Source organism: Sporosarcina aquimarina, from assembly GCF_019748715.1.
Lineage (GTDB): Bacteria > Bacillota > Bacilli > Bacillales_A > Planococcaceae > Sporosarcina > Sporosarcina newyorkensis.
In genome coordinates, this window is sequence record NZ_JACLBZ010000023.1 from 57,672 (window position 1) to 106,675 (window position 49,004).

The following is a 49,004-nucleotide window of genomic DNA, read 5'->3' on the forward strand; positions in this document are numbered from 1 at the left end:
CGGAGATAGTTCATATGAGTTTTTCTGCAAGACGGGGTCAGACTTTGATAAAAGACTTTCGGAGTTGGGAGCTACCCCGCTAGCGCCGCGTGTTGATTGTGATTTGGATTATGATGAGCCGGCTGCACAGTGGTTGGCAGCAGTGGAAGTCGCATTACAAATTCAGACTGGCGGACAGTCTGCGGCAGCTAGTCTAGAAGTCGAAAACACAACCTCCACTCAATATTCTCGAATGAATCCGTTTCGCGCTGAAGTACTGGAGAATATAAACCTAAACGGGCGAGGGTCAAATAAAGAGACCAGACATTTGGAACTGTCATTAGAAGGTTCTGGTTTAGTATATGAACCAGGTGATAGTTTAGGAATTTTTCCTGAAAATAATTCCGAGTTAGTTGATAAAGTTATAGGTGAAGGGTCTTGGAACCCCGAAGAAACGGTAGAAATTAATTCGCAAGGAGAGCGTCGTGCACTCCGTGTTGCTCTATTAAACTACTTTGAGATTACTGTGCTGACAAAACCACTGCTTGAAAAATTATCGAACTACTCTGAATCAGAACGATTGAAACACCTACTGGAATCAGAGCAAGCGTCCGAATTGCGGACGTATATCGAAGGGCGTGATTTACTGGATGCACTTAAGGATTTCGGACCGATTTCAGCCTCCGAGCAACAACTGATCGGAATTCTGCGTAAACTGCCTGCAAGACTTTATTCAATTGCTAGTAGCCTACAAGCCAATCCGGATGAAGTACATCTTACTGTTGGAGTAGTTCGCTATGAAGCGCATGGACGCAGCAGGCAAGGGGTCTGTTCCATTCAATGTGCGGAAAATCTTGAACCGGGCGATACGCTGCCTGTCTATGTGCATAAAAATGACAACTTCCGTTTGCCGACAAACCCTGAAACGCCGATTATCATGATTGGCCCAGGCACCGGTATCGCACCTTTCCGTTCATTTATTGAGGAGCGCAGCGAGACAGGCGCAGAAGGGAAGTCATGGCTGTTTTTTGGAGATCAGCATTATGTGACGGATTTTTATTATCAAACAGAATGGCAAAACTATGTGAAAGATGGGAGCTTGTCTCGTCTGGATGTGGCGTTTTCTCGTGATACCGAAGAAAAAGTATATGTTCAGCATCGAATGAAAGAGGCGAGTCAAGAATTCTATCAATGGATTGAAGACGGTGCTGTAATCTATGTATGCGGTGACGAGCAAAACATGGCAAAAGACGTTCATGCTACATTGCTGGAGATCCTTCAGCAGGAGGGCGGAAAAACGTTGGAAGAATCAGAACAATTCATGACGCAACTGATTCAGGAGAAACGTTATCAACGAGATGTCTATTAAATCAAATGAAAGGGGAATGGTGAAATGGCTTCAACAACAAAACGAGTCCATATACAAGACGGACCGCCAAGTGATGTGGAAGAAATAAAAATTGAAAGTGATTACCTACGGGGGAATCTGATCAATACGATGAAGGATTCAATCAGTGCTGGAATACCGGACGATGATAACCGGCTGATGAAGTTTCATGGCAGTTATTTGCAAGATGATCGGGACGTGCGGACAGAGCGTCAGCGTCAAAAATTGGAACCTGCCTATCAATTCATGATACGGGTCCGTACGCCAGCTGGCTTTGCTACGCCGAAACAATGGCTTGTAATGGATGAACTGGCACATAAATATGGTAATGGTACATTGAAATTGACAACTCGACAAGCATTCCAGATGCATGGGATTTTGAAATGGAATATGAAGAAAAACATTCAGGAAATGAACGATGCATTACTGGATTCGATTGCAGCTTGTGGAGACGTCAACCGGAATGTGATGTGTAGTCCAAATCCAAACGAATCACCGATCCATGCGGAAGTCTTTGAATGGTCGAAACGACTGAGTGAAGACTTATTACCGAAGACAAGTGCATATCATGAGATCTGGTTGGATGGCGAAAAAGTAATCGACAGTACGGAAGAAACCGAAGTGGAGCCAATCTATGGAGCAACCTATTTGCCGAGGAAATTTAAGATCGGGATTGCGGTTCCGCCGATGAATGATGTGGATGTTTTCTCGCAAGATATCGGTTTGATTGCGATTGTAGAGAACGGCAAGCTGAAGGGATTCAATGTAGCAGTAGGCGGCGGAATGGGTATGGCGCATGGTGACGAGCAGACGTACCCACAGCTGGCCCGATTGATTGGTTATATACCGGCGGATCAAGTCGTTGAAGTTGCAAAGCAGCTGATGATGATTCAGCGAGATCATGGAAATCGTTCTGTGCGCAAGTACGCACGTTTCAAATATACAATTGATGCACGCGGGCTGGATTGGCTCATTGGGGAACTTCATAGCCGTCTCGGATGGGAATTGGAAGAGGCCCGTACTTATCATTTTGATCACACAGGAGATCGTTATGGATGGGTCGAAGCGACGAACGATCGTTGGAATTACACATTTTTTGTGGAAAACGGCAGAATCCGTGATACAGAAGGTTATCAATTGATGACTGCTTTACGGGAAATTGCAGAAATCCATACAGGTGATTTTCGTTTAAGTCCAAATCAAAACTTGGTTCTTGGCGATGTGACGACTACGAATAAGAAAGAAATCGAGAAGATCATTGCTCGCTATGAATTGGAGTCTGCCACTTCGCAATCGTCTTTGCGACGTAATTCCATGGCGTGTGTCGCATTGCCGACTTGTGGCTTGGCAATGGCGGAAGCAGAGCGTTATTTACCTTCATTAATTACAAAGATCGAAGGCTTGCTGGATGAGGCGGGTCTTGGCGATGAAGAGATTGTGACACGGATGACAGGTTGTCCGAATGGCTGTGCACGCTCAGCGTTAGCGGAGATCGGTTTCATTGGAAAAGGGCCAGGTAAGTATAATATGTACTTAGGCGGTGGATTTGCCGGTGAACGACTGAGTAAAATCTATCGGGAAAACATCGGAGAGAAGGAAATTTTAAGTGAATTGCAGCCAATCCTGAATCGCTATGCGAAAGAGCGTGAAGCAGGTGAACATTTTGGGGACTTTGTCATTCGTGCCGGAATAGTGGCAGCGACTACGGATGGAACAAATTTTCATACAGTTTAATAGTTTGCAGAAAAACGAAGTTGTCCGAGAAGTCATTTTCACCTGACTTTTCGGGCTTTTTTATGGAGGGAAATATGTTTATTTCGGCCGGTCAGCGGAAAGAGAGAAGGTGCGGTGCATGGAAGGATTGGTTCGGTCTGGAAATGGCTTGGCTCGGTGTAACGGGACTTTGGTGCAGTGCGGAGAGAGTTTGGTTCGGTCCTGAGGTACTTTGGCGCGTTCCTCTGTTTATCTTACTGATTGTGCAAAAAAGGCTGTTACTAAAAGCCACATTGGACTTTCAGTACAGCCTCGTCTTGTAGTTCATGCTCTTTTGGAAATGCGTAATATAGCTCATTCATGAATTTCTGACGTTCTTCTTTATCATGTAAATAGATCGGTTCAATGGCTTCTGCCAACCAAGTTTTGCGATTTTCGCGCTTCGGGATATGTTGCTTCACGTAGTGGCGGACGTCTGCTAAGAAATCCAAATACTCTTCATATCGTTCATCATACTGCTCTGCTATTTCTGAGCGGATTTTCTTTGCTAAAGAGGGGCTTGCGCCGCTCGTCGATACACTGATGACCAGCTTTCCACGTGTTGTGACTGCTGGGATTTGTGCAGTGCCTAAAGAAGGGTTGGAGGCGTGGACTACTAGCTTGCCTGCATCTTTTAGTTGAAGGGCAAGCTGATCATTGACTGTTTCATTATTCGTCACGAGTATCGTTAAGAAAGCATTCTCAACGTCTTCCCATTCAGCTTCTTTCGGGACCAGTCTGACAGTCCCCTCACGTGCTAAAGTTAGCAGAGAAGGGTGGAAAGCGGGACTAACGACAGTGGGCCTGATCCCGAATCGCTGCAAATTAAGCACTTTATGATAGGCGACAGAACCTCCTCCAATTAAAGTGACGTTAGTATCTTTCAAGTTTTCAAGCATAACAGGGAACATATAATTCACGCTTCCTTTCTGCGGCTTCATCGGCACGTTCATTCAAAATCGTATGAATCTCTGGCGCGTAGCCTAATGCTTGACAAAAATGAATGGCGGTCGATGTGTTGAGTTTTTTTAGAGTGCTTTCAATTGATTTTAATAGAATGCCTGTGAACAATAGATAGGGCAGGACGTATAAATTATTAGGCTTTTGTTCCAGTAATCTTGAAATTTCATCTTCATAAAATGGTTCACAAGCAGCCAAATAGCCGACGCTGACATTACGCAAGCCGGTTTTCTCTTGAAATAGACTTTGGATTCGCGCAAAGTCCTGCTTGGTTGCAGGATCGCTGCTGCCACGTCCAATCAATAAGATGGAGGCATCTTCAGGAATCTGCTCCGTTGTTTCCTGCAGGCGCTCGATTAATACATCGATCATACGCTCATCTACACCGATCGGTTCACCATAATAAAGGGGAACTTCAGGATAGTGCATCATGATATCCTGTAATTTTAAAGGAATATCCACATTGGCATGACCTGCACGTAACAATAGGAAAGGAATAGCGACAATCTCCGTTGCTCCGCGTGCTATGCAGCGTGCAATCCCTTCTGAAATCGACGGATCAGCAAGCTCCAAGAAACACGCTTCCTGTATCGGTGCTGGATTCGTTTCCATGGTTTTCTCAATGAACGCCAAAGCAGCCTGCTGTCCTGACTTTACGCGGCTGCCGTGGCAAATATATAGGATTGCTCTCATACACTCGCCTCGTCTAAACAGCGTTCTGAACGAAATTCTTCAAACCATTGCAATTCATCACGCAATCGGACGACTTCTCCGATGACAATCATACTCGGATTCAGGACATTTTCTTCACGCGCTGTTTCGGTCATCGTCTCCAAAGTTGCAGTGACTGTATGCTGTGTTTCCGTTGTTCCCCAATGAATGAACGCAACCGGTGTCTCTGGATGTTTTCCATGTCGAATCAATTGCTTCTGGATGTAGGGCAGATTGCTGACACCCATATAAATGGCGAGTGTATCGATTCCTTTCGCAAGCGCTTGCCATTTATCTTCTTCCTCAACACCTTCTTTTCGATGGCCTGTTACGATTGCGAAAGACGCGCTATAATCACGGTGTGTAACAGGAATGCCAGCATAGGCCGGAGCAGCGATTCCGGAAGTAATACCCGGAACCACTTCGAATTCAAGTTTATGCTGAACTACAAACGCCGCTTCTTCACCACCGCGCCCGAATATAAAAGGATCGCCGCCTTTTAGCCGAACGACTTGCTTGTCTTGCTTCGCATGTTTGACCAATAAGAGATTAATCATGTCCTGTTGAACGAAATGATGTTTCGGCAGCTTACCGACAAAAATCAGTTCAGCATCCGGTCGAGCATACTCAAGAATCTCTTGATTGATCAGCCGGTCATAGAGAATGACATCAGCTTGCTGAATCACTCTCATTGCTTTGACGGTCAATAGATCTGGATCACCTGGGCCGGCGCCAACTAGCCAAACTTTTCCCATCCTCTTCACTCCTCAGTCAACCCATTTTTTTTCACGCAAATAGCTGATTAATTGTTCGACGCATTCTTCGACGGTAAAACGATCCGTTTCAAGTATTAGTTCAGGGTTTACTGGTGCTTCGTAGGGAGAAGAAATACCGGTAAATTCCGGAATCACCCCAGCACGTGCTTTCTCATAAAGTCCTTTTGGATCGCGCTGTTCACACGCATCCAGTGGACAACTGATATAGACTTCCACAAATTCATCTTCTTTTACTAAACGTCGGACACTGTCCCGGTCTTCCTGAAAAGGGGAGATGAACGCCGTGAAGACGAGTTGACCGCTATCAATGAATAGTTTGGCGACTTCCCCGATTCTGCGGATGTTTTCCTTGCGCGCTTCATCCGAAAATCCGAGGTCTTTGTTTAAGCCATGACGTACATTGTCTCCATCCAAGACATACGTATTTGCTCCCAAATCATGCAACCGCCTCGCCGCTGCATTTGCTATCGTGGACTTCCCGGAGCCGGATAAACCTGTAAAGTAGAGAACCGCACTATGATGGCGATTTTTTGCCCGTTGTTCATCTTTTGTAACCAATTGTTCATGCCATACGATATTTTCCGTCATGTCGATATCTCCTCACTTTGCCAGTTCTTTTTGTTTCAAGCCTTTGATCAAAACATCCACTACTTCTTTGCGGCTGAATTCTGCGGGAGGGAGCACACCATTTTTCAGCATTTCACGCACTTTTGTTCCAGATAAAATCACATGGTGTTCACTCGAATGCGGGCATGTTTTCGCAGTCGCCATATTGCCGCAGGCTGTGCAATAGAAACTATGCTCAAAAAATAACAGCGTGATGCCGATTTCTTCGGCTGTGAAATTGGAGAAAATTTCCTGCGCTTCATATGTCCCATAATAATCACCGACACCAGCATGATCACGTCCGACAATGAAATGCGTGCAGCCGTAATTTTTCCTAACCAACGCATGGAAGATTGCTTCACGAGGTCCGGCATAGCGCATCGCAGCAGGGAAAACTGCTAATTTCACACGGTCTTCTGGATAATAATCGCGCAGTAACACTTGATAGCTTTCCATCCGGACATCTGCGGGAATATCATCTGATTTCGTTTCACCTACGAGCGGATTCAACAGCAATGCATCTACAATTTCAAGCGCTGTTTTCTGGATATACTCATGTGCGCGGTGAACCGGATTCCGTGTCTGGAAACCGACAATTTTCTTCCAGCTGTTTGCCTCAAATGCTTGCCGCGTTTCTGCCGGATCAAAATAAAATTCGACAAAGTTTCGCTGTTCAATTCGTTTGATCAGTTTGATGGGTCCCCCAAGATAGACGGATCCCCGTTCCAGCAGTTTGGCTACACCTGGATGTTTACGGTCTCTTGTTTTATATACTTTCTCGGCTTCCACTTCTTGGTCAGGTTCGAAAATATCTGTGATCGTAAGCGTCCCGTAAATGTCTCCTTCGTATTCAAGTAAAACGGTATCACCTACTGAATACAAAGAGCCATCTCCTACAGGCAATGTGATCGGCAAGCTCCAGACAGTGCCATCTGCTAATCTGATATCGTTTACGACAGAGTGATAGTCTTTAGAGGTCAAAAATCCTGTTAACGGACTGTAAGCCCCTGTCGCAATTAATTCCAGATCGCTAACTGCCGTTGCATCGATCGGAATTTTCTTGCGCAGTCCTTCAATCGAGAGAGAAGGCTCATATAAATTTACTAATCTGCCGCCATGCGGTTCTATATTTGTCATAATAAAAACACCTATCCTTTTATTTTATTAAACTTATCTAAATACTAGGTTTTATGGGTAAAAAAATTTAGGTTGTATGCAAGCCGCATTCCGTTTTGCCGCTTCCAGTCCAACGTCCTGACCTCAAGTCTTCTTCACTGTATGCAGGCTTCGTACAATTAGCGCAGCCGATACTCGGGTATCCTTGGTCATGAAGCACGTTATAGTCAAGCTGATGTTTATGGGCAAAGCGCCAAACATCTTTCCAAGTCCAATGAATGAGCGGACAAACCTTAATTTTTTTGAAGCGCTGATCCAAATTCAGGTATTCGGTTGCTTTGCGTGTTTCCGATTGTTCTCTGCGCAGCCCTGAAATCCATGCAGTGGAAGGTGCGATCGCTTTTTCCAAAGGTTTGATCTTCCGCAAGTCACAGCATTGATTCGGATTGGTTTGCCATAGGTCGGCACCGTGTTGCTCAGTTTGTTCTTCGATTGTAAGAGCGGGTTGCTGCAAATGAATCTGGAGCTCAGGATAACGTTTTTTCACTTTATCAATCGTTTCATACGTTTCTTTGAAGTGATAGTTGGTGTCCAGAAAGATAATCTTCGCGTCTGCTTTTACACGTGAAATTAATTCGAGCAATACAATTCCTTCAATGCCAAAACTACAAGCATATACAAGTTGTTCGCCATACTGATCATATGCCCACTGCAACACTTCAGAAGCCCCTTTTGACTCAGAGTCCATTGGAAATTCCGGCAATGTCAGATCTTCTTTCCATGATTCAAATGTGACCATTCCATCCTCTCGCTCTCCTGTTATATTTCCTATAGTTTAACAGATAATTTAAAATAGTCAATACCAATTAGAATAATAGGGTATAAAATTTGTTTCGTAGTTTTAGTGTATGCAGGTGTTGTCATTGAAGTCACTCCGGCGCTTGCAGATGGGCTCCTGCGATGAGCCAGTCAGGAAGGAGGTCAGCCTGTCTGTCTCATTGCTCTGACTAACGTTTGTGAGGCGTCTGCGTTTGGTGAGTGGAACTAGTTAGTTAATTTTACTTTGTCTAGGCTAATTCTGATAACTAAACAAGGTATTGGATTAGGCATAAGGAAAATAAATAAAGTGTCGTCATTGAACCCACTTCGGTGCTTGCGGATGGCTCCCGAGATGAGCCAGTCAGGAAATGCACCTGTCTCCTCACTCCGCCTACCGCTTGTAAGGCGCCTGCGTTTAGCAAGTAGAACCAATAGGTAACTTTTTCTTGTAAACCGACTTCAGTCTATGAATAGGATACCGGAGCATCAATATTTTAAACACTACGCCCCTTACTTTCACCAAACCAGCGAAGCCGCAACTGCGGGGTCGGCCGAAGCCAAGAGACAGCTAGCGCCCTTTGCTAGTTGGCTCTTGGCGGGAGGCAATCCCCCAGCGGCGAAGCGTTGTCAAAGCACAACACGTACTTTGTATTGGACCTATTGTCATTCGAGCGTCGGGACAAAATAAGTAAAGTCATTGAAACCACTTCGGCGCTAGCGGATGGCTCCCGCGATGAGCCAGTCAGGAAGTGCACCTGTCTGTCTCATCACTCCGCCTACCGCTTGTAAGGCGCCTGCGTTGAGTAAGTGAAAGCCCCGGATATATATTTTCGCTCATTGGCTTCTGACTACTGAACCAGGTGCCGGAGCTTTCTTAGTTTTAATTAGCTTCATCACACCAGCGAAGCGTTGTCAAAGCACAAAACGTACCCTGTCCGGGACACACTTAAAGGTCATGCGATGAAACAACAAATCAAGCATTTAAAGTTTTTTACTTTTCATGTCAAATTTCAATTGGTATACTAAAAGATAGAAGTAAACCATTTTAACTATAGGAAAGAGTGTGCACCGAATGGGCCGTAAATGGAATAATATCAAAGAAAAGAAAGCGTCTAAAGATGCGAACACAAGTAGAATCTATGCAAAGTTTGGCCGTGAAATTTATGTAGCGGCGAAATCTGGGGATCCCAATCCTGAATCTAACCAAGCGCTAAAGTTTGTATTGGAACGCGCCAAAACATATAGTGTCCCGAAAGCGATTATAGACCGTGCAATTGAAAAAGCGAAAGGCGGCGGCGATGAAAACTTTGACGAACTTCGCTACGAAGGCTTTGGGGTCAATGGCTCGATGGTTATCGTCGATGCGTTGACAAACAACGTTAACCGGACAGCTTCAGAAGTGCGGGCTGCCTTTGGTAAAAATGGCGGCAATATGGGTGTCAGCGGTTCAGTTGCGTACATGTTCGATCCGTCAGCTATAATCGGGGTCGAAGGAAAGACGGCAGACGATGTATTGGAATTATTACTTGAAGCAGATGTCGATGTTCGGGATATTGAAGTTCATGACGATCAAGTACTAGTTTATGCAGAACCTTCACAGTTCCACGAAGTACAGGAAGCCTTTAAACAAGCAGGCGTTACGGACTTCACCGTAGCGGAATTGACCATGCTTGCGCAAAATGAAATTTCATTGGATGAAGAAGCACAGGCACAGTTTGAGAAAATGATTGATGCACTGGACGATTTGGAAGATGTTCAGCAAGTTCATCACAATGTGGATTTAGCATAATTAAGAAGCTGTCCCCAAGTTGTAATTTATTCAGTTGTATCGTGCATAAAGGAAGTAATACAGTTTTAAATAGAAGTTATGACATGATTTAAATATTAAATAGCATCGTGCTTAGCGATGCTATTTTTATTTGTTTAAAGTCTTAGCTAATGAGTGGATTGACGGGAAATTTATATTTTAAAGTTTTTTTTCAATAGAACTGATATAATTTGTAAAGTGAATAAAGGAATTCAATATTCCGACAAAAGAGCCAGAGTGCAATAAAAATAAAATTAGGAGGTTCACTATGATTCTAGAAGCCGCAATGCTACAGGTAAGAGAAGGAATGGAATTGGAATTTGAAGCGTCTTTCCATAAAGCGTCACATATCATATCTTCAAGGAAAGGTTACATATCTCACGAATTGAATTGCTGTATTGAAGCGAAAGGAAAATATTTGCTGTTAGTAAACTGGGAGAGTTTGGAGGACCATACAATTGGTTTCCGACAATCATCGGAATACCAAGAGTGGAAAAGTCTTTTACATCATTTTTATAATCCTTTCCCAATAGTTGAACACTTTCAAAAGGTTGATCTTTCGTAATAGATGTTTTTAATTTTAACACCGCAAACGATACATTTTGTGGAACAGGCTAGATAGGGGACATACAAAATGATACATGGTTTATTTGTAATTTTAGTATAGATTATGCTGATTTTCACTCTTACAAATGCTTTTTGATGAAAGCTTCGATTTGCATTGATTTTGGAACCTTACCAAAATACGGCATACATGTTGGCTCGCAGTGTAAGGTAATCCTCTGGTGCCGAAGCGTTCCTAAACTGCTCATTAGGCATACTAACAAGAACAGATTGTTTATGATAAACCAGTTACTCGGAATGGATTTTTAGAAAAACAAAAGGGGAGTCAAAATGGAAGTAGTATATATTGCAGGTGGATGTTTATGGGGAGTACAGGCTTTTGTAAAAACTTTACCTGGAGTTATGTTTACAGAAGCAGGAAGAGTTAATGGAACAAGTCATACACTTGCGGATGATTACGATGGGTACGCCGAATGTGTAAAGACAGGATTTGATCCGACAATCGTAACGATCAGGGAATTAATGGGTTATTTATTCGAGATTATTGATCCATACAGTTTGAACAAACAAGGGCAGGATGTTGGCGAGAAGTATAGAACAGGGGTATATAGTGAAAAGCCTGAACACTTAAAGGAGGCGCAGGCATTCCTTAGTGAGAGAAACGATTATGACCTGATAGTTGTTGAAGTATTATCTTTTACAAATTATGTGAGAAGTGCAGAAGAACATCAAGACAGATTGGCTAGATATCCAAATGATTATTGTCATATTCCAGAAGAAATCTTACGTAAATATAAGTAAGTGGGATCAGGAAAAGATGACAAGCTAAAGTAAAGGACCGTAAACAACAGGTCCTTTTTATTTAACCAACAATCGCCAAGAATCAGATGGCTCGTCTACGCTCTGGACGTTTTCAGGCGAAAACACAAATGACCAAGGCGTCGCGGTGTATGGAGGAACGTCCAATGTAAGAACAAACTTATCCTGTGCAATTACCTCTTCTTGTTCATTCAGTACAGTGGCTGTTACTTCGCGAATGGAAAGCAGGCTCGAACGATTATTTTGTAAAAAGACCGTTGCGACGAAACCGCCGTCTCGTTTTCGTTTCATAAGAATAGGGCTCGCGGTAAACCCTTTGTGTACCGGTTTCTTTGTCTTGTATTGATGGATAAATGCTTGTTTTTGTTGATCGGATAATGTGTCCTCCCAAGTTTCCTCAAATACCACCTGCATAGTGCAGACCCCCTTTATTTCATAGTTATTCTCGAATATCGAGATTTTATTCCTATATTTACCGTACAGAGCTAAATTCTATTACTTTAGACGAAGTGAACTGAGACTAAGTTCCTTCTAGCAGTGTGGCGCTGAATGCTCTTTGTGAATGATGTATACTAGATACATATTGATTAACATAAATACTAAAGGAGAGAGGTTCATGATTCGAGTTTTATTTGTCTGTTTGGGGAATATTTGTCGTTCTCCCATGGCTGAAGGAGTTTTTCGTAAAATGGTGCACGATGAACAGCTGGCGGATCAAATTGAAGTAGATTCCGCAGGCACAAGTGATTGGCATATCGGAAAGCCGCCGCATAAAGGAACATTATCAAAGTTGAAGGAATACGAGGTATCTGCGGAAGGAATGGCAGGTCGTCAATTAACCATAGAAGATGCAGAGGCTTTTGATTATATTATCGGAATGGATACTGAGAATATAACGAACATTCGTGGTCGATTCGGAGACACAGATCATCAGCGCATCATTCGTTTTTTGGATTTAACAAGTCATCAAAAAGATGTACCGGATCCTTATTTTACAGGTGATTTCCAAGAAACCTATGACTTGGTACTTGAAGGCTGCCAAGCGTTATTGGACCTTATCAAGAAAGAGGAACTTTTAAAATGAATATACCGATTTTATATGAAGACAATCATTTATTAGTGGTTGAAAAGCCGGTCAATATCCCTGTGCAAGAAGACCGCAGCGGGGATGTAGACGTACTATCTACTCTCAAGAAAGACATTAAAAGGCGGTATCAGAAACCTGGAAATGTTTATCTAGGACTGGTGCATCGACTGGATCGTCCAGTTGGTGGGGTGATGGTATTTGCGAAGACATCAAAGGCGGCGTCTCGTTTATCCGATCAATTACGCAGAGGAACGATTGATCGGCAGTATTTGGCGGTCGTTCATGGAGTACCGAAGAAAAAACAGGCAACACTCCGTCATTTCCTCTTTAAAGATCGTCAAAAAAATCAAGTCTTCAGTGTTGATCGAAATTATCCTGAAGCGAAAGCCGCGAGCTTAGATTATTATTTGCTTGGGAAAGAGTCGAATAAAAGTATATTGAATGTCCGTCTTCATACTGGCCGTTCCCATCAGATCCGTGTCCAAATGGCGACAGAAGGTTTTCCATTGTTTGGAGATCAAAAGTATGGAAGTAGGGTTAACAAACCTGGTGAGCAAATTGCGTTATGGGCACATACGCTGGAATTTGCACATCCAACAACGAAAGAAACTCTGCGTTTTGTCTCGAAACCTCCTAACCTTTATCCGTGGGAACTTTGGAATGACCGAGACCAAGTTTACCAAACTTATGGTTAGTTGTTACAGCAGTTTCTTGACTTACGAATTCAGGGCATCTACACTTAAGTGGAAAAACGTCTGCTGGAGGAATTTATGAGCAAGCATCCCTTTATTCCGATTATTGTCGGAACGAATATTAACGCCTATAATATGGCGATTTCATTTCATGAAGAATATCAGATCAAATCGGTCATTGTCGGAAGAGAATCATTGCCTTTCACAAGTTATAGTACGATTACCGATATCCAAGAACTGCATCCAGGCTTGCATGATCCAAAAATATTCGTCCAATTTTTGCGTGAAGTGGCAAAGAAGTACCGTACAGCTGACCAAAAGCTTGTGCTAGTCGGTACGGATGATTTATATGTGCGTCTGATCATTGAACAGCGAGAAGCATTACAAGAGGATTTCTTGTTTAATTACATCGACGAAGAGATTATGAACGCGGTGTATATTAAGAAAAACTTCTATGAGTTATGTGCGGAACATGGTATCGATACGCCTTCTACGTATTTCCATTCGTGTCGATCGGATGAACCGTTTACGGAGCGGGTGTTGTTTCCGGTCATTATCAAGCCGAGTGACGGAGTGCAATATTACCGCCATCCGTTTGAAGGACTTCAGAAAATTTATAAGGTCGATACATATGAGGAAATCAACCGCATTATCCAGATGGTGAAAGCAAGTGGCTATACGGAAGACTTGATCATCCAAGATTTCATTCCCGGAGATGATACGTATATGTGGGACGCGGTCTATTATGCTGATCAACATGGTAAACCGCAGCTGATCACGTTTGCTCAAGTCGTGTTGCAAGAGCGTGCGATGACAGCGATTGGAAACTATACGGCATTGATCACACGTTATCATGAAGAAATGATGACGAAGCTGGCAAAATTCCTGGAAGCGGTCGGCTATGTAGGATATGGGAACTTTGACTTGAAGTATGATGAACGCGATGGCAAGTTTAAAGTATTTGAAGTGAATATTCGTCAAGGACGTTCAAGCTATTATATTACACAATGCGGACAGAACATGGCGAAGTATTTGGTGGATGATTTAGTTTATGGTATCGAAAAGCCATTGACTTATTTGGACGAACATTTCTTGTTTACTGTTGTGCCAAAAGCGGTTTTGAACAAGTTTGTTGATGATCCTTCTATACAAAAGGAAATCAGTTCATTGATCAGAGCAGGGAAGTATGGGAACCCGTTGTTTTATAAAAAAGATCGACATATGAAGCGGAAGTTGTATTTGTTGATGAGACAGATTAATTATTATAAGAAATATAAGAATTCAAAAGATTAAATAAGAAAAATCTGCCCTAGAAGTCGATTCCACCTGACTTCTAGGGCTTTTTGTATGAGAAAACTGGCCTGATCAGCGGGGGAGAGAAAAGTGCAGTATCTGGCTGGTTTGGTTCGGTCCAAGAGTGCTTTGGCGCGTACCTCTGCATTTCTTGCCAATCATGAAAAAAAAGCTGTTACTGAAAGCGTTTGGACTTTCAGAACAGCCATGTTTTATTTCATTAGCTAAATCTATCAACAAGATCATGCATTTTCTCGGCTTCGGTGTGTAGATCGAGTGAGGCGTGCATGATAGTGTTGATGGCGGCTTTCTGTTCGTCGATTGATGCGTTGACTTCTTCTGTTGCAGCTGCGGATTCGGCGGCAACGGAAGCGATTTGGTTAATGGCCTGTACAACGCTTTGTCGATTTTCATCCATATTGTTCATATCATTTTCCATTGTTCGGAGCAAATTCGTAATATTATTAATGGAATCCGATAATTGTTCAAACGCACTTTTGGTTTCTTGAATCGTGTCTGTTTGATTACTCGATAGATCGAGTGTGTATTTCATTTGATTTTCAGCAGATGTTGTGTCTTTTCGGATGTGCACTAACAAATCACGCACTCTTGTGGTCGCTTCATTTGTGTCTTCCGATAATTGACGGACTTCATTTGCGACAACAGCGAACCCTTTACCGTGTTCACCTGCACGTGCAGCCTCAATACTGGCGTTCAGTGCGAGTAAATTCGTTTGCTCAGAGATGGAAGAAATCGTCTGGACAATCGTCTGGATTTCGTTCATTCTCGACATCAGTTGTGAGAAGTTACCTTGCAGATCATGGATAACTACATTGAAGGTTTGAGAATTTTCTTCTAAGTTTACTGCCTTTTCCATTCCGGAATTTTGCAAACTGTTAATGTTGTGCATCTCTTTGACGACGTGTTCGTATTGTTCAGTCGCATTGGAAATAAGTGCAGATAAATGATCGACTTTCGTAATGGCGACTTCCGCTTCTTCCGCTTGCATCACTGCTCCTGAAGAGACTTCATTAATCGCGCTGTGGATCTCATCTGCAGATGCTGTCGTTTCCTCGGTGATAGCACTGAGCGTTTCGGAAGATTCCTTCATGCGCTCTGAGGATAATCTAGTGTGACCGACCATTTCGTTTAAACTGTTTTTCATTTCATTCACATTTTCAGCCAGATGACCTAACTCGTCACGAGAACGGATAGGAATATCCAAACCTGTCAGCTTACCTTCTGCTATTTCAGCGGTGATTAAGCGGATATTCTTAATGTATGATGTCAGGCGACCTGAGAAGATAGAGAACAAAGCAATACCGACGATGACAGAAATAACGACAGAGATTAATGTGTACCAAAGAACATTTTTCGCGCCTGCGTTAAAGTCCACTATATAAGTACCAGCCGCCACAATCCACCCCCAGTGAGGATCCTGTAGGCTATATGTGATTTTCGGTGCTTCAACATTCAAGTTGGTAGGTAACGGCCAATCGTATTGTACATACCCACCTCCGCTTTTTGCTTCAGCAATGACTTCGCGAATGAAGTACCGGCCGTCTTTCGTTTTAGATTCATACAGACTTTCACCTTCCTTTTGCGGATGGACAAGCAAAGTACCTTCTTCATCTACTACGTAAAAGTAGAAGTTCTCGCCGTATTTTGCTGGATTATCTAAAGAGCGCGTTCCGCCTTCATCCAAGGGGGCTCCCATAATTTTTATTTTTGCTCGGTCCTGTGCTTCTTGCAAAGTGAGCGCTCCATTTTCTACCTGTACATTCAACTCGTCAATTAAATCAAGTACAGCATATGTACCGTTTTGGAGCCCCATTTCACCGACTTTTTCTAATTCCGACTTTGCAACAAAGTAGTTGACGATTCCGACTACAATTAATGGAATCAAAATAACTAAAGCTGCAAGCGCTATCAATTTGTTGCGTACTGAGCCTTTCATTGTGTATATCCCCCTTTTTTACAAAAAACATGAAACTTTTCTCCCTTATTCATAGTATAGGCTATTTTGGATAACAAAGGAATAGCATATAACATTTGACATGTGAATTTTCAACGAATTCGGCTTGAGTTTCAATTCGCAATTCATTCGTCGCCCCGTTTCTTGACTTGAAAAATGCAGTAAGCTACACTTAATAGAGCTGTGGCTGTACCATTCTTTCAAAAATCTACACTTTTTTGGATAGGCTTGAAACTTGAATTGTACGGAGCTGCAGTAACGTAAGGAGTGTTCCGGAAGTGCCGATTTTGGATAAAAACAAAGCAGAAGATGTTAGAAGATATGAAACGTTTGTAAGAAATTCACCTTTTAGATCAATTACCCAGGATCCCAATTGGGCGAATGTCAAAGATGATTGGGGAAATGAGCAAGTATATGTTGAACGTGATGGTGAGATTGTAGCAGCGATGTCACTGCTGATCAAAAAAGTGCCAGGCGGATATTCATTGTTATATGCTCCGAGAGGTCCGATTTGTGATCTGCATGACAAGCAATTAGTAGAAGAGTTATTGAAAGAAGCCGATGTGATTGCTAAGAAATACAAAGCATTTGCACTGAAAATGGATCCTGAACAACTCTTTACAGAACAATTGGATCAGATCTATCGCAATGCTGGTTACATAGTGCGCAACGAAGGGGCAGGGAAAGAGGATTTGATTCAGCCCCGATATAATATGATTGTAAAATTGACAGACGAAGATCCAGATTCTTTGATGTTGAAATTCCGGGGGCGTACAAGAAGTAAAATACGTAGTTCAGCACGCAACGGGGTGGAGGTTACTTACTCCCGAAGTGATGATTATCTAAAGAAGTTTTTTGAGATTTACGAAGAAATGTCTGTTCGAAATCAAATTTCAATCCGTTCATATGAATACTTTCTGAAAATGCGTGAAGCCTTCGATGACTTGCGGATTTACTTGGCTAAGCATGAAGACGACTATTTGGCTGGCGCTGTGACCATAAACTATAACGGCAAGCTATACTATCTGTATGCAGGTAGTTCCAATACAAAACGTAACCTAAATCCCAGTTATCTCATGAATTATGAAATGATGAAGTGGGGGCTCGAAATCGGAGCCGAACAGTATGACCTCGGAGGAGTATTTGTTCTCGATAGCGAACAGGACGGATTATATAATTTCAAAAACAGTTTTTGCCAAAAAGATGGAGTAACCGAATTTATTGGAGAAATTGATAAAGTATATAAACCATTCATCTACAACATGTTTGTAAAAGTGGTGCCTAAAATCCAAAAGATGAAAAAGAAGCTTCAAAAAAAATAACCGGTTGAACCCCTCAACTAAAGAAAAGAGTGAACCGAATGACTTTTTTAGATAAGCTGAATGAATCTTTGCGCACGAAATGGAAATTTAAGCAGCCCATGCCGATCCAGACGCTCATGATTCCCGAAATGTTGGCTGGTAAAGATATCGTGGCAGAGTCGCCGACAGGAACAGGTAAGACATTGGCATATGTCTTACCTTTGATCCAAATGGTTAATGGAGATTTGCCAAAGACACAAGCACTAATTATAACGCCTTCGCAGGAATTGTCGATGCAAATTGTTAATGTGATCCGTGATTTAGTAGAGGGAACTTCTGTAACAGTTACCCAGCTAATTGGCGGCGCAAATATGCAGCGTCAAATAGAAAAACTGAAAAAGAAACCAACGATTGTAGTAGGGACACCTGGAAGATTGAATGAACTCGTAAAAGAAAGAAAGTTGAAGATGTACGATGTTCATTATGTAGTTATCGATGAAGGCGATCAGTTACTTTCGCGCGAATACAGAGTGATGGTGAAGAGCTTGATTGAAGCAGCAAATCCTGAACATCAGCTTGCAGTCGTCTCCGCTACAATCACTGAGGAGATCGAACTTGTTGCCAAACGGATGATGAAAGATCCGATCCGCTTACAAGTCAATGCAGATGAAATCCCGGAGAGCGGACATGTTGTTCATTCCTACATCAAAGTAGATGATCGCAAGAAGACAGATGTTCTGCGCGGAATTTCTGCGTTATCTGGAGTCCGTGCCTTGACCTTCATGAACAATGTGGATCAGTTACGGATGAAAGAGTTAAAGTTGTTGTATAATGATGCACCAATCGCTGTTTTGTATTCTGATATGAAGAAGTTCGACCGACAGAAAACGCTTGAGGACTTCAGGGAAGGCAAGATTCGTGTACTCATCGCAACAGACTTAGCAGCTCGTGGCTTGGATATCGAAGGATTGACACATGTAATCCATGTCGATGTGCCTCATACTGTGGAGCAATATTTGCACCGTTCAGGACGTACAGGACGCGCAGGGGCAGATGGTGAAGTACTGACATTGCTCTCTTATGCAGAAGAGCGGGATTATCGTAAGGTTACAAAAGGAATCAAGACTGTACAGAAAGTTTGGTACAGCGGAAATCTAGTCGAAGGTAACGCCAAAACGGTTGAAGAAATGAAAAAAGCTGCGCCGAAGACTAAGAAATCGAAACCTAAACAAAAAAAGAACTAATCAAACTGAGCATCGCGGTATTTCGCGCATGCTCTTTTTTATGAAAAAAGAGCATTGCAGTTTCACAATGCTCTCGAATATCAATCAAGCTTAGTCAGGATAATTGGCTCATCTTTCGTGACAATAATCGTATGTTCAATTTGGGCGACCAATGATTTATCCGGCGTAGCAAACGTCCAGCCATCATCCAGCTCAATCACATGCTCCGCCTTCTGCGAAATGAACGGCTCTACAGCGAGTACCATACCATCTTTCAGCAGTTCTTTATCCCACGGATCATAATAATTCAGGATATGTTGGGGTTCTTCATGAAGAGAAGTCCCGATTCCGTGTCCTGTAAGATTTTTAATAACATGTAAGCCATGATCCTTTGCTTCTCGCTCCACTGCTTTTCCGATCTGGTTCAGACTTGATCCTGCCTTCACTTTCAACAAAGCTCGTTCTAAAGAAGACTTTGCTACATCACATAGCTTTTGTTTAGCGTCATCGGGTGTACCGACTACAAAAGAAATGCCAGTATCCGCAAAATAGCCATCACGCGATCCGGAAACGTCTACATTGACCAGGTCACCGTCTTTAATGACATAGCTGCCCGGAATGCCGTGGGCAACTTCATGATTAACGCTGATGCAAGTATATCCGGGAAAGTCGTATTGATCGATAGGTGCAGAGACTGCTCCTTTTTCCGCAAATAATTTACCTGCTATTTCATCCAATTCTTTTGTCGTCATACCAGGCACAGTTGCTTCTTTCACTGCTTCACGAATCTCCGCCACGATCCGTCCAATCGCGCGCAACCCATTCAATTGTTCTTCGTTTTTTACAATCATGTTCACAAGTCCTTTCTTCCGTACAAATTATACAATCCATACTATATCATACTCTACTCATGAATTTTTAGTGATTTGCCCACAAAATCACTTGTCTATTTCAGTACTTTTATTCCTTGGAAAACATTCCAAATGAGCACGACAAGAAACAATAGGCTATATAAGACGATGAACATCAATGGAGCGAACCCCCAGAATAGAACATTGCCATCTAGCATTGCACCAGATTGAGTGTTGAATGAAAGGACGGAAAACGACAGTAAGACAAAGGCGGCAATCAATAAAGACATGGGAATGATATGAGAAATGAATGACTTTTTCGCGTGATTGCGAACATCAACTTCATCTGTCACAAAATATATAATAGCAGGCAGCAAAAGAGGCGCAAAAAAGATGCTGAAGTAACATAGGGAAGAGAGTAATTTTGTATTTGACATATGCGGTAACCTCCAATACTTTCCTCTATAGCATGATAGTTCATACTATAACCTATACCCAATTTTGCCAAATCATCACACAAAAAAACACAGCTGTTTGAGTTTGCAGCTGTGTCACAAATTTTGCGCTTTGGAAAATCGTTTCCCCATGATCAAGATGAATGCCATTACAGCCGAGAGAAATAAGGCTGCTGTAGAAACAAATAATTCATCTGTGCCATTCTTGATGGCAATCCCGATAAAAGACCAAATGACGATGAGATTAAACATATAATCACGATAATGATACATGAAGTGCAATGCAATTGCCGTAGCAAGACTTAAAAAGAACACAGTCCATAAAGGGTCACTCAAGCCAAAGCCGGACCAATCATGGAATTTGAAAGCATAGTAGGTATTGGCGATTACGGCGATGAAAATCCATCCTGTATAGGCGGAGATAGGTAACCGTTCGCGGTTTATACCATCCGTTTTCGGATAACTGAAATAGAAAACCAATAAGCAAATCAATAAACCAATTACACTGATAATTGCCCAATAATAATAGCTATAATGCCACAACAACAACCATGCTATATTTAAAAAGCAGCTGACACTAAAGCAGATAGTCCGTAGATTGGCAACCGACGAAGTCTGCCCAGCTGATGTTTTAGTAAATAAATATAACCAACTTACCATTAATAAATCCAGTACAATCCAGATGGAAAAAACATATTCTGCCGGCATGAACAGAACAGGTACTCGATTGGCGATTTCCCATGTTGTAAGCCCGTTCAGCGGAATCAAGTTTGCGGCGATATGAGTTCCAATCATGATGAGCAACGAAAGTGCCATCAAAGTTATTCTTAGCATGATAAAATCCTCCTGAAGAATAGTATACAGAGAATTTGTGATGATTGAAGCAGAAAGTATGAATTTTCCTTTACAAATGCGAAATGATGGCGTTCTATTGTCTTGTAGGGAAGAAAAATACTATAATAGTTAATAATGAATTCAGGTATACAGCATTGATTCTCCATTTCATTCATAACCTGAAGAGAATATACGGTTGAAACAGAATTCGTAGAAAAAGGATGAGGGGAATATGATATTACTGGAAGGAGAGCAGTGTTATTTACGGATACTGACGGAAGACGACGCCTATCAGTTCACCCAGCTGCTCATTGCGAATAAAGAGTATTGGACAGAATTCGAACCGCGGCACGACAATACGTACTACACCGTAGCCATGCAGCGAGACAAAATTCGTGAATCTCTTTATCAAATGCGGGACCGAAGAGAATATAATTTCGGAATTTTTGATTCCAAATCAAGCATGATTATCGGGCAGATTTCTTTGTACAGCATTAAGCGCTTGCCGTTTTCAAGTGGGTTTGTTGGCTATTCGATCGATCAAAGGGAGACGGGCCGGGGAATCGGTACGGAAGCAGTCCGCCTAATCAATGACTTTGCTTTTGAAAAAGTGAATTTGCATAGGGTCGAAGCTTATGTATCTCCACGCAATACAGGCTCCGTGAAAGTATTAGAGAAGGCAGGTTATCAACGCGAAGGCTTGCTGCGTCAACTTTTATTTATAAACGGAGTGTGGGAAGATCACTATATGTACACGATCTTGGAAAGTGATTATTGAAAGGGCAAGACCGCATGGCGGAAATGGATATCAAAAGTAAGGAACCGGCTCTTCGAGTAGAAGGGAGCCGGTTCTTTCGGTATGAGGGTGGAAGAATTGGAGAGTGGCACCGTTGATTTACGTTCCAGGCGGACGCTTTCCGCGGGGCGTGCGGTGAGCCTCCTCGTCGCTACGCTCCTGTGGGGTCTCACCTGTCGCGCTAATCCCGCTGGAGTCGCCGCCTTCCACTCCGATCAACTAGCGTATTTTCCTAGCGTTAGTGAGTTGACCCACCAATCATAAAGAGATAAATGCTCGATTTAACTTCTCTGAAGGATGGGGAATTTTTTGGCTAAGTATACAAATACACGTACTCCATACAGTGATTTCACAATATGCTACGGCTCACTATCTAGGGATTTGCGTGGAAGACGGGGCGACTCCGGGAGGATCAGCGTGAGTCTTGAGACCCTGGACTGAGCGCAGCGAAGGAAGCGGCTCAAGCCACGCCCTCCGGAAAGCGTCCCCGTCTGGAGTGCAAATCCCCGGATCGCAAGCCTATATTCGTTTTCTTCGCTTCTCTCTCTAACTTTTTGCTCTGTTTGTAACCTAAAAGAACCGGCCTCTTCTATAAAAGAAGAAGCCGGTTCTTTAGGTGTTGGTGAAATAGAGGAGGGTTAGGCTTTCTCCACTACATCGTAGCCGTTTTCAATAACATCGAGCTTGCCATTTGCAGGGTCGATAACGAGACCGTGTACATTGACGTCTTCCGGAATCAATGGATGATTTTTGATGGCATCCACACTCTTTTTCACGCTCTCCGTCACATCGCTGAATCCATGGAGCCAAGCTTCCATATCAATACCAGAGTACTCCAGTGTTTTGAAGATGGCGGGATCAATTCCACGTTCGATCATACTATCCACGACATGTGAAGTATCGATTGAACTCATGCCGCAATCATGATGGCCGATTACATATACTTCATCCGCCTGCAATTCATAAACTGCGACTAAAATGCTTCGCATAAGACCGCCGAATGGATGAGTGATGATAGCGCCGGCACTTTTAATAATTTTGGCATCGCCGTTTTTTAGATTCATGGCTTTTGGTAGCAGCTCAATTAATCTAGTGTCCATGCAAGTTAAGATGACGATCCGCTTATTTGGAAACTTCGTGGTAGCGAACTCTTCATATTTCTTCTCTTCTACGAATGCCTGATTGTAACTCATAATTTCGGATAATGATGTCATTTAATAACCCTCCTGGACTGTTTGATAAAAAAGAAAAGAGTTGCCGAGTAGGGCAACTCTAGTCGACATGTAAAGTCTGGACCCGAACGAATCGGGATATGAACGAATTAGTTTTTTGTTTCAGGTTTTGGATCAATAATCACTGAGTCAGATGAATCCATTGCGCCAGCCAAAAAGTGCATTGTAAACAATGACGCTAATCCAAGAACAACCATGTAACCGATAACTGTAGTATACATTAAGCCCATCTGTAAGCCCCTCTTTCCATATATGATCTGTTCTCTTACCTATTATACACGATTTTAGACAAGATTTTAAGGGCTTGGATGAAAATTTGAAGAAAATGTGACGAATTTTAGAAAGCCCAGTTTCCTTTTCGGAATATGGGTTCTACCGTCCCGTCCGGCAAAATACCATCAATATCCATGTTTTCAGAACCAATCATAAAGTCCACATGCGTCAAACTTTGATTCAAACCGTTTGCTTGCAATTGTTCGGAAGACATTTCTTTTCCTCCATCTAAACAGAAAGCATATGCACTTCCGATGGCCAAATGGTTTGAAGCATTTTCATCAAATAATGTATTGTAAAATAAAATATTTGAATTGGAAATAGGCGAGTCATGTGGAACTAATGCCACTTCACCTAGAAACTTTGCTCCTTCATCGGTATTGATTAACTGTTTAAGGATTTCTTCTCCTTGTTCAGCAGAAACATCCGTAATTGCACCATCCTTAAACGTGATTTTAAAACGGTCAATTATTGTACCTGCATAGCTAAGTGGCTTCGTGCTGGACACATAGCCATTTACACCCTCTTTCAAAGGAGCGGTGAACACCTCTTCCGTAGGCATATTAGCCATGAATTCATGGCCGTGTTGATTGATACTTCCTGCCCCGCACCATAAATGTTTGGCCGGCAATTCTATTGTTAAATCTGTATCGGGGCCTGTATAATGTAGTTTGTGATAATGTTTTCCATTCAAGTAATCTACTTTTTCATGTAAGTTTTCATCGTGTCGTTGCCAAGCTTCAACAGGATTCGGTTGATCTGCCCGCACCGCGCGCAAAATAGCATCCCACAAAGCGGGGACTTGATCCTCAGCTGAGTGATCAGGAAAAACTTTAGCGGCCCATGCAGGAGCAGCTGCCGCGATCACTGTCCAACTGAATTTATCTGCTTGCATCGCTTGTCGAAATTTACTGAGTGCAGTGCTGGAAGCTTTTTGATTGTCACGAATGCGATTCGGCTCAATGCCATTCAATAAATCTGGATCTTGCGAAACGATGGACATGAAAGCTGCGCCTTTGTCAGCAAGCTCTTCACGCTCCACCCTTTTCCAAGAAGGAAAGTCAGAAAACGAATCTGCTGGTGCTTTTTCGTAACGCAGACGAGTGACTACGTCATCCACCCAGTCAACGAATACTTGCCTAGCTCCTGCTTCATAAGCTTTTTCAACAATCAACCTGACGAATTGAGTAATCTCAGTGGAAGCACTAATAAATAGATATTGATCCTTCTGAATATTTACACCTACTTTAACTGCTAATTCAGCGTAATTGGAAAATTGGTTTTGAAAATGATCCATCATGACATCTCCTTTTAACATAGTATGTCAATAGTATCAAGGGCCGATCGCCTTTCGCAATTATAAAGCAATAGACGGTTCGAGAAACGCCACAAAATCATCACGAATTGTCGTTCATTTACCCTAAAGAACATCGATAATTGACCGAAATAATAAGAAGAATGCAGTATTTGGAGGCTTTTAATATGGATTTATCCACGGTATTAGGATTAGTAATAGGTTTAGTCGCACTGCTTGTCGGGATGACGCTCAAAGGGGTAACACCTGATGCGCTGTTCAACATGGCGGCCATCCTGATTATCATCGGAGGAACTGTTGCAGCGGTCGTGATCGCCTTTCCTATGAGCGAGTTAAAAAGAGTACCTAAACTTTTCAAGATCATTTTCACTCAGCAAAAGCTTGCCTCTGATGCGGAGTTAATTCGTTTATTTTCTTCTTGGGCAGACGTAGCAAGACGTGAGGGTCTATTGGCACTAGAAGCGAAAACGGATGAAATTGACGACCCATTTTTGAAAAATGGACTTGGCTTGGCCATTGATGGACAAAACGCCGATTATATTCGAGATGTTTTGAGCGAAGAAGTGGAGGCTATGCAAGATCGTCACTCTGTTGGTGCGCTCATCTTTTCACAGGCAGGGACATATGCGCCGACACTCGGTGTTCTAGGAGCGGTTGTTGGACTGATTGCCGCATTAGGCGATATGAACAATATTGAAGCGTTGGGCTATGCGATTTCTGCAGCGTTTATCGCTACTTTATTGGGGATATTCACTGGGTATGTACTATGGCATCCATTCTCTAATAAGTTAGTACGGAAGTCGAAAGAAGAAGTCCGGCAGAAAACGATGGTCATTGAAGGAATCCTTTCTGTATTAGAAGGGGAAGCGCCGCGAGTAATTGAGCAAAAACTTGCATCTTATTTATCAGTAGAAGATCGAAAGAAGCTAGCTTCAGACAGCAATGATGGCAAGGGGGCTGGTCAGGTTGTCGAAGAAACGTAAGAAAAAAAAGCGTGAAATGGAACATATGAGTGAATCCTGGCTGCTACCCTACTCAGACTTATTGACTTTATTACTGGCGTTGTTCATCGTACTTTTCGCCAGTAGTTCTATGGATGAAGGACGTTTTCAGCAGATGTCCGCAGTTTTCAGTGAAATATTCGAAAGTGGCAGCGGCATCATGAGTGAGTCGGCTCCAACGAACGTTCCGGTTCCAGATGATTCGGTCGGAGAACAGAATGAGAATTCATCATATCTGGAAGATCAGCAGTCGCTTGGTGAGATGCAGGATGATTTAGATGAATATATTGCTGTGAATGAATTGGAGAGTCAATTTGATACCGAACTGACGAATGAAGGCTTGCTTCTGACAATTCGCGATAGTGTATTGTTCAATTCTGGCGAAGCAACAATCAATCCTGAGTATATGGGATTGGCAAATGATATTTCACAGTTGCTCACATTGGATCGTCCCCGACAAGTGATCATCACAGGACATACTGATGATATTCCGATCAACAATGCACAGTATTCATCTAACTGGGAACTGAGTGTTATGCGTGCAGTCAAATTTTTGAAAATTATCGTGGAAAGCAATGAAGTGGACCCGAATCTTTTCAGTGCAAAAGGGTATGGGGAATATAAACCAATTGTGCCGAACGATACGGCAGAAAATCGCAGTAAAAACCGAAGAGTCGAAGTGCTTATTCAACCACTTGTACTAGAAGATGGGACAAACGTTACGCCTCAATAAATAAAAAAGACTCCAATTGGAGTCTTTTTTATTTGCGCATAGAACCAAGTTCCGCTGCAATTGCCTGCATTTCATTTGGCGTAATATTTTCTCGCTTCATGACCATCTCGTACATATAGTGTAAGTCTTCATATTGCTCCGTACTGAAACTATCTGCTTTCATGGCATCGACATTAACCATACGCAGTTTTTCTTTAATTTTTTCAATCATATACGCAATATTCTCTGGTGTTTGAGTAGATAAGTCCATAGTGAAACCGCCTTTCTCTCCTTGTAATCTATGATTTCCATCATTTCACGAAAGCGATATACTGTCAACTGAACATTGAGTAATTACTTGCGCAGTTCTTCTCGTTCTTCGTCTATTTTCTTTTTAAACCGTCTTGTTTCCATCACAACAATTCCAGACAAACCGAGAAGCCCGATCAAGTTCGGAATCGCCATCAAACCGTTCAATACATCTGCTAAAACCCATACTACATCAAGCGATGCTGTTGCGCCAACATAGATAAAGCCAACAAAAATTACTCGATAGAAGAGGACGGCTTTGCGATTCGGCACGAGATATTGGAAACACTTCTCCCCATAATAACTCCATCCTAAAATGGTTGAAGTGGCGAAGAACACTAGCCCGATCGATACTAAGATGGGTCCGATTCCTCCTAAAAAGGAACCAAAAGCTTCAGCTGTTAAAGCCCCCGCGTCGATGGAACTGTCTTGCCATTTATTACTCATGACGATCGTAACACCTGTAATCGAACAAATAACCAATGTATCGAATAAAACCTGTGTCATGGACACGAGTGCTTGACGTCCAGGATAGTCGGTACGTGCTGCCGCTGCCGCAATTGGGGCAGAACCGAGCCCGGCTTCATTAGAGAAAAGACCTCTCGCGACACCAAAACGGATGACCGCTCCAATTGCACCACCTGCGACTGCTTGCCCGGTAAACGCATCCGAGAATATCAAACCGAATGCTGCAGGTACTGCTTCAATATTCAAAACCATAACGATCGTTCCGGCAATGAAATAGAATAAAGCCATAATAGGCACGAAAAATGCAGTTACCCGACCAATCGACTTGATGCCCCCCAGAATGACGAGTGCACCAAATGCAACCAAAGCGGCCCCTGTAATATAATGTGGCACATCGAACGTATTTTTCATTACATCTGCCACTGCTTTTGACTGTGTTCCATTTCCGATACCAAAAGCGGCCAATGCACCAAAGAGTGCGAACAGGACACCGAGCCACTTCTGCTTCAATCCGTGTTCCAAATAATACATCGGTCCGCCGGCCATTAAGCCATTGGAATCCTTCACACGATATTTTACTGCGAGAATGGCTTCACTATATTTCGTCGCCATCCCGAAAAAACCAGCCAGCCACATCCAGAAAATAGCTCCTGGTCCTCCTGCAACGACCGCAGAAGCGACTCCGACGATGTTTCCGACTCCAACTGTGGCCGCCATTGCTGTCATTAATGCTTGGAACTGTGAGATATCCCCGTCTGCTTTCTTATCATGCTTTCTTGAAAATACTTGTTTCAATGAATAAGGTAATAATCGCAATTGTATAAAGGTCAAACGTATCGTCAAATATATTCCGGTACCGATCAATAATATAAGCAACGGGGGTCCCCAAATTAGATCTGATGCGCTTGTTAAAAATTTTGTAACTTTTTCCATTTCATCCCCTCCATCCGTTTCTATAGATTTTTATGATTTTCAAAGTGTTGCACATCAACTCCCTTTAGGGAATTCTATTAGTTCTATGTTATTGTTAATAATCCGAAAAATAGAACGGTTCGTCAAGCTTTTTTTCAATAAAGTGCCACAATCATTGTTTGGTAATCGGCTATATGGGTATAATGAATTGAAAGGTTAACGTGATAGGAGGCGAAATTCATGGGTTCTAACAAATTAGGTAAGTTTATTTTAGGTGGCGCATTGCTTGGGGCGGTTGTAAGCATGTTGGATCGTTCAACAAGACAAATGACGGTCACTTCCTTAAGGACTTCATACGAAAAAGCACTGTACTACAAAGAAAATCCAGATGTAGTGAAAAACCAACTTCAAGAAAAGAAAGATCAAGTGCAAACTCTTTATGAACAGGTGAAAGGTGATGTTGATTATATCAAGTCACAAGTGGATGAAATTAAAACACTGACACCTCAAGTGAAAGAAATGTTCACAGATACGAAGGAAGCATTCACTGATTCCAAATCTGAGTATGAGCAAATCATTCAAGATGAATCAACTGCGGCATCTGCCTCTTCTGCTCAGGAAGACACAAGCTTACCGCCGATGGTGCAAAAAAAAAACGCAGTACCAGTAGAGAATCACTAAATATCGAATCACTTAACGAAAGGGGGTCACATGAAATGAAAAGTCATGAAAGTGCCCCTTCTTCGAATTCTGAGGGTACGTCTAAGACCGAAAAAGTAAAAGGTTTTATTAAGGATATAAAAGACGGGGATGAAGATGACTTTAATCCAGCTACGACGAGCGGGTTTTTCAAGCAGCTCATTATTCGTATAAAAGAATTGGATATATCAGCTGCCGGTTCGCAATTAGCTTTCTTTTTTCTGTTGTCATTATTCCCACTACTAATCTTTCTTTTTACGTTATTGCCTTACTTGCATTTAGATCAAAGCCAGATCTTCATGTTTATACGTGAATATGCTCCAGAAAGTGTCTCAACCTTGATTGAGTCCACGTTGTCAGAAGTGCTGGAAAATCGTAATGGCGGCTTATTATCAATTGGTATCCTTGCAACGATTTGGTCGGCCTCTAAAGGTATGGGGGCTATAACGAAGGGGTTAAATCGGGCATATGATGTAGAAGACGACCGAAACTTTTTTATTTCTAGAGGTTTGTCGATTGTGTTTACGATCATGTTGATTGGTACCGTCATAGTCGCTCTAGTATTGCCGGTTTTCGGTCAACCGATCGGGAAGCTTCTGTTCTCATTCATGGGATTGGAAGATTCATTTTTATCCATGTGGACGAAGATCCGTTTCCTTATTCCGCCATTCCTTATCTTCGCTGTTTTTTCATTGTTATATTGGCTCATTCCAGCTATCAAATTGTCCTATAAAAGTATCGTTCCAGGTGCTTTTTTTGCGACCGTGGGCTGGATTGTTACATCATTAGGTTTCTCTTTCTATATTAGTAACTTTGGAAATTATGCGAATACTTATGGCAGTATTGGTGGAATTATCGTGCTCATCATGTGGCTCTATCTATCAGCTATCATTCTGATGATTGGCGGGTTGATAAATGCAGTGATGACAGAGCGCTATGAACGTAAACGTCAAATGGCATCGTAAAAAAGCAGGGCTGGCCGAGAAGTCATTGTCATCTGACGTCTCGGGCGGCTTTTTTTAGTTATGAGAACAGGCTGTCACTTAAGGACGATTCCATCCCCAGTGACAGCCTGTTTTAATTTGTCATTCTATTTTGTTCAACATGCGCAAACCGTTAAGGATGACGAGGATGGTGCTTCCTTCATGCCCGATCACACCAAGAGGGAGATCGACTACTTGCATGAAGTTGGATATGATCAGAATGGCAATGACAGCGATGGAGAAGAAAACGTTTTGCTTAACGATCCGTTGCATTTTTCTTGAGAGTTTGATTGCATAGGAAAGGCGATTCAAATCGTTTTGCATTAGCACTACGTCCGCGGTCTCTAAAGCGACATCTGTGCCTTCGCCCATTGCAATACCGGATGTGGCAGTAGCGAGTGCAGGAGCATCATTGATACCGTCGCCAACCATTCCAACCGTTTCATAATTCTTCAGCAATTTCTTCAGATGAACGACTTTCTCTTCAGGCAAACATTCAGCAACGTATGAATCCACTCCGACTTCTTCAGCGATCGCATGCGCCGTTTTTTCGTTGTCTCCCGTAAGCATCACGGTACGGATTCCAAGGGCTTTCAGTTCTTTGATGGAAGTCACAGCCTCTTTTCTCAACGTATCCTTCAGTGCAGCCAATGCTACAATACCGTGTTCATCTCTCATGAAAATAACAGTTTTTCCTTCATTGGCGAGTGTTTCGGCAATTCCATCCTCAAATGATTCCACTAAATCTATACCGACAAATCTTGGATTGCCGATTCGGATCATACCATTATCTGTTTCAGCTTTAATTCCGTAACCAGGCACGTCTTCAATATAGAGATTCCGTTCAGGTATGACCTCTTGCTCGTTGGCATACTGAATGATTGCCTTGGCTAACGGGTGGTTGGACAATGATTCAACACCTGCAAATAAAGCGAGCGCTTCTTTTGGGTTGGTATCTTTTCGGACGATAAAATCCATTACAACAGGCTTGCCAGTGGTCAATGTACCGGTTTTATCAAAAGCAAAAGCATTCAAAGAGCTTAAGTGCTCTAAGTGAACCCCGCCTTTAAATAAAACGCCTCTTTTAGCACCATTTGAGACCGCAGCCAAGGTTGCAGGCATAATGGCTGCCATCAACGCACAGGGGGAAGCGACAACCAATAGTACGATGGCGCGGTAAAAGGTAGTCGTCCAATCCCAATTGAGTAAAAAATGCGGAAGAAACATCATAATCACGACTGCCGCCAAGACAATTTTTACATAAGTACCCTCGAATCGTTCAATAAATTGTTGAGAAGGGGATTTCTCACTTTGTGCGTTCTGAACCATAGCAATAATTTTTTGGAATAAAGTCTCAGAGCTAGGCTTTGTCATGGTCATTCGAATTGCCCCGCTAATATTCACTGTTCCCGCAAACAATTCATCATTTTCTTGCTTCGTCACAGGAATGGACTCTCCATTGATTGCAGACATATCAACGGAAGTAATGCCGCTGAGTACTTGACCATCCACTGGAATGCGTTCGCCTGGCTTGACGAGCAGGACTGCGCCGAGGGATAAAGATGCAGTAGGTACTTTTTGTTCACTGCCATCCTCTGTGATGAGCCACGCTTCCTCAGGTTGCATTTCCATTAGAGAAGAGATTTCCTTATGGCTTTTATTTAAAGTATACGTTTCAAGTGCACCACTGATTGCAAAAATGAAAATCAGTATGGCGCCTTCCGCCCAGTAGCCGATAATGCCAGAGCCGATTGCTGCGAAAACCATCAGCATCTCGACATTCAGCTCTTTATTTTTTATCGTTTCTTCAATACCTTCCTTGGCTTTTGCATATCCTCCAATCAAAAATGCCAGGATATACAGCGTGATAGAGAAAGCCTCTGTGCCATTTTTACTCAAGAGCCATGCTGCCAAGATAAAAAGTCCGGATAATATGGCAGCGATCAATTCAAATCTCGCGGTCCAATCTACTTTTTCATCGAATTGTTCTTTTGCTGATGTTGTCATTTGAATACCTCCTAATTGATAATGAATTTCAATTTCAAATGTCTAATTAAAGCAGTAAAGTCGACTCTACCGGAGTAGAATCGACTTTTAAATCACAAACTAGAATGATTCTGAAATTATAATAGTTATTAACTATAGTATAGCACCTGCTCTGAAAAAATGTTACTAAAATGATCAATCTTTTTGTAAACACAAAAAAGCAGCGAATGAAATCATTCGCTGCTGGTTGATTAGTTAAATACTTTCTCTTTAAATTGTGAGAGCTTTTCTAATGAAGATTTGTCAATATCGGCATGTAGACTATTTCCGTGGGAGTCCATTGTTACGACTGCGGTGAAGTCTTCAACACGCAGGTGCCAGAGTGCTTCTGGTATTCCGAACTCAAGCAAATCAACGCCTTCTACTTCCTTAATGCAGTCTGCGTAATATTGGGCTGCTCCGCCAATTCCGTTCAAGTACACGCCGCCGTGTTCCTGGAGCGCCGCCAAAGTTTTAGGCCCCATGCCGCCTTTTCCGATGACTGCCCGAATACCGAATTTTTTCATGATATCTCCTTGATACGGCTCTTCACGAATTGAAGTCGTAGGACCTGCTGCCTTAATTTCATATTTGCCTTCTTCATTCTTCAGAACGACCGGACCGCAGTGGTAAATGACTTGGCCATTCAAATCAACTGGTGCATCATTGTCCATTAAATGCTTATGAATAGCATCACGGCCCGTATACATGCGACCGGAGATTTTCACGACGTCGCCAACACGCAAGTCTCTAATTTCTTCTTCTGTAATAGGTGCTTGCAATTTCACTACACGTGCTGTGGACTTTGTTTCTTCAGCAGGTTGTTCAAATGCAATTTTTTCGCCTTCATTGTAATGCCAGTCTGTAATTTCTCCAGTATCCGCATTGATGTCTACTGCCATGCGGCGATAAGCCCAGCAATTATATGCTACTGAAACATAGAAGCTCGCAGGAATCCGGTGCATAACACCAATTTTACAGCCAAGCAGCGTTGCTTCACCGCCGAAGCCCATTGTACCAATTCCTAGATGATTTGCTTTTTCCAGTACATAGTCTTCCAACTGTGCAAGTTCAGGAATTGGATTGACGTCGGTTACATCCCGGAAGAGTTGCTCTTTTGCCAAATCGTATCCGGATGAACGGTCGCCGCCGATACCTACACCGATGAATCCTGCTGAACACCCTTGTCCTTGTGCTTGATAAACGGAATGTAAGATACATTTACGAATACCATCTAAATCACGTCCAGCGCGTCCAAGCCCTTCTAATTCAGTTGGCAAGCTGTATTGGATATTCTTGTTTTCGCAGCCGCCGCCTTTTAGGATCAATTTCACTTCGATATGGTCTTGTTCCCATTGTTCAAACTTCACAACAGGCAAGCCGATCCCTAAGTTGTTTCCACTGTTATCGCCAGTCAAAGAATCAACTGCGTTCGGACGAAGTTTTCCATGTTCAGTAGCGAGTTCGATAGCGCGGTTAATTGCAGCTTTGATCTCCAATTGGTTAACACCGACGGGAGTTTTGATCTTGAATGTTGGCAGACCGGTATCTTGGCAAATAGGTGAAAGTTTTTCATCTGCCATATTAATGTTCTTAGCGATAGTATCGAGACTCATAGCGGAGCTCGTACCTTTGTTTTCTTTTTCTTTTGCGGAAAGAATCGCACGGCGAACATCCTTTGGTAAGTTCGTAGATGTTTCGCAAATTAGATCATACATACTTTTCTCGATTGATTCTATGTACATCTCAAAATCCCCCGTTATTTATGTTATTTTTTATAACTATCCATTTGTTCTTCCAGCTCATCAAGTAACATGATCAGCCGATCGATCTCTTGGAGACCCGTCTTTTCTGGTTCGATCGCTTCTAATGTTTCAAGGAATTGATTGAACCGATTTTTCAGTTCTACAACTTGGTCTTTGTTTTGTGATGTGTCCATATGTCCACCTCTTTCCATCATTGATATCGTATATGAAAACGCCATCTTTTTCAATCTGATTTTTCTCATTCAATTACATGCATAGCGCACATCCATCATGCAGATTTTTAGTATTTCTTAAGAAAAATTTATTAAATTCGAACAAAATAGTTTACAAGTGTCTGAATAGGTGGTATAGTCGGAATAATCAAATGAAAAGGAGGTCGTAGTTATAGAAGCGAATCGAATCCTAGGTACGTAATAACGAAGGAGGGGATCCGTAACAGTCCAATAAAAGTAAATACATTGGATAACTACGAATGTAAAATGCAAATTGAAGAAGGACCGAATAGGTAGGGACCTTGTCTGTTGGTGAAGTTAAACAGACAAGGTCTCTTTTTATTGGGTCACAGAATTTTCCTTTTCATACTCTTCGACCAGTTGGTCAAGAGAGTGGAACTTATAGCCTTGTTTCTTTGCATCGCGAATGAAATCAGGCAAGGCTTGGGCATTATCTGGAGAGACAGTATGCATGAGGATGACTGCGCCAGGGTGTAACTGCTTCATTAATTCATTATATGCATAATCTTTTCCTTTTGGTTGATCCTTATGCCAATCAATGAATGCGACGGACCAGAAAATATGCCGGTATCCAAGGTCATTACCCTTCTGCAGTAATTTCGCATTAAAGACACCTTCTGGCGGTCGTGTATAAATGGTGCGCTTTTGTCCTGTAGTCTCGTATAGGATCTCATCAAGCTTACTCCATTCTTCTTCCATTTGCTGTTCGGATAAGTTGGCCATATTCGGGTGATCATAGGAATGATTGCCGATTCCATGTCCGTCCTTAACCATTCGTTTCACTAAATCACTTGCGCTTTTTACATAATGGCCGGTCAAGAAAAATGTAGCGGGGGCTTTTTCCTTCTTCAAAGTGTCCAAAATGCTCTCTGTGTAGCCGTTTTCGTACCCATTGTCAAATGTTAGATACACAACTTTCTTATCGCCTTTCCCTTTATAGAGTGCTCCATAATCATCGAGCAATTTATCCAATTCCGCTCCAGCCGAAGGAGGCACTCCATCTGTGGCTTTCTTGAATCCCCAATGGAATTCTTCTGCCTTTACAGCAAAAGGATTGACTAAAATACCGACAACCAATAAGCATGAAGCCAATAAAATACCTGAAACGTGGCGAGCCATACAACATCACTCCTTTTAATAGAGCATGTGCGGTTTGGCTTTAAATATGTACTATGCAAACTTCGGAAAATGTTTGTCAGGGTGTTGTCAACATCCCAACAAACATTTCATTTCACAACAGATCTTCTAAAGCGGGCTTTAAAGATGGATATTGAAAAGTAAATCCATTTTTAAGGAGCTTATCTGGCAAAACATGCTGGCCTTGTAAGATGATCATGCTTTTCTCACCCAAAGTTAACTCCATAACGAAACTTGGGACGGGAAACCAATGTGGTCGATGGAGCACTTTTGCTACTGTTTTTCCGAAAGCATTCATATGCATCGGGCTCGGTGCTACAACATTGACAGGACCTTCAATCGCATTATTTTCCAATGAATAGATGATGGCGTTCGCAACGTCTTCAACATGTACCCAAGAAAACCATTGATTGCCTGAGCCGATTTTGCCGCCGGAGTATAATAGATAAGGCAACTTCATGAGAGGCAATGCGCCTCCATCTTTGCCAAGGACAATACCAAATCGAGTGAACACTGTTCGAACACCTAAATCGTTTGCATGGCTGGCAAGGCGCTCCCAATCATAAACTGTTTTAGCGAGAAAATTATCGCCGACCACTATGGATGATTCTGTGTACTCTTCAGTGAGCGATGGAGGATAGATTCCAATTGCGCTTCCATTTACTAATACACATGGCTTTTCAGGCAGTGACCGCAGAATACGCAGCACCTCTTGAGTAGCTGTGATTCGGCTATCGTGGATTTGTTTTTTGCGCTCTGTTGTCCACCGGCCATCATTAATTGAAACACCTGCCAGATTCACAACAGCGTCGACTTGACCAAGCTCATTTTCAGGTGAAGCGTTGTCTGTTAGCCACTGAACGTACTGGACACCATTCTGTTCGAAAGACGGTTTGCGTGTCAATATGATCACATCATGACCACTTTCTCGAAGCTTTGCAGTTAATATGCTGCCGATAAATCCAGTTCCTCCTGTAATAACGACTCTCATACTAATTCCCCTCCAAACTCTGCAAAATTAATACACTATTGCTGACCATCACTGAAAGAAGCGGTATACTAATACTAAGTAGGTGATGGAGAAATGCCGCTAATTACCAAAATATCACAACAAAAACGAGATAGCGAACGTTATAATATTTTTATTGATGAACAATATGCTTTTAGCGTCCATGAATCTGTACTGGTGAAATTTGAGCTCACTAAGGGTATGACGCTGGACGATTGGGAGACGGACGAAATTGTCTATGCAGACCAAATTGAAAAAGCATTTAACCGTGCATTACATTTTTTGTCTTTCCGTATGCGCAGTGAAATGGAAGTGAAAAAGAAGCTTCTTGAGAAAGATTATGGAGAAGCGATCGTCCTTGAGGCGATCGTGAAATTGAAACGACTTGGATTCCTAAATGATGAGGCATTCTCTGAAGCGCTGGTCCGGACTGAAAAGAACAGTTCTTTAAAAGGACCGAGAGCGATTCAGCAATCCCTTTATAAGAAAGGTATACCCAAGGAACTTCAAACTCAAGCATTGGAGGAGTACACGATGGAAGATCAAATGGACAATGCACTGAAGCTCGCTGAAAAGACAATACGCTCCAACAGCCAACAGCCGCCGGCACAAGTAAAACAGAAAATCCAAAATACATTAGCAAGAAAAGGATTTTCATTTGAACAAATTAAACAAGTGCTTAATAGCGTGAGCATTGAACGAGATGAAGATGAATGGACGGAAATCACTCAGAACTTTGGCGAAAAGGCGTGGAGACGCTATCAGAGTAAGTATTCCGGCGCTGATTTGAGACAGAGAGTGAAGCAATCGATGTATCAAAAGGGCATTCCGCTTGCGCAGATTGATCTTTTTATTGAACAGAAAAGGAATGAAGAAGATGGAGACTGAAAAACATTACAGCGAAATGAATGAAAATGAACTGCGGAGTGAAGTCGCTTCCCTCATGGAAAAAGCACGCAAAGCGGAACAGATGGGTATGATCAGTGAGTATGCTGTACACCAACGCAAAGCCGTCATGGTACAATCCTATTTGGTTGATCCGGAAAGTATCAAGCCAGGTGAAATGTATCGTATTGAAGGAGACGACGGTATGTTCTTTCAAGTAGATTACTTGAAAGGGTTATTTGCATGGGGCCATCGTTTAGGTGGAGAGAAAGCAATAGAAGCATTGCCGATCGCCATGTTGAAAGACGTGAAAAGCGGGAAGTAAACAAAAAGAACGCTCATGCATAATGCATGGACGTTCTTTAATTGTTAGGAGCAAATTTTAATTTCTTGCGAAGTTTGTCTTCAGAGAAGATCCATCCGGTATAGGAATTCACTACCTCCAAATCTTGATTGACATGAGCTACTGCGACAAATGGATAATATCCTTTACTTCGGTAGCGCAAATCGATGAGACGGACTTCATAAAGATCGCCAACATGTGAAACCGACCAGCGATACAGAGGAGAAAAGGACACAAAGGCCTTTAAATTCGGATCTTCTAGAGCTGCCGAGACTTGTGGAGAAGCTGGCATTGGTTCGCGTTTAAAACGGTCGTATAATGTAATCGACCGTCCGTATGCGCGTCCGACATAATGATCGACTTCAGTGGTCGCTGCCACACGCCATTGAAAAAATTTCATAGTCGGGGCGATGAAAATCTCAGTAGCACCGGGCACTGTCTTTTTGACAGATCTTTTTACTGCGCTTTTGACGGCGAACCGCAGTAAATAATAGAAAAATATTACGATATATAAAGTGGACATTGTGGCTAAAGGATCTGTACCGAGAAACCATGCGAGAATCGCGATGACGTGCAGGCCGAAAAAAATTGGATCAAATGTATTGATGACCCCGATCGCTACCCATTTTTGTGAAAAGGGCCGCAGTGCTTGTGTGCCGTATGAATTAAAAATATCTACAAAGACGTGGATAAACACAGCTAGAAAAGTCCATGCCCATACATGTAGAAACTCCGCTCCTGGAACAATGAGTGTCAAAAGGATCGAGATCAAGAGCGGCCATAACATGACGGCTGGAACGGAATGTGTAATCCCACGGTGATTGCGCAAATAAACGGCATTATTTCGCAGCTTTAACACGGTATCAATATCCGGAATCAGCGAGCCGACCATAATACCGGCAAATACCGCTCCCATAGTAGAAGGGTCATTCGCTACGGCAGAATCGGCCAGTGCTAGACCGCTAATCGCAACTCCCATGGCTATATGTGTACCTGTATCCAAATCATCACTCCTTTTTATCTTTATTCAGCAGAAGGCTCACACCTCTATAGGTGCTGAGATGAATTCGAATTTACTTCCTGTTCAGCGGGCATTCAAACGCCAGCTGAACAAGAGAAGTACGCAGGCTAAGATCGCCACATCCTGTGATAACGCCTGCATGATCAACATCCTGTTGACCTAAGCCTCCGGCGGATGTCACAGATTTTGAGAGGAGTTTTAAAAGATGGAGTTAGCCAAAACTCGCCGCGTCCTGCGGCAAAGGCTAACTGATCTGCGTCACGCAGACCTAAGCACAATTCAAAATCTGGACGCGATTACGCCGAGGCATAATTGATAGAGGAAAGAGTCGTAAAATGTCTAAGTCTGTATTAATTATATACCCTATTTCACGAGAACTAAAAGTATTTGAATAAAGAAGCGAGGGCATTATGCAAATAATTGAACAAAAAAAGGCGTTCCAACAGGCTTTATTGTCCTGGTATGAAGCTGAAAAAAGAGATTTACCTTGGAGAAGAACGAATAATCCATATTATATTTGGATTTCAGAAGTAATGCTGCAACAGACGCGAGTAGATACAGTCATACCGTATTATGAACGATTTATCGAAAAATTTCCGACGATGCAAGATTTGTCAGAAGCGAAAGAAGAAGAAATCCTGAAAATGTGGGAAGGTCTCGGTTATTATTCACGTGTCCGCAATCTTCAATCAGGTGTAAGAGAAGTTGTGGAAACCTACGGTGGGGAAGTGCCGAATACTAGAGAGAAAATTTCGGCGCTCAAAGGAGTCGGCCCATATACAGCGGGGGCGATCCTTAGTATAGCTTATGGTGTACCGGAGCATGCAGTTGATGGAAATGTCATGAGAGTCTTATCTCGCATATTGCTGATCGAAGAGGATATTGCTTTACCCCGAAATCGAAAAATATTCGAACAGGCGGTTATGGAATTGATTTCCGAAGAAGATGCCTCTTCATTCAATCAGGCCTTGATGGAATTGGGTGCGGTCATCTGTACACCGAATCCACGTTGCTTATTATGTCCGGTTCGTGATTTTTGTATCGCATTTGAGGAAGGTAAACAACAGCAATTGCCGATAAAATTGAAAAAGCAAAAGAAAAAGTATGTCTCACTTGCTGCATTCGCAATTCAAAATGAAGAAGGAAAATGGTTATTGCAAAAGAGACCAGGCACAGGTTTACTTGCAGGACTTTGGGAGTTTCCGATGGTAGAACTTCAAGAGTTGGATGCAGTGGAGACGTTTGAAAAAGACACCGGGCTCAAGTTGAAAAAAGTAACAGAGCTCACGCGATTCTCCCATCTGTTCTCGCACATCACATGGGACATTCATGCGTATCGTGCTCAATTGGAGGATGTTACTTCTAAAGAGCCGCTGAACTTTTATACAAAAGAACAAATTGAAGCCTTGCCGAAATCAAAGCCTGTGATGAAAATTATAGAAAGTATTGATTGGTAAAAACTTCTTTGCCGGTTCTGAATAAATATGAGGACGCTGGACATCATAAGGGGCACGGAGGTGAATAAATCCATGCCTAAGCAACCAAATCGTAATGCTCAATCTGCATCACAAACAGATGCGAATCAAGTGCGTAAGCAGAATGCACAGTCTGCTAATCAGCAAACGATGAACGAAGAGTACGCATCAGAAACTGATGTGAACCAAGTCCGTCAGCAAAATGCACAGTCTGCTGCGAACATGCAATCAGCATCTTCCAACATGCAATCATCTATGAATGAAGAATTTGCATCTGAGACTGATGTGAACGAGGTAAAAGAGCAAAACCGTCAAGCAGAAGCAAACAAGCAACAAGCTTCGGGTGCACGTGCGAACCAATTTAAAGGTTCCAAGTAAGTATGGACACCACCTACCGGTAGAAATGGCTATTATATGCCATTTCTACCGGTTTTTTTATGGACAAAACGAAGCAAGCACCCCGCAAAATTCAGGCAATTACAAAATAGATGGTTGAAACGTTTTAATTTTGGGAAGTCAGTTGGTATAATGAACAGATAGCAAGAGCGGTGGCATGAGGCTCAAAGGTGGTAGAGAAAATTGGCAATTCCAAAAGAAGGAGAAACGATACAGATCCACAGTTACAAACATAATGGCAAGATCCATCGTGTCTGGCAAGAAACGCTCGTATTAAAAGGAACCCGAAATATTGTCATTGGAGGAAATGAACGTACGCTCGTGACTGAATCAGACGGCCGAACATGGCTGACACGCGAGCCGTCCATCTGCTACTTTCATGCGGAAAATTGGTTCAATATCATTTGCATGTTGCGTGAAGACGGCGTCTATTATTACGTTAATATGAGTTCACCGTTTGTCTTTGACGAAAAGTCATTGAAGTATATTGATTACGACCTAGACGTGAAAGTTTTTCCGGATATGAGTTATTTGATTTTAGATGAGGATGAATATGCCGAACATAAACGTCAAATGAAATATCCAGAAGTGATCGATCAAATCCTGCAAGATAATTTAACCCAATTGCTGGGTTGGATCAAGCAAAGAAAAGGACCGTTTGCTCCTGACTTTATTAATGTATGGACCTCCAGGTTTGAGTTCTATAAGCAACTTCAGGATGAAAAACGTTGAACCTGCCTGCACTCGTGTGGGTCGGTTTTTTTTAACTGATTAGGAGAGGAACAGAATGGGTGAAAGTATTAAACGTTATCTACAATTCGTAAAACCTTATAATTGGCAGATCCTCTTTACCGTTCTTATCGGGATCATTAAGTTTGCCATTCCATTATTTTTACCGTTGCTGATCAAAATTGTCATTGACGACATCATAGGGGCACCGGCTATGTCCGACGCCGAGAAAACGAAGTATTTGTTTTATTGGCTAGGCGGCACGATTATTTTATTCTTTCTGATTCGACCTCCTGTTGAATATTATCGCCAATATTATGCGCAGTATGTCAGCAATAAGATTTTGTTTGATATACGGCGATCACTATATAGTCATTTGCAGAAGCTAGGTTTACGTTTTTATTCGAATACGCGTGCAGGTGAAGTGATTTCCAGGGTCATCAATGACGTGGAACAAACGAAAAACTTTGTGATGATCGGCTTAATGAACGTCTGGTTGGATTTGGCGACAATTATTATTGCGATTGCCATCATGCTGACTCTGGACGTGCAGTTAACTCTGGTCACATTGCTTGCTTTTCCTTTTTATGCGTTTAGCGTCAAGCATTTCTTCGGGAAGTTGCGTGAATTGACAAGAAAAAGGTCACAAGCTTTGGCGGATGTACAAAGTTATCTGCATGAACGGATAGCTGGAGTCAGCATTATTAAAAGTTTTGCCATCGAAGACAAAGAGCAAGAACGTTTTGATGAAGTGAACAATGCCTTTTTAGATCGTGCAATCGAACATACAAGATGGAATGCGAAGGCATTTGCCGTGGTCAATACAATCACTGACGTCGCACCGTTACTCGTTATCGGTTTTGCGGGGTATCAAGTGATCAACGGCTCGCTGTCAGTCGGTACGATGGTCGCATTTATTGCGTTCATCGAGCGTCTGTATTCTCCTTTGAGACGGTTGGTTAACTCTTCGACATCGCTGACTCAGTCATTTGCTTCGATGGATCGGGTGCTTGATTTGATGAATGAGAAGTATGATGTGGTGGATAAAGAAGATGCAAAGGTACTGCCGCCAATTAACGGAGAAATTCAATTCGAGAATGTCAGTTTTGCTTATGAGGAAGAAGAGGTGTTGAAAAACATCAGCTTGACGATCCGTCCGGGTGAGACCGCTGCGTTAGTTGGTATGAGTGGCGGAGGGAAGTCAACGATCATCAGTTTGATTCCTCGCTTCTATGATGTCAATTCGGGAGCGATCCGTGTCGATGGATATGATATCAGGGATGTCAAAGTCAAATCCCTGCGTGATCAAATTGGTATGGTGCTCCAAGACTCCATTTTGTTCAGCGATTCGGTTAAAAGCAATATTCTGATGGGCAAGCCCGATGCGACGGACGAAGAAGTTGTGGCTGCGGCTAAAGCTGCGAACGCACATGACTTCATTGAGACGTTGCCTGAAGGGTATGATACACGAGTCGGGGAACGTGGTGTAAAATTATCTGGCGGTCAAAAGCAACGAATCTCGATCGCGCGTGTATTTTTGAAAAACCCGGCGCTGCTTATTTTGGATGAAGCAACATCTGCGCTCGACTTGGAAAGTGAAGCCTTGATTCAAGACTCGCTCGAACGACTGGCGCATGAACGGACTACTCTGATTGTAGCGCATCGTTTGTCGACTATTACACACGCGGACTGTATCTATGTAATTGATCATGGAGAATTAAAAGAATCAGGAACTCACCAAGAATTGATGAGACGCGAAGGCGTATATGCCGGGCTCTACAATCGACAGGAATTGGGAGGGTAATTAAAAAGCTGCGATGGACTAAGAAACAGTCTATCGCAGTTTTTATCTTTAATTAATAAAATTCATCTTCTAAAGCAGCATTATCTTCATCTTCAAATCTTGATTGATAAGAAGTGATCAACATATCCAAATGCTCCAGCTGTTCTTCATAGTTCAACATGGAAGAGAGAATATGGAGTAAATGGTAGGCAGAGAATTCCTCGTCTTCTTTGGTGATGGCAATTTCCTTCGCGAAAATATCCATTACCTCTTGTCGCTGAATGAATTCATTATGCACTCCATCCTCATCGCGTTCTGCCTTTAACCTCCCGATGAATTTCAAGTGAAGCTGCTCATGGTAGACGAGCAATGCTTCGAGTCGTTCTTGCACCATCATACGGAAGTGATCAGGAAGATTGATAAGTTCGTTTTCGAATTTATGCAATCTCTTAAGCACATCGTAACTGCTGCGAGTTGTTGCAACCATCTGCCGATAGACAACAAGTTTTCGGGCTTTGGAAGCAGTGGTTTTTTTAATGTAGCTGCGTTCTTCCTTGAATAGCAAGTAGAGCTGGTCGATTTGAACGAGTCGTTCTTTCAGTTTGCCCAAAGACTTTTTTGTGGCAGAATGCTCAGAAGCCTGACGACCTGCGAGACGGGTCCAACGAATGATTTCATCCTGAGCTTGATGGATTGCCTGAAACAGTTTCGTTTCATACTTCGGTGGCATAAAGACCATGTTCACGATGAAAGCTGCGAGTACACCGACGAGAATAGTGGATACCCGGAGTAAGGCGAAGGTTAGGAAGTTATCGTCTTTTACCTCCATAACGGCAATCATTGTGACGAGCGCAAGAGAAATAGATTTCTCGAGACCTAGCTTCAACATGATGATCATAACAATCACTGCAGCTAATCCTACAACGACTAGTTGCGGACCAAAAATAAGTGTGAACGACACTGCCACAGCGGCGCCGATCAGATTCCCTTGCAATTGTTCAATGATCGTTAAATACGATCTATAAATAGATGGCTGGATTGCGAAAATCGCTGCTATCCCTGCAAATACCGCAGTTGGTAACTCAAGTAATTGAGCGAGAAATAGGGCAAATACAATCGCAATACCCGTTTTAAAGACGCGGGCACCAAGTTTCATTGGGTAATTCCTTTCCTGAATAAGCTCTTTTTTGCTACTTTACAATATAGCCGAGAAACGGTCAATCCATTGATTCGGCTAATGTTTTAAATGAACGATCTACCGCTTTTAAAGTTTCCTTTACATCATTTTCTGTATGGGCAGTAGTCAAGAACCAAGCTTCATACTTAGAAGGCGCAAGATTCACACCGTTTTTCAGCATTTCTTTGAAGAAACGCCCGAAAATTTCTCCGTCTGTCGCTTCGGCTTGCTCATAATTTTCCACAGTGACATCGGTAAAGAACAATGTGAGTGCTCCACCTAATCGGTTGATGGTCATCTGGATGCCGTGCTTGTTCGCTAATTCCAAAATCCCGACTTCTAATAAACCGCCGAGGCGATCCATTTCGTCATAGACACCCGGTTCTTGCAAGACTTCGAGGCAAGCGATACCAGAAAGCATGGATGCCGGGTTTCCTGCCATAGTACCTGCTTGATAGGCGGGACCGAGCGGAGCAACTTGTTCCATGATTTCTTTTTTACCGCCATAAGCACCAATCGGAAGTCCGCCGCCGATAATCTTGCCAAAAGCCGTTAAGTCCGGCTGGAGACCGAGCAGTGTTTGTGCAGCTCCATAATGGAAACGGAATGCTGTGATGACTTCATCATACACCGTAAGTACTCCTTTATCGGCAGCAAGTTCATGAACGAGTTCCAAGAAACCTTCATTCGGTTCGACAATACCGAAGTTTCCTACAATCGGTTCAATTAAAATACAAGCTAACTCGTCTCCCCATTTATCCATCGCTTCTTTGTAGCTCTTTGGATCATTAAATGGAATTGTAATAACTTCTTTTGCAATGGAAGATGGAACACCTGCGGAATCAGGGGTGCCAAGTGTTGCGGGTCCGGAGCCTGCTGCGACAAGGACAAGGTCAGAATGTCCATGATAACAACCTGCGAACTTCATGATCTTCGTACGTCCAGTATATGCTCGTGCGACACGGATTGTTGTCATGACGGCTTCCGTGCCAGAGTTGACGAAGCGGACTTTATCCATTCCGGGAATGGCATCCTTCAGCATTTTGGCAAATTTCACTTCATGGCGGGTAGGCGTTCCATATAAGACGCCTGTTTCCGCTGCTTTCGTAATGGCTTTTGTAATATGAGGGTGTGCGTGCCCTGTAATGATTGGTCCGTATGCGCCTAGATAATCAATATATCGATTACCGTCCACGTCATAAAAATAAGCGCCTTCCGCACGTTCCATGACAGTGGGAGCCCCGCCGCCAACCGCTTTATACCCGCGGGACGGACTGTTTACTCCACCTACAATATGTTCACATGCTTCTGCGTAGATTGCTTCTGAATTTTTTCGGTTCATCAGTGAATTCCTCCAAATCAATTATACGTTACCCATTTTAGCATTAATCACCAGTAAGTCTCCACCTTCAGCGTCGCGTTGCAGTAAATTGAAAAGCCCGTTCATTTCGGCTACGATAAGTATGGGTAATTTCAGAATAATGAACGTTTTCATCACACAGAGGAGGTTTTTTTGAATGGACAAGTTAGAAGGACTGCAGGCACCTGTATTCTCGTTGCCAAACGAAAATGGAGATATCGTTTCATTGGAACAATTTAAAGGGGAAAAGTATGTGGTGCTGTATTTTTATCCGAAAGATGCAACACCTGGCTGTACGACAGAGGCTTGTGATTTTCGCGATGCGGTCAATGAATTTGAAGAATTAAATGCAGTAATTTTAGGTGTAAGTCCCGATCATGAGGCTTCTCACCAAAAATTCATTGAAAAGCATGGGTTGCCTTTCTCTCTTCTGGTAGACGAGGATCATGCGGTTGCCGAGCAGTACGGTGTATGGAAGCTGAAAAAGAATTTCGGTAAAGAGTATATGGGGATTGAGCGATCTACATTCCTAATCGACCCGACAGGTACAGTAGTAAGAGAATGGCGGAAAGTGCGAGTGAAAGGGCATGTGGAAGATGCACTGGCTACACTTCAACAATTGACAAAATAGGGGGTTCGATTATGAAGGTATTATTCACGTTTAAGGTGAAAACGGCATTTAAAGAACAACTAAGCAAGGAATATCCGAATGTCGAATTCATCTATACAGCTTCTATTGAAGATGTTTCGTTAGAAGGCGTCGAAGTGATTGCGACTGAAGGAGTCGATCTTACGGAAGAGATTATCGAGCGTGCTTCTGCGTTGAGATGGGTCATGGTGGCGGCAGTTGGGGTGGACGAACTCCCATTGAATGCATTGCAGAAGAAAGGCATTATCGTCACGAATTCGCATGGTGTCCATAAGATGCCGCTGGCTGAATCAGTGCTGGCACATTTATTGTCGCTCGAAAGAGGTTTGCCCGGAATTTATGCAAGACAGACCGAAATGCGCTGGGAGTTGGATAAAATACCTGGTGAAGTGAATAGCTCGACAGCTTTGATCGTGGGGACTGGAGCAATCGGCGGGGAAATCGGCAGGTTGTTGCAGGCATTTCATGTACACACAATCGGTTGCAATCGGTCAGGACACGACAGCCCGTCGATGAATGAAACCATTTCATTTTCTGAAATCATGATGAAGTTGCCGGAAGCGGACTATGTCATTTCAATTTTGCCAAGTACACCGGCAACAAGGTGGATTTATCAGGCTGAGCACTTTCAAGCGATGAAAAATTCCGCAATTTTCATGAACGTGGGAAGAGGAGACGCTGTCAAAGAACAGATTGTCGTCGATGCATTGGAAAATCAAGAAATCCGTCATGCGGTTTTAGATGTATTTGAAACAGAGCCTTTATCTGTGGACAGTCCGCTATGGAAACTGCCCAATTGCACGGTTTCACCGCATATGTCCAGCATATCCGATCAATACATCATACGTTCACTCGGCATCATGGAGACGAACTTGGATAAATGGTTGACGGGTGATAAAGAACTCATAAATCAGGTAGATCTGAAAAAAGGGTATTGATACTTTCGAGAAATAGTGAAAAAATATGGTCTGAAATCAAGGTTCTCAGCAGAAAAGTTGACAGTATGCCCCTTCATTGAGTAAACTAATTATAATGATTATAAAGAAGTAATCTTTATGAAGTGAGGTGCATTACGATGCCGGGAGTTTTCTTGAAAGATGCGCTTGTGACGTTGAAAGAAAGTGGTGTAAGAATTACTCCGCAGCGACATGCAATTCTGGAGTATTTAATCACTTCTCATACACACCCGACCGCTGATGAGATTTATAAAGCCCTTGAATCAGACTTTCCAAATATGAGCGTAGCAACAGTCTATAATAACTTACGTGTATTCCAAAATGCCGGCCTTGTGAAAGAGTTGACATACGGAGATGCATCGAGTCGTTTTGATTTTGTGACCCACGACCATTATCATATTATTTGCGACGAGTGTGGAAAAATAGTGGATTTCCATCATCCAGGGCTTGAAGAAGTGGAGCGCCTAGCTGCCCACGTAACAGGTTTCAAAGTGAATTCACATCGTTTAGAAGTGTATGGCACTTGTCCTGACTGCGGGGAAGCTCAAAACGAAGCAAAATAAAAAGAGTGTAACCCAATTGGGCTACACTCTTTTTATTTTGATGACTCTTCGTGGGACATCTTAGATTTATTATACGCCACGTCAAACTCTTTACCTTCTAATTCAGGATCAAGTGTTAATGGTTCACGGCAATGTCCGCACATATCTACACGACCGAGCATTTTTGTGTGTTTCCCACAATTTGGACATTTTATTCTAACGGCTCGTGTCGACAACGTACCAATCCATGCATATACAACAGTACTTGCGATAATAGCGAGTACCCCGAGGAACATGAAGATTAGCATCACAATTTCATTGGAACGGAAAAAGATCCCGATATACATAATGACAACTCCAATAAAAATGAGCGACAAGGCGAATGAACGAATGCGATTTATTTTATTTTTATAAGGTTTCATCTCTAGTTTCCTCCTAACACTATCCTTCCCTAATATATCATACTCTTAAATAATTGCAGTACAATCTCACTTTAAATTAAAGGATTTTATGTGAAATTCGTCGAAGAAGAGTATTCGAGATGTTCGAGAAAGAACTGGGAGGCGGAAAAGTGGAACAGATATTACGGCCAGTTTACCAGGAGAGGGCAAGTCTGCCTGACACGTTAAGTGTGCTGCTTATTGAAAACCAAAGAGAAGACGATCCGATTACGGATACATTTGACACAATACTTTTCATTATTACTTCAAATAATGAAGTGCCTATACAAACAAAACATTATACAGACGGCAAACTTAAAGCGGCCATGCATATCATTAGTGAAAAACAATTAACACACTGGCTGTTGGTTGGAACGAATAAGAAAATCATTGATTGGCTCGTTCTAGGCAAAATCTATTTTGACCGAGATGAATATGCGGAACGTCTTAAACAGCAGTTATCCGCAGAGCCTTTATTCGGAAGAAATATTAAAATGGGTATGGAATTAGCTAAAATGATTCGCGCATATAATGAAGGGAAAATTCATTTTGAGAGAAAGCGGTATATGGATGCTTATCTGCGTGCTATAAATTCCTTACATCATCTTGCAAGATTGGTGGCGATAAAGGCCAACACATTACCCGAAGAAACTGTATGGTCCCAAATGAAAAAAATAGACCCTGCCGTCTATAAGCTTTATGAAGAATTGATCGGCAGTGAAGAAGCTGTGGAGAAAAGACTGGATTTGGTTTTCCTAGCAAGCGAATTTTTCATTCATAATTACACGAATGAAGCGTCAGAGCATCTACTAGGTATATTAAACAAAAAAGAATCATGGAATATTCAAGAGTTGCACGAACGAGAAGAGTTGTCTTTGTATTCTTCGGACTTGGAGTTCTTTATAGAATACCTAGTGGATAAACAACTTATCGAAACCGTTAGTGTGCCATCCAAGAATGATTTGTTATTCCATAGAGAATACCGATTGGCACGGGCTTTGAAGACCATGTAGAGCGGTTTTTAATACGCTCTATAATTTTTTTGAAATAATTGTTGACTTATTATTTGAATGCATGGTATTATATTAAATGTCGTCAGGGACACAACGTCCTTACAACGCACACAACACTCTGGAAAAAACTTTTTTCAAAAAAGACTTGACGAGTTAAATTAAGATGTGGTAGATTAGAGAAGTCGCTTTTATAGCAAGCGCACAACATGAACCTTGAAAACTGAACAGCAAAACGTTAACGAATTATACGTTTGTGCATCGGCTCTGCCGGTGACATAAACAAAATGAGTATCTTAAATGATGCCAGCAAGAAATCGAGCTAACTCGAATTTCTCTTTTATGGAGAGTTTGATCCTGG

The 49,004-nt window shown here is 42.4% G+C and carries 50 protein-coding genes (1 of these 50 only partly in view); 25 read left to right on the forward strand and 25 right to left on the reverse strand.

The genetic code is table 11. The annotated features are described in order from the left end of the window. Positions 1-1,348, forward strand: partial view of an assimilatory sulfite reductase (NADPH) flavoprotein subunit gene (locus tag H7J92_RS11670; protein ID WP_040759814.1) — the 3' portion only. Its footprint begins 473 nt before the window's first position; 1,348 of the gene's 1,821 nt are visible here — the last part of the coding sequence; its start codon lies beyond the left edge, outside the window; it ends in the stop codon at positions 1,346-1,348. Positions 1,349-1,372: 24 nt separating this feature from the next. Continuing rightward, complete coding sequence (cysI, locus tag H7J92_RS11675) at positions 1,373-3,100, forward strand: assimilatory sulfite reductase (NADPH) hemoprotein subunit (RefSeq protein WP_221837068.1); 1,728 nt, start codon at positions 1,373-1,375, stop codon at positions 3,098-3,100. A gap of 260 nt (positions 3,101-3,360) precedes the next feature. Here cysI and H7J92_RS11680 read toward each other — a convergent pair whose 3' ends face one another. The 6 genes from H7J92_RS11680 to H7J92_RS11705 form a co-directional block, all read right to left on the reverse strand. Continuing rightward, positions 3,361-4,029: a precorrin-2 dehydrogenase/sirohydrochlorin ferrochelatase family protein gene (locus H7J92_RS11680; RefSeq protein ID WP_221837070.1), complete on the reverse strand. Its 669-nt coding sequence runs from the start codon at positions 4,027-4,029 to the stop codon at positions 3,361-3,363. Further along, a complete protein-coding gene (locus tag H7J92_RS11685) occupies positions 4,010-4,771 on the reverse strand; it encodes a sirohydrochlorin chelatase (protein ID WP_221837072.1) in 762 nt (253 codons plus the stop codon). The genes H7J92_RS11680 and H7J92_RS11685 overlap by 20 nt, the downstream gene beginning before the upstream one ends. Further along, the gene (cobA, locus tag H7J92_RS11690) at positions 4,768-5,544 is read right to left on the reverse strand and encodes a uroporphyrinogen-III C-methyltransferase (protein ID WP_221837075.1); all 777 of its coding nucleotides are present in this window, start codon (positions 5,542-5,544) and stop codon (positions 4,768-4,770) included. The genes H7J92_RS11685 and cobA overlap by 4 nt, the downstream gene beginning before the upstream one ends. 12 nt (positions 5,545-5,556) lie before the next feature. After that, positions 5,557-6,153, reverse strand: coding sequence for an adenylyl-sulfate kinase (cysC, locus tag H7J92_RS11695; protein ID WP_221837077.1), 597 nt, complete (start codon positions 6,151-6,153; stop codon positions 5,557-5,559). A gap of 12 nt (positions 6,154-6,165) precedes the next feature. Beyond that, positions 6,166-7,308 carry a sulfate adenylyltransferase gene (sat, locus tag H7J92_RS11700; protein ID WP_221837078.1) on the reverse strand — a complete coding sequence of 381 codons (1,143 nt, stop codon included), beginning with the start codon at positions 7,306-7,308 and terminating at the stop codon, positions 6,166-6,168. A 67-nt stretch (positions 7,309-7,375) separates the two neighbouring features. Beyond that, positions 7,376-8,086, reverse strand: a complete 711-nt coding sequence (locus tag H7J92_RS11705; RefSeq protein ID WP_078818400.1) for a phosphoadenylyl-sulfate reductase — start codon at positions 8,084-8,086, stop codon at positions 7,376-7,378. A 1,092-nt stretch (positions 8,087-9,178) separates the two neighbouring features. On the opposite strand from H7J92_RS11705, the gene H7J92_RS11710 reads away from it, so the two are divergent. The 3 genes from H7J92_RS11710 to H7J92_RS11720 all read left to right on the forward strand — a co-directional run bounded on the left by H7J92_RS11710 (position 9,179) and on the right by H7J92_RS11720 (position 11,278). Then, entirely contained in the window at positions 9,179-9,895 is a 717-nt protein-coding gene (locus H7J92_RS11710) for a YebC/PmpR family DNA-binding transcriptional regulator (RefSeq protein WP_009498490.1), read from the forward strand. Between the two features lie 286 nt (positions 9,896-10,181). After that, positions 10,182-10,478 carry an antibiotic biosynthesis monooxygenase family protein gene (locus tag H7J92_RS11715; protein ID WP_009498489.1) on the forward strand — a complete coding sequence of 99 codons (297 nt, stop codon included), beginning with the start codon at positions 10,182-10,184 and terminating at the stop codon, positions 10,476-10,478. A gap of 329 nt (positions 10,479-10,807) precedes the next feature. Next, a complete protein-coding gene (locus H7J92_RS11720; RefSeq protein WP_221837080.1) occupies positions 10,808-11,278 on the forward strand; it encodes a peptide-methionine (S)-S-oxide reductase in 471 nt (156 codons plus the stop codon). A gap of 57 nt (positions 11,279-11,335) precedes the next feature. On the opposite strand, the gene H7J92_RS11725 is transcribed toward H7J92_RS11720, so the two are convergent. After that, entirely contained in the window at positions 11,336-11,710 is a 375-nt protein-coding gene (locus H7J92_RS11725; protein ID WP_009498487.1) for an SLAP domain-containing protein, read from the reverse strand. Positions 11,711-11,912: 202 nt separating this feature from the next. Between H7J92_RS11725 and H7J92_RS11730 the strand changes: the two genes are divergently transcribed. The 3 genes from H7J92_RS11730 to H7J92_RS11740 all read left to right on the forward strand — a co-directional run bounded on the left by H7J92_RS11730 (position 11,913) and on the right by H7J92_RS11740 (position 14,368). Continuing rightward, on the forward strand, positions 11,913-12,380 hold the full coding sequence (locus H7J92_RS11730) for a low molecular weight protein-tyrosine-phosphatase (protein ID WP_009498486.1): 468 nt from the start codon (positions 11,913-11,915) through the stop codon (positions 12,378-12,380). Next, the gene (locus tag H7J92_RS11735) at positions 12,377-13,078 is read left to right on the forward strand and encodes an RluA family pseudouridine synthase (RefSeq protein ID WP_009498485.1); all 702 of its coding nucleotides are present in this window, start codon (positions 12,377-12,379) and stop codon (positions 13,076-13,078) included. Before H7J92_RS11730 ends, H7J92_RS11735 begins: the two co-directional genes overlap by 4 nt. A gap of 75 nt (positions 13,079-13,153) precedes the next feature. Further along, positions 13,154-14,368, forward strand: coding sequence for a carboxylate--amine ligase (locus tag H7J92_RS11740; RefSeq protein ID WP_040759812.1), 1,215 nt, complete (start codon positions 13,154-13,156; stop codon positions 14,366-14,368). Positions 14,369-14,588: 220 nt separating this feature from the next. Here H7J92_RS11740 and H7J92_RS11745 read toward each other — a convergent pair whose 3' ends face one another. Beyond that, positions 14,589-16,325 (reverse strand): methyl-accepting chemotaxis protein, encoded by a 1,737-nt coding sequence (locus H7J92_RS11745; protein WP_078818396.1) that lies wholly within the window; start codon positions 16,323-16,325, stop codon positions 14,589-14,591. Between the two features lie 296 nt (positions 16,326-16,621). On the opposite strand from H7J92_RS11745, the gene H7J92_RS11750 reads away from it, so the two are divergent. After that, positions 16,622-17,665: a lipid II:glycine glycyltransferase FemX gene (locus H7J92_RS11750; protein ID WP_009498482.1), complete on the forward strand. Its 1,044-nt coding sequence runs from the start codon at positions 16,622-16,624 to the stop codon at positions 17,663-17,665. A 38-nt stretch (positions 17,666-17,703) separates the two neighbouring features. After that, positions 17,704-18,888 carry a DEAD/DEAH box helicase gene (locus H7J92_RS11755; RefSeq protein ID WP_009498481.1) on the forward strand — a complete coding sequence of 395 codons (1,185 nt, stop codon included), beginning with the start codon at positions 17,704-17,706 and terminating at the stop codon, positions 18,886-18,888. A gap of 80 nt (positions 18,889-18,968) precedes the next feature. On the opposite strand, the gene map is transcribed toward H7J92_RS11755, so the two are convergent. The 3 genes from map to H7J92_RS11770 form a co-directional block, all read right to left on the reverse strand. Next, positions 18,969-19,718: a type I methionyl aminopeptidase gene (gene map, locus H7J92_RS11760; protein ID WP_009498480.1), complete on the reverse strand. Its 750-nt coding sequence runs from the start codon at positions 19,716-19,718 to the stop codon at positions 18,969-18,971. 95 nt (positions 19,719-19,813) lie between these two features. Next, on the reverse strand, positions 19,814-20,155 hold the full coding sequence (locus H7J92_RS11765; protein WP_009498479.1) for a magnetosome magnetite crystal formation protein family: 342 nt from the start codon (positions 20,153-20,155) through the stop codon (positions 19,814-19,816). A gap of 114 nt (positions 20,156-20,269) precedes the next feature. Beyond that, on the reverse strand, positions 20,270-21,007 hold the full coding sequence (locus tag H7J92_RS11770; RefSeq protein ID WP_221837082.1) for a tryptophan-rich sensory protein: 738 nt from the start codon (positions 21,005-21,007) through the stop codon (positions 20,270-20,272). Positions 21,008-21,239: 232 nt separating this feature from the next. On the opposite strand from H7J92_RS11770, the gene H7J92_RS11775 reads away from it, so the two are divergent. Further along, a complete protein-coding gene (locus tag H7J92_RS11775) occupies positions 21,240-21,785 on the forward strand; it encodes a GNAT family N-acetyltransferase (RefSeq protein WP_009498477.1) in 546 nt (181 codons plus the stop codon). 656 nt (positions 21,786-22,441) lie between these two features. On the opposite strand, the gene H7J92_RS11780 is transcribed toward H7J92_RS11775, so the two are convergent. From H7J92_RS11780 to H7J92_RS11790, 3 genes are all read right to left on the reverse strand, one after another. Beyond that, positions 22,442-23,017 (reverse strand): beta-class carbonic anhydrase, encoded by a 576-nt coding sequence (locus tag H7J92_RS11780; protein ID WP_009498475.1) that lies wholly within the window; start codon positions 23,015-23,017, stop codon positions 22,442-22,444. Between the two features lie 107 nt (positions 23,018-23,124). Beyond that, positions 23,125-23,265, reverse strand: coding sequence for a hypothetical protein (locus H7J92_RS11785; protein WP_009498474.1), 141 nt, complete (start codon positions 23,263-23,265; stop codon positions 23,125-23,127). A gap of 107 nt (positions 23,266-23,372) precedes the next feature. Beyond that, positions 23,373-24,605 (reverse strand): aminopeptidase, encoded by a 1,233-nt coding sequence (locus H7J92_RS11790; protein WP_221837084.1) that lies wholly within the window; start codon positions 24,603-24,605, stop codon positions 23,373-23,375. A 185-nt stretch (positions 24,606-24,790) separates the two neighbouring features. On the opposite strand from H7J92_RS11790, the gene motA reads away from it, so the two are divergent. Both motA and motB read left to right on the forward strand, forming a co-directional pair. Beyond that, a complete protein-coding gene (gene motA, locus H7J92_RS11795; protein ID WP_040759806.1) occupies positions 24,791-25,606 on the forward strand; it encodes a flagellar motor stator protein MotA in 816 nt (271 codons plus the stop codon). Continuing rightward, positions 25,590-26,357: a flagellar motor protein MotB gene (gene motB, locus H7J92_RS11800; RefSeq protein ID WP_009498471.1), complete on the forward strand. Its 768-nt coding sequence runs from the start codon at positions 25,590-25,592 to the stop codon at positions 26,355-26,357. Before motA ends, motB begins: the two co-directional genes overlap by 17 nt. A gap of 28 nt (positions 26,358-26,385) precedes the next feature. On the opposite strand, the gene H7J92_RS11805 is transcribed toward motB, so the two are convergent. Both H7J92_RS11805 and H7J92_RS11810 read right to left on the reverse strand, forming a co-directional pair. After that, positions 26,386-26,607, reverse strand: a complete 222-nt coding sequence (locus tag H7J92_RS11805; RefSeq protein WP_009498470.1) for a DUF1128 domain-containing protein — start codon at positions 26,605-26,607, stop codon at positions 26,386-26,388. 83 nt (positions 26,608-26,690) lie between these two features. Then, on the reverse strand, positions 26,691-28,046 hold the full coding sequence (locus H7J92_RS11810; RefSeq protein ID WP_078818393.1) for an alanine/glycine:cation symporter family protein: 1,356 nt from the start codon (positions 28,044-28,046) through the stop codon (positions 26,691-26,693). Between the two features lie 219 nt (positions 28,047-28,265). On the opposite strand from H7J92_RS11810, the gene H7J92_RS11815 reads away from it, so the two are divergent. Together H7J92_RS11815 and H7J92_RS11820 are read left to right on the forward strand one after the other, a co-directional pair. Next, positions 28,266-28,706, forward strand: a complete 441-nt coding sequence (locus tag H7J92_RS11815) for a YtxH domain-containing protein (protein WP_078818392.1) — start codon at positions 28,266-28,268, stop codon at positions 28,704-28,706. A gap of 35 nt (positions 28,707-28,741) precedes the next feature. Next, complete coding sequence (locus H7J92_RS11820) at positions 28,742-29,689, forward strand: YihY/virulence factor BrkB family protein (RefSeq protein ID WP_078818391.1); 948 nt, start codon at positions 28,742-28,744, stop codon at positions 29,687-29,689. 120 nt (positions 29,690-29,809) lie between these two features. Here H7J92_RS11820 and H7J92_RS11825 read toward each other — a convergent pair whose 3' ends face one another. From H7J92_RS11825 to H7J92_RS11845, 5 genes are all read right to left on the reverse strand, one after another. After that, a complete protein-coding gene (locus H7J92_RS11825) occupies positions 29,810-31,714 on the reverse strand; it encodes a heavy metal translocating P-type ATPase (protein ID WP_221837086.1) in 1,905 nt (634 codons plus the stop codon). 230 nt (positions 31,715-31,944) lie between these two features. After that, positions 31,945-33,477: a fumarate hydratase gene (locus H7J92_RS11830; protein WP_246602862.1), complete on the reverse strand. Its 1,533-nt coding sequence runs from the start codon at positions 33,475-33,477 to the stop codon at positions 31,945-31,947. A gap of 23 nt (positions 33,478-33,500) precedes the next feature. Then, positions 33,501-33,671, reverse strand: coding sequence for an SE1561 family protein (locus H7J92_RS11835; RefSeq protein WP_171805944.1), 171 nt, complete (start codon positions 33,669-33,671; stop codon positions 33,501-33,503). Positions 33,672-34,049: 378 nt separating this feature from the next. Beyond that, a complete protein-coding gene (gene pdaA, locus H7J92_RS11840) occupies positions 34,050-34,850 on the reverse strand; it encodes a delta-lactam-biosynthetic de-N-acetylase (protein ID WP_009498463.1) in 801 nt (266 codons plus the stop codon). A 112-nt stretch (positions 34,851-34,962) separates the two neighbouring features. After that, positions 34,963-35,859 carry a TIGR01777 family oxidoreductase gene (locus tag H7J92_RS11845; RefSeq protein ID WP_009498462.1) on the reverse strand — a complete coding sequence of 299 codons (897 nt, stop codon included), beginning with the start codon at positions 35,857-35,859 and terminating at the stop codon, positions 34,963-34,965. 93 nt (positions 35,860-35,952) lie between these two features. Here H7J92_RS11845 and recX point away from each other — a divergent pair, with 93 nt between their 5' ends. Both recX and H7J92_RS11855 read left to right on the forward strand, forming a co-directional pair. After that, positions 35,953-36,765, forward strand: coding sequence for a recombination regulator RecX (gene recX, locus H7J92_RS11850; protein ID WP_009498461.1), 813 nt, complete (start codon positions 35,953-35,955; stop codon positions 36,763-36,765). Continuing rightward, a complete protein-coding gene (locus H7J92_RS11855) occupies positions 36,755-37,087 on the forward strand; it encodes a YfhH family protein (RefSeq protein ID WP_040759803.1) in 333 nt (110 codons plus the stop codon). The genes recX and H7J92_RS11855 overlap by 11 nt, the downstream gene beginning before the upstream one ends. Before the next feature lie 37 nt (positions 37,088-37,124). On the opposite strand, the gene H7J92_RS11860 is transcribed toward H7J92_RS11855, so the two are convergent. Beyond that, positions 37,125-38,108 (reverse strand): metal-dependent hydrolase, encoded by a 984-nt coding sequence (locus tag H7J92_RS11860; RefSeq protein WP_221837088.1) that lies wholly within the window; start codon positions 38,106-38,108, stop codon positions 37,125-37,127. A gap of 428 nt (positions 38,109-38,536) precedes the next feature. On the opposite strand from H7J92_RS11860, the gene mutY reads away from it, so the two are divergent. The 4 genes from mutY to H7J92_RS11880 all read left to right on the forward strand — a co-directional run bounded on the left by mutY (position 38,537) and on the right by H7J92_RS11880 (position 42,530). Continuing rightward, positions 38,537-39,583 (forward strand): A/G-specific adenine glycosylase, encoded by a 1,047-nt coding sequence (gene mutY / locus H7J92_RS11865; RefSeq protein ID WP_078818385.1) that lies wholly within the window; start codon positions 38,537-38,539, stop codon positions 39,581-39,583. A 72-nt stretch (positions 39,584-39,655) separates the two neighbouring features. Then, the gene (locus H7J92_RS11870; RefSeq protein ID WP_040759802.1) at positions 39,656-39,979 is read left to right on the forward strand and encodes a gamma-type small acid-soluble spore protein; all 324 of its coding nucleotides are present in this window, start codon (positions 39,656-39,658) and stop codon (positions 39,977-39,979) included. Positions 39,980-40,180: 201 nt separating this feature from the next. Then, positions 40,181-40,729 carry a nucleoside tri-diphosphate phosphatase gene (gene ntdP, locus H7J92_RS11875; protein ID WP_009498455.1) on the forward strand — a complete coding sequence of 183 codons (549 nt, stop codon included), beginning with the start codon at positions 40,181-40,183 and terminating at the stop codon, positions 40,727-40,729. 55 nt (positions 40,730-40,784) lie between these two features. Next, on the forward strand, positions 40,785-42,530 hold the full coding sequence (locus tag H7J92_RS11880; protein ID WP_078818384.1) for an ABC transporter ATP-binding protein: 1,746 nt from the start codon (positions 40,785-40,787) through the stop codon (positions 42,528-42,530). Positions 42,531-42,582: 52 nt separating this feature from the next. Here the strand turns inward: H7J92_RS11880 and H7J92_RS11885 are convergent, their stop codons facing one another. Continuing rightward, positions 42,583-43,665 (reverse strand): FUSC family protein, encoded by a 1,083-nt coding sequence (locus tag H7J92_RS11885; protein WP_009498453.1) that lies wholly within the window; start codon positions 43,663-43,665, stop codon positions 42,583-42,585. Between the two features lie 61 nt (positions 43,666-43,726). After that, positions 43,727-45,028, reverse strand: coding sequence for a glutamate-1-semialdehyde 2,1-aminomutase (locus H7J92_RS11890; protein ID WP_078818383.1), 1,302 nt, complete (start codon positions 45,026-45,028; stop codon positions 43,727-43,729). Positions 45,029-45,203: 175 nt separating this feature from the next. Between H7J92_RS11890 and bcp the strand changes: the two genes are divergently transcribed. The 3 genes from bcp to perR all read left to right on the forward strand — a co-directional run bounded on the left by bcp (position 45,204) and on the right by perR (position 47,214). Next, positions 45,204-45,677, forward strand: coding sequence for a thioredoxin-dependent thiol peroxidase (bcp, locus tag H7J92_RS11895; protein WP_078818382.1), 474 nt, complete (start codon positions 45,204-45,206; stop codon positions 45,675-45,677). A gap of 11 nt (positions 45,678-45,688) precedes the next feature. Continuing rightward, the gene (locus H7J92_RS11900) at positions 45,689-46,633 is read left to right on the forward strand and encodes a D-2-hydroxyacid dehydrogenase (RefSeq protein WP_078818381.1); all 945 of its coding nucleotides are present in this window, start codon (positions 45,689-45,691) and stop codon (positions 46,631-46,633) included. Positions 46,634-46,770: 137 nt separating this feature from the next. Continuing rightward, positions 46,771-47,214: a peroxide-responsive transcriptional repressor PerR gene (gene perR / locus H7J92_RS11905; protein WP_078818380.1), complete on the forward strand. Its 444-nt coding sequence runs from the start codon at positions 46,771-46,773 to the stop codon at positions 47,212-47,214. Between the two features lie 32 nt (positions 47,215-47,246). Here the strand turns inward: perR and H7J92_RS11910 are convergent, their stop codons facing one another. Further along, positions 47,247-47,615, reverse strand: coding sequence for a YgzB family protein (locus H7J92_RS11910; RefSeq protein WP_009498447.1), 369 nt, complete (start codon positions 47,613-47,615; stop codon positions 47,247-47,249). A gap of 149 nt (positions 47,616-47,764) precedes the next feature. Between H7J92_RS11910 and H7J92_RS11915 the strand changes: the two genes are divergently transcribed. Then, on the forward strand, positions 47,765-48,646 hold the full coding sequence (locus H7J92_RS11915) for a nucleotidyltransferase-like protein (RefSeq protein WP_009498446.1): 882 nt from the start codon (positions 47,765-47,767) through the stop codon (positions 48,644-48,646). The last annotated feature ends 358 nt before the right edge of the window (positions 48,647-49,004 follow it).

Bases quoted from the DNA above. Each gene is read 5' to 3' on its own strand.
- cysI (WP_221837068.1), top strand. From the start codon at position 1,373: ATGGCTTCAACAACAAAACGAGTCCATATACAAGACGGACCGCCAAGT.
- H7J92_RS11680 (WP_221837070.1), bottom strand. From the start codon at position 4,029: ATGTTCCCTGTTATGCTTGAAAACTTGAAAGATACTAACGTCACTTTA.
- H7J92_RS11685 (WP_221837072.1), bottom strand. From the start codon at position 4,771: ATGAGAGCAATCCTATATATTTGCCACGGCAGCCGCGTAAAGTCAGGA.
- cobA (WP_221837075.1), bottom strand. From the start codon at position 5,544: ATGGGAAAAGTTTGGCTAGTTGGCGCCGGCCCAGGTGATCCAGATCTA.
- cysC (WP_221837077.1), bottom strand. From the start codon at position 6,153: ATGACGGAAAATATCGTATGGCATGAACAATTGGTTACAAAAGATGAA.
- sat (WP_221837078.1), bottom strand. From the start codon at position 7,308: ATGACAAATATAGAACCGCATGGCGGCAGATTAGTAAATTTATATGAG.
- H7J92_RS11705 (WP_078818400.1), bottom strand. From the start codon at position 8,086: ATGGTCACATTTGAATCATGGAAAGAAGATCTGACATTGCCGGAATTT.
- H7J92_RS11710 (WP_009498490.1), top strand. From the start codon at position 9,179: ATGGGCCGTAAATGGAATAATATCAAAGAAAAGAAAGCGTCTAAAGAT.
- H7J92_RS11715 (WP_009498489.1), top strand. From the start codon at position 10,182: ATGATTCTAGAAGCCGCAATGCTACAGGTAAGAGAAGGAATGGAATTG.
- H7J92_RS11720 (WP_221837080.1), top strand. From the start codon at position 10,808: ATGGAAGTAGTATATATTGCAGGTGGATGTTTATGGGGAGTACAGGCT.
- H7J92_RS11725 (WP_009498487.1), bottom strand. From the start codon at position 11,710: ATGCAGGTGGTATTTGAGGAAACTTGGGAGGACACATTATCCGATCAA.
- H7J92_RS11730 (WP_009498486.1), top strand. From the start codon at position 11,913: ATGATTCGAGTTTTATTTGTCTGTTTGGGGAATATTTGTCGTTCTCCC.
- H7J92_RS11735 (WP_009498485.1), top strand. From the start codon at position 12,377: ATGAATATACCGATTTTATATGAAGACAATCATTTATTAGTGGTTGAA.
- H7J92_RS11740 (WP_040759812.1), top strand. From the start codon at position 13,154: ATGAGCAAGCATCCCTTTATTCCGATTATTGTCGGAACGAATATTAAC.
- H7J92_RS11745 (WP_078818396.1), bottom strand. From the start codon at position 16,325: ATGAAAGGCTCAGTACGCAACAAATTGATAGCGCTTGCAGCTTTAGTT.
- H7J92_RS11755 (WP_009498481.1), top strand. From the start codon at position 17,704: ATGACTTTTTTAGATAAGCTGAATGAATCTTTGCGCACGAAATGGAAA.
- map (WP_009498480.1), bottom strand. From the start codon at position 19,718: ATGATTGTAAAAAACGAAGAACAATTGAATGGGTTGCGCGCGATTGGA.
- H7J92_RS11765 (WP_009498479.1), bottom strand. From the start codon at position 20,155: ATGTCAAATACAAAATTACTCTCTTCCCTATGTTACTTCAGCATCTTT.
- H7J92_RS11770 (WP_221837082.1), bottom strand. From the start codon at position 21,007: ATGCTAAGAATAACTTTGATGGCACTTTCGTTGCTCATCATGATTGGA.
- H7J92_RS11775 (WP_009498477.1), top strand. From the start codon at position 21,240: ATGATATTACTGGAAGGAGAGCAGTGTTATTTACGGATACTGACGGAA.
- H7J92_RS11780 (WP_009498475.1), bottom strand. From the start codon at position 23,017: ATGACATCATTATCCGAAATTATGAGTTACAATCAGGCATTCGTAGAA.
- H7J92_RS11785 (WP_009498474.1), bottom strand. From the start codon at position 23,265: ATGGGCTTAATGTATACTACAGTTATCGGTTACATGGTTGTTCTTGGA.
- H7J92_RS11790 (WP_221837084.1), bottom strand. From the start codon at position 24,605: ATGGATCATTTTCAAAACCAATTTTCCAATTACGCTGAATTAGCAGTT.
- motA (WP_040759806.1), top strand. From the start codon at position 24,791: ATGGATTTATCCACGGTATTAGGATTAGTAATAGGTTTAGTCGCACTG.
- H7J92_RS11805 (WP_009498470.1), bottom strand. From the start codon at position 26,607: ATGGACTTATCTACTCAAACACCAGAGAATATTGCGTATATGATTGAA.
- H7J92_RS11810 (WP_078818393.1), bottom strand. From the start codon at position 28,046: ATGGAAAAAGTTACAAAATTTTTAACAAGCGCATCAGATCTAATTTGG.
- H7J92_RS11815 (WP_078818392.1), top strand. From the start codon at position 28,266: ATGGGTTCTAACAAATTAGGTAAGTTTATTTTAGGTGGCGCATTGCTT.
- H7J92_RS11820 (WP_078818391.1), top strand. From the start codon at position 28,742: ATGAAAAGTCATGAAAGTGCCCCTTCTTCGAATTCTGAGGGTACGTCT.
- H7J92_RS11825 (WP_221837086.1), bottom strand. From the start codon at position 31,714: ATGACAACATCAGCAAAAGAACAATTCGATGAAAAAGTAGATTGGACC.
- H7J92_RS11830 (WP_246602862.1), bottom strand. From the start codon at position 33,477: ATGTACATAGAATCAATCGAGAAAAGTATGTATGATCTAATTTGCGAA.
- H7J92_RS11835 (WP_171805944.1), bottom strand. From the start codon at position 33,671: ATGGACACATCACAAAACAAAGACCAAGTTGTAGAACTGAAAAATCGG.
- pdaA (WP_009498463.1), bottom strand. From the start codon at position 34,850: ATGGCTCGCCACGTTTCAGGTATTTTATTGGCTTCATGCTTATTGGTT.
- H7J92_RS11845 (WP_009498462.1), bottom strand. From the start codon at position 35,859: ATGAGAGTCGTTATTACAGGAGGAACTGGATTTATCGGCAGCATATTA.
- recX (WP_009498461.1), top strand. From the start codon at position 35,953: ATGCCGCTAATTACCAAAATATCACAACAAAAACGAGATAGCGAACGT.
- H7J92_RS11855 (WP_040759803.1), top strand. From the start codon at position 36,755: ATGGAGACTGAAAAACATTACAGCGAAATGAATGAAAATGAACTGCGG.
- mutY (WP_078818385.1), top strand. From the start codon at position 38,537: ATGCAAATAATTGAACAAAAAAAGGCGTTCCAACAGGCTTTATTGTCC.
- H7J92_RS11870 (WP_040759802.1), top strand. From the start codon at position 39,656: ATGCCTAAGCAACCAAATCGTAATGCTCAATCTGCATCACAAACAGAT.
- H7J92_RS11880 (WP_078818384.1), top strand. From the start codon at position 40,785: ATGGGTGAAAGTATTAAACGTTATCTACAATTCGTAAAACCTTATAAT.
- H7J92_RS11885 (WP_009498453.1), bottom strand. From the start codon at position 43,665: ATGAAACTTGGTGCCCGCGTCTTTAAAACGGGTATTGCGATTGTATTT.
- H7J92_RS11890 (WP_078818383.1), bottom strand. From the start codon at position 45,028: ATGAACCGAAAAAATTCAGAAGCAATCTACGCAGAAGCATGTGAACAT.
- bcp (WP_078818382.1), top strand. From the start codon at position 45,204: ATGGACAAGTTAGAAGGACTGCAGGCACCTGTATTCTCGTTGCCAAAC.
- H7J92_RS11900 (WP_078818381.1), top strand. From the start codon at position 45,689: ATGAAGGTATTATTCACGTTTAAGGTGAAAACGGCATTTAAAGAACAA.
- perR (WP_078818380.1), top strand. From the start codon at position 46,771: ATGCCGGGAGTTTTCTTGAAAGATGCGCTTGTGACGTTGAAAGAAAGT.
- H7J92_RS11910 (WP_009498447.1), bottom strand. From the start codon at position 47,615: ATGAAACCTTATAAAAATAAAATAAATCGCATTCGTTCATTCGCCTTG.